We start from the raw sequence: 57,671 nt of genomic DNA on the forward strand, positions 1-57,671 counted from the left end.
TAAGATCAAAAAACTTGTATCCGCAAGGCGGGAATTTTTTTGAAACTAAATAGTTCATATAACCTTTAATTCTCTATGTAAAATCAAATGCTAATCAAATTGTCTAGAAAAAGACATTAACCAAAAATCGTACGAAAATGAAAATTTGTTATAAGCAAAAAAATGCTGGTATGTGGCCTCCTTTGTGCCATTTTATGCCAAAAGCAGTGCTGTTCATGTGCTGCATGCTCGTTTTATTTATTGCCGCTAAGGCGCAGGAAGCATCCTTAATAACGGTGAAAGGGCAGGTTGTAGACCAACAAGGTTTACCCATAATCGGAGCTTCTATTGTTCAGAAAAATGTTGCTGGCGTTGGTGTGTCCACGAACGCGAATGGCGATTTTTCTCTGCGCGTTCCGGGTTCGGCTACCTTAACGATCTCTTACACCGGTTATAAGACGGTTGATTACCCCCTAAATAATCAACAGGCCGTTAAGATAACCTTGGAAGAAAGTACAGAACAACTAGATGAAATAGTAATTGTAGGATATGGGCAGCAAAAGAAGGCATCAGTTACGGGGTCTGTAGCTTCTATTCAATCCAAAGAGCTAAATACAGTTAAAACACCGAACGTGACCAACATGTTGGCCGGTCGTCTTCCTGGTCTGAGAGCTGTGCAACGTTCAGGTGCCCCTGGGGATGATGGCGCATCCGTTGATATTCGTGGATATGGCAATATGCTCGTAATCGTAGATGGGGTGCAGCGCGATTTTGCACAGATTAACTCAAACGACATTGAGTCTATATCTATTTTGAAAGATGCCGCTGCCGCTGTATATGGATTTAAGGGCGCAAATGGTGTATTATTAGTGACAACAAAAAAAGGCGCCGAATCGAAGCCAAAGATTGATTACAACGGCTTTGCCGGAATACAAAAGGTTACCCGTTACCCTAAGATGATGAATGCTTACGAGTACGCTTCTTTATATAATGAGGCTATTCTAAATGTAAATCCAACAGCAACCCCCGCTTTTACTGATGAACAATTGGCTAGCTATAAAAACGGTGGCGGAACGGATTGGTGGAACGAGATGGTGCGCGGAACAGCACCTCAAATGTCTCACGATGTAAGCGTTTCTGGTGGGAATGAGAAAGTTTCATACTTCAATTCATTCGGTTATTTGAACCAAGGTGGGATTTTAAGATCGGGCGATTGGAAATTCAGCAGATACAATGTGCGATCGAATATCAGCATGCAGGTTGCAAAGGGCTTTTCTGTAGACCTGAAGCTAGGGGGCATCTTTCAAGATAGAAACAAGCCGGCAGAAGGTGATGAATTGTTTAGACAGGCGCAGATGGCTGTTCCTACTTTTGATGTTTTTGCTAATAATAATCCGGATTATTGGCAAGCAGTTGGAGATAAGCCTAATCCGGTACACACTTCTTATATAGATAATGCCGGTTATGAAAGACGCTTGCGAAGGGAATTTAATAGTTCTGTGACCCTGAATTGGCAACTTCCTTGGGTAGAAGGTTTAAGCGCAAAAGCTATGCTTGCCTACGATTATAAGAATAGTGAATGGAAAACATGGAAGAAAGAACTTTCTGAATACACTTATGATGCTGCCGCCGATTCATACAATGAAAAAGTTATACGTAGCCTAGGTAGTTTAGAATCCAAAATGGAAAACTATTACATGCCTACACAGCAGTACTCGTTAAACTACAACCATACCTTTGGAGGTAAACATGATGTGGGCGGAATGTTGCTTTGGGAAATGTATAATGACCGGAAAACTTCAATTCTTGGTGGGCGACAGTATACTATTGGGTTAATTGATGATATTGATTATGGTGACAAAGTTAACCAAAATACAAGTGGGGTTTCTGCAGAAACAGCCCATGCCGGTTTGGTAGGTAGATTTAATTACGCTTACGCAGGCAAGTATTTGGCAGAGTTGAGCTTCCGATATGATGGCTCTTATAAGTTCCGTTCTGATAATCGTTGGGGCTTTTTTCCTGGATTATCGCTAGGTTGGCGTATTTCCGAGGAGAATTTCTTCAAAGAGTCTCTACCTGATTTCGATAATTTCAAATTAAGAGGCTCCTACGCCAAAGTGGGTGATGAAGGGGATTTTGATGCTTATCAGTACCTGGATGGTTACAACTACAGCGGTGGGTATGTTTTCGGAAACCAAGGTCTGACACTTGGATTGGCTTCCCGCGGAATGGCTAACCCCTGGTTAAGTTGGTATGAATCAAAAATCATGAATTTTGGATTCGAAACATCTTATAAAAACGGATTGCTCACAGCTGAATTCGATTGGTTCAGAAGAAATCGGTCCGGCCTACCCGCGACTCGGCAAGGATCTTTACCAACAACATTCGGACAGTCTATGCCGCAGGAAAATCTGAATTCTGATATTAATACAGGTTTCGAACTAAGTTTGGGGCATCGGGGAGCAGTAGGTGAATTCAAGTACAATGTGTCGGCCAATTTTTCTACTACCCGTATAAAAAATGATTATGTAGAAAGAACAGCATCTACCAACCAATATGATAACTGGAGAAATAACAGCAATGATCGTTATAAAGATATCCGGTGGGGAAAAAAGGCAATAGGACAATTTACTTCGTATGAGGATATTCTGAATTCGCCGATACAGGATAATAATGGCAATAAATCACTATTGCCAGGTGATTTAAAGTTTGAGGACGTGAATCATGATGGCATTATCGATGATAATGATGTGCAGCCAATTGGCCATGGTTCTACACCACGCATGTATTATGGGTTAAATATTGGTGCGCAATTTAAGGGTTTTGACATGACCTTGTTTTTCCAGGGGGCTGCCGGACATGATATTTACCTTTCTGGAGATGTGCTGGATCCGTTCATTCAGCAAGGCTTGGGAAATGGTTTTGCTTTTATGATGGACCGGTGGCATCGGGCAGATCCTACCGACCCGAACAGCGAATGGATTCCAGGGACAATGCCTGCTGCACGCGTGAGCGGTTTTGGAGATAACCGATCCAATAACACCTGGTCTTTGCACAAAGCTGATTACTTAAGGCTGAAGACCATAGAGATTGGCTACACACTGCCCGGTAAATGGCTTGCAGATAAAGGAATAGAACGGTTGAGGGTTTACCTAAACTGTAATAACTTGTTGACTTTTACAAATAAGGACGGATTAATGCAGTATATCGATCCGGAGGCAGACAATAGTAGCCTGCGTTATTATCCTCAGATGAAAACCATGAACTTCGGTGTTAATGTAAGTTTTTAAATGTTAATAAAATGAAACAGATATCAAAAATATATAAGGGATTCTTGTTGCTGGCTTTATGCACTGCAGGACTGAGTAGCTGCAAGGATTATTTAGATCGTGAAGACACCAGTGGGTTTATAACAAACGATCAGATTTGGAAAAACTCAAAGGCTATTGACGCTGTACTAGTCAATCTCTACGATGGCGGACTGCGTTTAGATGAATTTGACGATTGGTATACCGGTAAGGAAAATAACCTGAACCCAACTGCCTTATCTGACGAAGCACAAGGATCTTATCAAAAAGATCCTGCTTTTAGCAATGCTAATACCGTTTATACTTATGGAGATTATTTGTTTGAAGATAAATTTTCAGACAGATATGTGCATATAAGAAGAGCCAATGAATTTTTGTTGAACCTGGAGAATACAGATGCAGTTAACGACGAGCAAAAGCAAGCATATAATGCGGAAGTACGTTTTGTAAGAGCAATGGAGTATTTTTCCTCTGTAAAGCGCTATGGCGGCGTTCCGTTATTGGTAGAGCCACAGGAGTTCAATCCGAGCGATTTTACCGTGCTTCAGGTGCCTCGTAATACCGAGCAGGAATGTTATGATTTTATCATTAATGAATGTAAAGCAATTGCTGACTTTTTACCAGTAACGAGGTCAGGCAGTGAACAGTACAGAGCAACAAAAGGTGCAGCCCTCGCTTTATTGTCTAGAGCAGCACTTTATGCCGGGTCTATTGCCAAATACGGATCTGTTCAGATCAACGGTTTGGTAGGTATTCCTTCCAGTGAGGCAACGCACTATTTCACTGAATCATATAATGCATCGAAAGAGATTTTTGCTTTAAATGTGTATCACCTATATGATGAAAATGCCGATAAAGCACAGAATTTCTATGATTTGTTTTCAAAGGCTGTGAACGGGAATAATGGTGAATATATTTTTCAAAAACAATACAGCCTATCAGGTGGGAAAGCACACAGCTGGGATAAAATGAATGCACCTTTTTCATACCGTGGAGGAGGATGGGGCTGCGGAATGGCTCCAACCTTGGAAATGGTAGAGGAATTTGAGTATACAGATGGTACAGATGGAAAATTAAAACTGTTTGAAGATGACGGGGTGACACCCATAAGGTATGATGATCCCTATGAGCTGTTTGACGGAAAAGATCCACGTTTATTCGGTTCGGTGTACGTGCCGGGAAGTCCGTTGAAAGATTCTAAAGTGGAATGGTTGCGTGGAATTATAGGAGCGGACGGAACCCGTTATCAGGCCTATAATCAACCGGATAAGGATAACAGTGTGATGGTTGATGGGAAGAAGTACTCAGCTTCAGGCAAAGATGGGGGAGCAGATATCGGAGATGCATCCAAAACCGGATTCTATGAACGAAAATTCTTTGATGAAACCCAAACCAATATGGATATGGGCAAATCAGAAACCCCTTGGGTGGTTTTTCGCCTAGGTGAGATTTACCTTAATTTGGCTGAGGCCTGTATGGAAATTGGAGGGAAAGATGGTGAAGCCCTTGATGCGGTTAATGCGATACGGGAAAGAGCAGGGATTAAATTATTAAATGAGATTTCGCTCGAAAAAGTACGCCATGAACGCCGTGTTGAGCTTGCTTTTGAAAAACAGCGTTATTGGGATATGAAGCGTTGGCATATTGCTCATTTGGATGTTAAGCAAGGTGGTTTAACCAACTTTAGAGGTACTGCACTATACCCTTGGTATAATGTGAGCGATGGTAAATACACATTTACAACGGGTGTACCTCCTAAACAGTTGCGTTCGTTTTTAGAAAAAAATTATTACATCCGTTTAAATAATACGGACATTAGTACTAATCCCAAACTTATTCAAAATCCAGGTTATGAAAACTAATAAATGCTTAATATTTGCGTTCGGAATTTTTATTTCCTTATTCGGTGCTTGTAAAAACGATATTGACAACTACGGAGCGCCAGATGGTGGAATACACGGTACTGTCTATGATGAGGAAACACATGAACCGATTCCGCTGCCAGTACAAGGTAATGCGGGGGTGTTAGTCAATTTAATTGAACAACAAACCAATGCAACAAAATCCGTAGACTTTAGGGCAAAACAAGATGGTACATACGAAAATAGCACGGTGTTTAACGGCGACTATAAAGTGGTGATTAACGGCCCTTTCGTTAATGGTTGTGAAGGATATGTAACAATTGACGGACAAACACAGTTAGACTTACATGCAGTGCCTTTTAGTCGGATTGACATACACGCTCATGCGGATGAGAATAATCGTCTTGAAGTCGATTATGAAATCCATAAAACGGATGAGAATTTTAATTTGACAGAGGTTTCGGTTATGTGGAATTTCGCACCAGGTGTTGATATCAATAGTTCTAACTATGCTGCTAAGAATTCTTTAGGGGCGGCTTCTCAAGGGACTTTTACATTTGACTTAACGAAGGATGCGAATTTTGTAAACAATCTATACAAAATCCAAGCAAACGGAAACCGCGTTTATGTACGGGTTGCTGCGAAAGTAAATAACCAAGTAAATTATAGTAAGACAATCGAGCTTATACTTCCATAGCGGGAGTAACTTTTCTTGAATCTTTGTAAGGTCCCTGGAATACATTTGTTTGTATCCGGGGACCTTTTCTATTTGAAAAAATAGGGTTTTGTAACCAACATATTAATTGTTATGTTTGGTCATGCGTAAATTCATGTTGATTCTAAACCTTGTGCTCTTAGGCTTGATAAGAACATCCAACGCGCAGATCATTGAGAAAGACGCAGATTTTCAAGCGAGTGAGCTGATGATCGATCAGCCAGGTTTTTCCATGCATCGGGATAATTATTTTATCAGCGGGATACCGCTCAACAAAAAACCTTCTAGGGATAATTCAGATGTGAAATACCAGATAAGCTTCAAGCAGCGCTTGAGGAGAACACCCCTGCCGGGTGGGGTTTTTCCTTATCTGATGTATACCCAAAAGGCTTTTTGGGATATCTACAAGAGCTCCAAACCGTTCGATGAAATTAATTTCAATCCCGGTTTTGCCTTAGTAAGGCCATTTTTTCTCAAAGGACATCGCTTAAGTTACCTCTCTGCTTTCTTGGAACATGAATCTAATGGTCGTGATTCTATCTATTCGCGCAGTTGGAACTTTTTCGCAGTTAGCTTACGATCGCAGTGGACAGAGCGCCTGACGCTAGGACTCCGTTTTTGGCTACCGATGGCTTATAAAGATGACAATCCGGATTTGCTAACCTACGTGGGACTCGGTGAACTGTCTAGCTCTTACATCATCAAGCCTGATATATGGAGTGCCGATATCATACTGAAGAAAGGTAAAGGTTGGAACAATAAAGGATCTATGCAGGTGCAGCTCAATTGGCGGCCATTTAAGGATGAAAATCAATACCTGATGTTGCAGTGGTTTCAGGGTAATGGCGAGAGTTTAATCGACTACAAACAACATACCAGTATGTTGCGCATTGGTTTTTTATTAAAACCGAACATTTTGGGTGTTTTTTGAACATGGTTTGAGCGGGTCTGTACATTCAAGTAGAGGATAGTTCCATTCAAGATAATAAAAGAAGTAATATGAAAATGTTTATCACAGCTATAAGCTTGTTCGTTGGATTGCATGTAAATGCTTACCATCACGAATCTCTTAATAACCAGTCGCGTATTGACAGATCTAACTTGTCAGCCGGAATATCTAATTCGGATGTTTGGACAGCCTACGATGCCTTTAACAAGTACCTGTTCGACCCCCAAACGCACATCTATAAAGTAAATACAGCTATAGCGAATGGTGCCGATACAAAGGCTCAGGTCGGTGCGATATGGACCCAGGCCATGTATTGGGATATGGCGATGAATGCGTATAAAAAAGCTTCAGCAGAACGAGATAAAGCTAAGCAGTCAAAGTATAAGACACTTGTAGACCAAATATATCAGGGAGCAGGTAATCATTATGTTCATTTTGACTGGCATAATCAGGACCCCCATAATGGATGGTTTATATATGATGATATCATGTGGTGGACCGTCTCTTTCTCACGCGCATACGGCATTTTTAAAAACCCTGAATACCTGAAAAAGGCAGATGAGAGTTTTTGTAGGGTTTGGCATGGGTCCTATCTTTTGAAAGACAGGGGGTCTTATGATGAAGAACATGGCGGCATGTTCTGGAACTGGAACAACGCAAATCCGCCGGAAAATCGCGATAATGGCAAGATGGCATGCATCAATTTTCCTACGGTAATTGCAGCGCTTACACTTTACAACAACATAGACCCGTCGGATAAGCAGCATCAAACAGACGATAAAATAGGTTTTAATGGGGATCCTCGTTATCCAAGATGGCACAGTCGGGATACCTATCTTCAAAACGCCCAAGAGATTTATGCATGGGGTGTGGAACACCTTTTCAATAAAAAGACGGGAAATGTAGCCGATAGCCGTCATGGTGATGGCGTAGCCTGGTCTGCTTCCATGTACAATCAGGGAACATTTATAGGTGCTTCTTGCCTCTTGTATAAGCTTACCGGCGAACAATCGTACTTGGATAACGCTGTTGCAGCGGCAAATTACGCCATGAATACCCTATGTGAGCCTCCATTGTATCTCTTTCCTTATAGAAGGGGCGAAGAGCAGGGGATATATACGGCTATTTTTGCCCAATATATGGCGATGCTTGTGTATGATTGCGGGCAGACACAGTTTTCAGACTGGATAGAACAGACAGTTTCGCACGGATGGAGAAATAAAAATAGGCAGCATCTTACCGGAAAGGATTATACAAAAGTACCCGATGCTCCTGTTTCTTGCTACGATGCTTCCGGTATTCCGGCACTCATGTTGTTGTTTTCAGGAAATAGGTGATGAATAAACAAAATTTCACAACACAAACTTAACTTTCAATATATATCGCAGGTCTACATTTGTTCTTGGATGAATCAAGTTAATCTTCCATTTAAGAAGACTTAAATAAAAGAGCAAATGAATCGCAGATCATTAATAAAGCGTTTAGGTATCGGTACGCTTTCCGGTTTAGTTTTGGGCAATTCGGCTTTTGCCGATACGTTGGACCAAGCAAATGATATAATCAAGACCGCTAAACATTCCTTACGTTTTGCTCATTTAACGGATGTGCATATGCAGCCAGAATTGGATGCGCCTAAATGGCTAGCTTCCTGCTTACATCATGTGCAGTCGCATACCGAAAAACCGGCACTCATTATCAATACCGGCGATTGTATTATGGATGCCCTCAAACAACCGAAAGACCGTGTGGAAACGCAATGGAAGCTTTGGCACCAGTTGATGACGGGCGAGAACAGCTTGCCCCTAGAATATGCGATTGGCAACCACGACTGTTGGGGGGCTGGTCAGAAAAGCGATCCGCTATATGGAAAGAACTATGCCTTAGACATGATGCGCTTAAATAAACCCTACCGCAGTTTTGATCAAGCGGGATGGCATTTTGTGGTGTTAGATAGCATCCAACCGCGTACGAATGATGGTAAGTGGTATGCCTGCCAGCTAGATGATGCCCAGTTTGAATGGTTGGGACAGGATTTGGCGGCAAATCGGGATAAACATACCGTTATTTTATCGCATGCACCCATTTTGTCTGCTGCTCCCTTGGTAGTTGGCCATCTCGGAAAAACCGATACCGGTTATGATCTCGGCGGAGGATCGATATTAAATGATGCCGAACGGGTAGTAACTTTATTTACCCAACATCCGCAAGTAAAATTGGCTTTGAGCGGACATATCCACCTAACCGATGAAGTCAAATACCAAGGCGTATCCTATATCAGCAATGGTGCCGTAAGCGGCAATTGGTGGAAAGGCGATCGCTATGCAACAAAAAATGGTTACGCCATGGTTGATCTTTATGAAGATGGTACATTTGACAATCAGTATTTTACATATGGTTGGAAGGCGTAAAAATGGCTGTTTCAAAATGGTTGTTGCGGGGAAAAATCGAAGCGCTTTCTTCCTTAATTATTGCCGACATAAAAAAACATCATACACAAAGCTCAACTTACTCCCAAAAATAATTTATAAAATAGTATCGCTGTAGGTTTCCATAAAATTTCTATCTTTGAAGTGCGAAACAATTAAGAGAAATTCAATGTTTAATTCATCAAATTTAGAAATCAAAGATAAAGCCTGGCGGAGAGCGGGTGTAAGTCCCGTAACCTACAAGTTCTCTTGTTGTTTCGCAGCACCGTCAGGCCCCTTTTTAAAAATCAAAAAGTTATGCGAAACAACAAGAGACAAACAATCAGGAGACCTGATGTGCGTAGCCTGAAAATCCAACCAAAGACAAGGTTTAACAAATACAGTCAGAAAGACGTCCCAGAAATCAAACTCTGTGGCGACTGGTTACAAAATCTCGGCTTCCAAATTGATTCACGAGTGACAGTAACTTCAATGCCGAACTTGTTAATCATTCGGACAACAGAGTAAAAATTAAAGAGCCGTTGACAGACCATTGTCGACGGCTCTTTTGACAAAAACTGTGGACGAAAGCCCAGCACATAACAAGGGTTTGAAGAGCGGGGCGAAAACGTTTCTATTGAAACATTTTCTTTATATTTGGTTTTTCGGCTTCGGTTGAGGATTTTCGGCTGAAAATCCCCGCCCTCGCCAAGCCCCGAGCCGTTACCTGTAATTGCTACTCGACTGCGTGTACCAATGACCGAAATTCAAAAATCAACTTTGGATGTAGAATTCGGCACCTAATAACACAAAAAACTAAAAGAACCGAATTATTATTTAAAAGTTTAAAAAATTTGAAAGAAGAAGATGCCGATTTATATTACCGTCCGTCGAATCTTTATTAGTTCCTTATTTATTTTGGGACTTGCTGTTTTTTCACTTTTCAATAATTCTAAGAAGAAAGAAGATTATTTAAAATCAAAAGGTACAATAGAATATCTTGACAGAACATTTCAAGACCTACCAATAAGAAATAAAGGTGAATTTCGGTATTTAAAAATTGAAACTTATCCTTATTTGTTTGAAATTTATGAACCTAATCACGAACCAAACAACTTAACCATTGATGATTTAAAAATTCAAGATAGTATTGACATTTATTACTATGAAACCAACGACACCAAAAACAGTGGAATCAATCGATATGTTCAGTTCATTGACAAAGACGGAAAAGCATATTTTATTCGTAATGGGTTTCAAAAACAACTTGGTTTAATAGTTATATTTCTTGGTATATTTATTAACGTCATAGCACTTGTACTTTGGAAAAAAGGAAAATTAAATTGGTAACATACAAAGTCCATACAAAGCCCGAAAGAAATTTCTATACTTGCCGACTGAACTGGAAAAACTTAAATATCGCAAGAAAAAAATGCAACTAAAGGTAACAATAGGTTTAAAAAATTGCGAGCGAAGTGCTTTCGCTTCTTTCACTTCTTTTTATAAATTGGTGCGGTGCGACATAGGTTCTGCAAGTAATTTCGCAATTTCTCAAACCTGCAAACCGTTAGTGGCAAGTTTTGACGACAATCATAATCTGAACTATGGAATTTTTAGTAACTACAATAACCTTAACATTACTTGTTGGACTTTTAATAAGCCCAATTCTTTTAATTCGTTTCATTAATCGGACAAAGATTAAATATAAGTTCGTTTCATACTTGACAATTGGTGTGTTTCTAACAGCATTGTTAACAATTTTTGCTTGGTGGGCTTACACTTCGGACTTGCTTTTGCTTAAACATTATGGATATGACATTGACGGAATGAATGAAACTGAATTTTATAGAAAAGTTTTACCGGAGAATCTTGACAAAGTAAAAAGTCTTGAGACAAGCATTATGGGAATAGGATGGCCATTAAAAGCAATAATGTCATTTGTATTTTATTCACCTTATTTGTTAATTATTTACGGTGTGACATATCTAATCGGACGGAAAACACGTAAAGCGGAATTGCAAAAATTATAAATAACGAAATAAGTGAATAGCACAATAGATAGACAATTACAAGGAACAAATAAACCAGCCACTAACACGTGTAAAGCAAATTGCCCAACACGAAACCGCAAAATCAATCCTTGAATTTTTAGAAAATGAACTTAACCTCATGAAAAATGAAACTACTAGGAATAGAAGTATCAAAGGTAAAAGGCTTATTGCAGGATGGGATAATGACTCTTTAATCAACACCCTCGAAAATTAGATACGTTTGCTCTGAGGCATATGGTGAACGTTTTAATAATCAGATAATTTTAATTATTTTTGCTTTAGGTTTGTTGATTGCATGCCCGCAATACCCTGAAGTGAAACGATGTCGGCCTTTACCTACAGATTCCCCCATGATAGAGATAAGTGGGAATCCATTTATAAGAATTATTATCAGCTGTTATGTCATTTCGCATATGGCTATTTAGGTAACCATGCACTATCTGAAGATATTGTGCAAGGAATCCTTGTTAAACTATGGCAAGAGAAAGTTCAGTTTGATGACGAGGCACATTTGAAACACTATCTTTATAAAAGTGTCAAGAACCGATGTTTGAATGAGGTGAATACGTCTATAATCCGCGATAAAATTACTCAAAAACTCAGTGCTGCTGCCGAAAGCGAGGAAAACGATTTATTTCATCACATTGTCCGAACAGAACTGTACGGACGGATTCTACAAGCAATCGACGCGCTTCCCAACAAGACTGCAGCAGTATTCAAGCTGGCTTATTTAGAGCAAAAGAGTAATCCAGAAATTGCTGAGCTTTTATCGCTCAGTATCAATACCGTGAAGGTGCATAAAAACAATGCCAAGAAACAGTTGCGGACAGCACTCAAAGATTTATACCCCTTGCTGTTTCTTCTACTCCACAAATTACAATAGCAAATTTTCTCCGTAAGCGTTTTTTAATAGCGGCGCGATCGGTATACGTCATTTCTAAAAAAAATGAAATCTCACTAATCCTTTTTTTATACTTATCTGTAATAGCACTAAAATAACCATATATGGATGAAAGAAATCCGTTTATTACGGCGGAATACCTTTTTTTATATCGCTTAAATAAATTATCGCCTCATGAAGCCGCGCAGATTGAAAAAGCGCTTCAGGCAGATCCAGAACTCGCACAATTGTTGCATGAGTTGGATGATAAGGTTCAAATAGAAAAGGAGCTATCGTTGTTGCAATCATTCGATGCCAATCAAGCATTTTCGAATGCTACGAAGTTAATAGCTCCTAAAACTCCTTTTTGGCAACGGCGTACATGGCTGATTGCAGCAAGTATCGTGTTGCTCTTGGTCAGTGGAGCCCTTTTTGTCCCTTTTTTGTTGCGCAGTTCTGATGAGCGGATCCTCATCGCACGTCAACAGGGTGTACATGAGCCTATACTCAAACTGGCTTCCGGAGAAGAAATCAAGCTAGATACGCTAACACAAATCCGCAAAAATGGAGTTATAGCGCAAAACAATGCCGGGACATTAATCATGGAAGACCATACCGGCATAGATGCGGGTGCATTGAATATACTCACTGTACCTTACCAACACACCTATCAGGTTGTCTTATCTGATGGTACGCGGGTACATTTAAATGCGGGGTCATCCTTGTCTTTTCCCACTGCGTTTACGCCTAATGAACGGCGGGTAAAACTATCTGGCGAAGCGTATTTTGAAGTCATGCCGCAGGCAAAGCGCCGTTTTATTGTTGAAGCCGATGAAGTTCAGGTAGAAGTATTGGGCACGACATTTAATATAGAGGCTTATCAGGATGATGCACAGATTCGTACGACCTTGATTACAGGAAAGGTTGCGGTATATGTACCGAATGAAGATAGTCGTATACTATCTCCTAATGAACAAAGTGTATTTGACCGGAAGGCTGGTAGAACCTTTGTGAATAAAATCGATAGTGAAAGTGCCATTGTTTGGCAAAACGGCTGGCTGGATTTCGATAATCATACATTGGAAAGCGTAATGCGGCGGATTGCCAGGCATTATAATCTAGCAATTGAATTTGAGGAAGCGCAGACCAGTAAAATATTGGTCAGTGGTAAAATGAAGATGTATTCCGATGCTAATGATGTGTTTAGAAAGTTTGAAAAGCTTGGCGATGTATCGTTTCAGGTACATGGAAAACAGGTATTAGTGAGAAGTAACCATTCGCTTTAAGAAAATAAGCAATACAATTTATGAGAACCGTGAGGTATTTTAATCAACTTAGAAAACGAAGATGGGGATTGTTCGCCCTGACATTGATGGCTTTATTACAAATTCATGCCAAAAGCTTTCCGCAGATCAACCAAGAAATAAAGGTAAGTATCATCGAAAACGGTGTGTCGCTCGAACAGGTCTTTGACCAATTGGAAAAGCTGAGTGGCTTTACATTCTTATATAAAAAGATGGATGTATCTGGAAAGACGGTTCAGCACTTGGAAGCCCGTGAGAAAACATTAAAGGAAGTATTGAACGAACTACTACTGCCGCTCAAATTAACCTATGAGGTGGATGATGAGGTTATTATTATTCGAAACAGAGAAGCAAGTTCGAAGGGAGCCGGTAAAGCCGCGCAGCAATTTCGGGAAGTAACTGGACGCGTCATCGATGAGGAAGGCCAGCCACTAGCGGGTACCACCATTTATTTGAAAGGACAAAAGCAGGTAGCGGTACGTACCGGCAACGATGGGAAATATGTCATCCAAATTCCTGAAACGGTCACGTCACCTATTCTGGTATTTTCCTATTTGGGTAAAGAAACGCGCGAAATAGAGGTAGGTACGAAGTTGGTTCTACTGGTGCAGTTAAAACCGGCAATTAATCAATTGGATGAAGCGGTTATCTTAAGTGGCTATGGTCTACAACAGAAAAGGTCGGACCTGGTAGGTAGTGCTTATCAGATTGGTGGTGAGCAATTTAAAAATCTGCCTGCTCAGCGTGTCGACAACCTGTTGGAGGGCTTGGTACCCGGCCTGCAAATTGATTACAACACAGATGCAGCAACAAGTACGCGTCCACGGTTTAATTTGCGGGTACGTGGAACCGCTTCCATGTCGGCCTCAAATGAGCCCTTGTGGATTGTAGATGGTATTCGGGTTTTTACGGGTGATCGTACCAATATGATCCCGGGTATGAGCACATCCATCAGTCCGCTTTCATACCTCAATCCGGACGATATTGAAAGTATTACTGTTTTGAAAGACGCTACCATGGCTTCTCTATATGGTGCAGATGGTGCCAATGGTGTTATTTTGATTACCACTAAAAAAGGACGGAAAGGTGATCCCAAATTGGGAGTTTCCGTGCGCTATGGCTTGGCAAAGATTAATGAGGGTACACGTTTTAAAGTGCTTGATGCCGATCAGTATCTAGCTTTGGCAAAAGAAGCCTATCTTAATGTGCCGGGGAATAACGATTTAACGTATTTTCCTTATCAGGATTTACCCAATAACCCATACAGCACAACGAGTACCCAATGGGATGATGTATATTACGGTACCGGCACGTATCTGCAGAACAATTTGAATGTTTCTGGCGGTACGGACAAGGTAGATTATTACATTTCGGGCGAATATTTCAAGAATCAATCCACCATTAAAGGCAATGATCAACAGCGGTTCTCGCTTCGGGCAAACCTGGACATGTCGTTGGCAAAAAAATTGAAGATGACGTTGACTATGGGGGCTTCTTATAATGTCAATCAATTATTTAATCCCGGTAATGACTATTATGAATTGCTGCCTATCATGTCTCCTTATAATACAGATGGTAGTTACCGGCTTTGGTACGATATCGTTGAAAAGACGCAAGATGAAGATGGAAATTTTGTGCCAAGTGTCCATTCGTATAAGTTCTTTAATTCGGTTGCAGAGCGTGATCAGAATGATGATATGCAACGTGCTTTTGCTTCCGTGAATAACCTAATTCTACAATACGATGTGCTCGAAGGTCTCAAGCTGACCAGTCAGGTAGGAGCTGATTTTCAAAGTCTGCATGGCGATGTTTATCATGCCCGAACCAACTGGTCGGGGATGGATATCTATACGGGAAATCCGCTTGGCGAGGCTGAACGGAGGCATGCCAACTTTCTCATTTGGTCGGCCATAGAACGCTTAAATTTTAATAGGCATTTTGGTAAGCACGCTGTTGGTGGTGTCGCGGGTATGGAAATCAGTTCACAGGATAATAAGAGCTTGGCAGCTTACGGCTCTGGTTTTGCAAACGACCACATCAAGGAAGTAAGTTATGCGGCTGTGCGTGATAATGCCACGAGTAGTTCTTCCAGGGTAAGGCGATCTTCTTTTTTCGCTCAAGCGAATTATAATTATGATAGCCGGTATTACTTGGCACTTAATTGGCGTAGCGATGGTAATTCTGATTTTGGCGCTGATACACGTTGGGGTAACTTTTGGTCGGCAGGGGCCTCATGGAACATGCATAACGAGCCTTTTTTCTCCAGCAACCTCATCAAGGTGTTTAAGTGGAAAGCTTCATTTGGTACAAATGGTAATTCCAGATTGGGCGATCTGCAATCCATGGGGGTATATACTTATGGAACATCCAGCAATTACTTAGGCACAAGCGGCACGGTGATGCAATCGGTATGGAACCGAAAATTGAGTTGGGAACGATCCTATATGGCAAACTTTGGTGTGCGCGTAAACCTGAACGATCGCTTCGATGCGGAGTTGGAGGTGTATAATAAAAAGACAGTAGACTTGTTGTCGGATCTAGACGTGTCGCGCACAACAGGAGATCAACGGGTGATGCGCAATGTGGGTAAGACCCAAAATCGGGGCATTGAATTCTCTTTTCAGTCTACCAATGTACGGCATGGAAAATTTCTGTGGACAACCGATGCCAATATCTCACACAACAGCAATAAACTGTTGGAGATTTACAATGGTATCTCCAAAACGCGCGATACCCAGATATGGATGGAAGGTGAAGATTTAAATACGTTTTATCTGGTAAAGTGGGCGGGCGTAGATCCGCGGGATGGGGCACCTCTTTGGTATGACGTGAATGGAAATCTGACCCGGACCTACGATTTGGCGAACCGGGTACCCTATAAATCTGCATCTCCTTTATTTACAGGGGGTCTAGCCAATACCTTTCAATACGGTAACTGGTCACTTAATGTATTGGCTGTTTATCGTATCGGAGGGTATTCATTCACTTCCTTCGGGCGGAATGTCTCATCAGATGGCTTGCATTTGATGGAGACAAACCAGTCGGTTAACCAATTGGATCGCTGGCAAAATCCCGGAGATCTGGCATCATCTCCCAAACCACTCTGGCAACAGAGTAATGCCAATTCAACGCGTAATTCAACAAGGTATTTGTATAACACAACCTATTTCAGGTTAAAGAATGTATCGGTGTCTTACCGGTTGAATCCGAAATTATTGAGACGTACTGGACTGGGCGATGCAAGCGTGAATTTATTGATCGACAATATTGGTCTTTGGACACCTTATGATCAGGCTGGTCAAAATTCATATAAACAAGCTATCAGTGGCTATCCGATGGAAACGACGGTGTCATTAGGTTTATCGGTAAAAATTTAGAAAGTAAAAGATGAAGAAATCGATGATAAAAGTAAAATTTTATGCTGTATTGCTGCTGTGTACTTTAACGAGCTGTAACAAGTTCTTGGAGGTAGAACCGGTAGGCCGTACTACCATTCCAGTTCTTTTTTCGGATATGGATGGCATACGGGCAGCTATGGCAGGGGCATATTCAACAACATATGCTTATTATTCCAGTCATTTTTATTTATACCCGGAAATTGCCAGTGATGAACTGTTATTGAACCTTTCCAGTGCAAGTGAAACCCAGCGTGATGTATATAATTTCAATGCATCAGCGGACGACGAAACCGGTATGGTCGGCAAAATCTGGGAAGAAATTTATGTGGCCTTATCTAACATTAATAATATCTTGTTTTACCTGCCCAACCTGGAGGTAAAATTTCCACAGTATAAACAGGAGTTGCAAACCTATCGTGCAGAAGCTTTATTCCTGCGCGCCTTATGCCACTTTGATTTATGTAGAGTATATGCTCAACCGTATAACTATACAGCTGATGCCAGCCATCTGGGAGTTCCCATTTTACAGCAAACACCCGGACCGGATGACAATGTAAGTAGAAAATCGGTCAAAGAGGTTTACGATTTCATCATCAACGATTTATTAGCGGCCAAGCAATTGTATACCGCAGGAGGAAACGATTTACATCAAGGAAGCAATAAGCGCTTTTACGTATCAAATGAAGCTGTTCAGGCTTTGTTATCGCGGGTTTATCTGTATAAAGGTGATTGGGACAACTGCATTCAATCTGCTTCGGCAGTCATCGCAGCCATTCCGCTGGCTAGGGGAGATGATTATACCCATATGTTCTTTACGCTGAACGATGCCGGGAAGGAAACGATATTTCGTCTAAATGGTCTGGATAAATCATCAGCACTTCTTGATTTCTACAATTTTAAAGGAGAGAGTGGTAAGCTCGTAAAACCCGCCGGCCAACCGACAGATACATTGCTCAAACTGTTTTTTGACCCAACTGATATTCGGTTCAGCATTTTGATGCAACGTTTGAATGATCAAGGTAGCGAAACCGATGGCAGTGCTTTTGTTACCCGGAAATTCGATGCCGATCAGACAGCTGTTGATGCCGATAGGCAACATTATAACCCCTTGGTTTTGCGGGTGTCTGAACTGTACCTCAATAGGGCTGAGGCTTATTGGAATAAAGGACAATTCGGCGAGGCTGTGGCCGATATCAAACAACTGGAAGCGCGGGCATTTAATACATCGGTCGATGATATTACAGTCACTTCGAACAAAGACCTATTGAACCATGTCATCGCGGCAGAACGGATGAAAGAACTTGCCTTTGAAGGCCACCGTTTCTTTGACATCACCCGACGAAAGGAAGATTTACAGCGGGATGCCACCACTACGTCTACGGTTCCGTTCATCAGCTATCCGAATGATCGTTTTGTGCTCCCCATCTCACAGAAAGAATTGGATGCCAACTTAAATATGATCGGAAATCCTACTGTCAATAATTAGAATAAGATATGATAAAGCAATATAACGTTTACCTGATCTGTGCAGTAGTTGTGACAACGATATTATCATCATGCGGTAAACAGGAGTTAAGACCTTATGATCAACCGTTTATTCATATCATGAATAATGAGGCCTCTTCGGCAACGGTCAATTACCAAGCACTTGACGTGAAGTCGTACAGCATCTATTTAAGTTCAGCCCCTTTGACTCAAAATCTGGAAGTGACCTATCAACTGACTATTGGAGATGGGCTAAAAGAGGGAGTTGATTTTGAGCGAATTACCAAGGGGAATTCATTGGTTTTTCTACCGGGTATTTATGACGTACCCATTCGTATCCGATGGTTGCCCAGTGAGCATTTTGATCCGGATAAGGATAATACCCTGACCATCGAACTGGTCAGCAATAACCTAGGTATTACGATGGGACTGCCCGGGCCGGATGGATTGCAAAAGAAATTTGTTATTACAAAAGTAAAATAGAAGTGGTGGTTAGAACGATTTATGTAACGTGTTTGTGGTTGGCATTACTGCTTTTTGCCCAAGTTTCGCTGGCACAAAGCCCTTATGACAAGCAGTTGATTAAAGGGAAACTGGAAAATGGCCTGACGTATTATATTTATCCCAACCATTTTCCAAAGGGAGAAGCGGTCTATCGCTTGTTTCTGAAGAGCGGATCCAATGTGGAAGCTGACAGTCAGCGTGGACTTGCCCATTTTTTAGAGCATATGGCCTTTAATGGCACTACACATTTTCCAAAGGATGGTATGGTGAAATTTTTGGAAAATAAAGGGGCCAAATTCGGTAAAGACCTCAATGCCCATACATCCTATAACGAAACCGTTTACAAACTGCAGCTCCCTTCGAAAGATTCGGCGATGGTATCCAAAACGATGACCATCTTGGCTGACTGGGCTCATGGGATGCGTTTAGATAGTGCCGAAATAGAAAAGGAGCGTGGAGTGGTCTTATCGGAATGGCTGGCCAGAAGAGGCCCCAGTGAAGAAGCCCAAGAGGCGTTTCTTTCGATATTATTGAACCATTCGCGTTTTGCAGAGCGGAAGACCATAGGTGATACCGCTATTATCCGTCATTTTAAACGCGAAGCCTTGCAAGCTTATTATCAACAGTGGTACCATCCATCACTGATGGCGGTGGCTGTTGTAGGCGATGTTGATCCGCAGTTGATCATCAAACTGCTGCATGAAAAATTTGACTATAAACCCACAATGAAGAAACCCGTAGTGCCTGATTATAGTATTTCGGATTATAAAGCACCTGGTTTTAAACGGGTATTTAACAGTCATGAACAAAAAATAGAACTCAGTTTGTTGCAGTTGGCTGATTCTCCTCCACCTGTTAAACGTAAAGACGACTATCGGAGCTATTTAACCAGAAGTTTGGTACAGATGCTGATTAAAAGACGTTTTTCTGATCTGGCATTTGCTCGTCCACCCTATGTACGTGCCAGTTTGCAGCGTTCCAGATTCTTAAATACGAAAGATGTCATCATGGCTACCGTGGAAATTAATCCAGAAAAGCCCGTGGCTTCCATACGCGTATTTGCAGAACAGCTGGAACAAATGCGTCGTTATGGCTTTACCCAGAACGAGATTGAAACCGTGAAAAAGAGTTATGCCTTGGCACTGCGGCAAAAAATGAAACCTGATCGGCTCATACCTTCGGCATCGATTATGGACGATATCTATGCCGATTTTTACCGCGATCAACCACTCATTTCGACAAAAGTCGAAAACAATTGGTTTCAATCGTGCAGTAGCGGTATCGATTCGTTGGCTTTGTTCCGTGCATTCAGGCAGGCGTATCAGTTGGATAATGCACAATATCTTTTGACAGGCTATCAGCAAGTAGCCGATTCAATGCCTGCTAACAACGAAATCAAGCAACTGTTTGATCGAGTGAAACAGGCACCTATTCAAGCTTATGAAAAGCATACGCAACATATCGATCGGCTTCTAGATGCAGCACCTCAATCGGGCAGTTTGACTGATACGGTTCAAATGACCCCATTACAAGCCATGCAGATGACTTTATCCAACGGCGCTACCGTTATTTTTCGGAAACCTTTGCAGAACGACGGAAAAGTTACCGTTTCCGGTTTCCGAAAAGGGGGGCTATATACCTTTAAAGAAAGTGATTATGTGAGTGGCTTGTTCGCTACCAACGTGATAGCATTGAGTGGTGCAGGAGGTTTTTCCAGGGAATCGTTGTCGCAATTCTTGACCGGGAATTCAGCTTCTGTACGGTTTTTAATTGATAAAACCCGGACAGGGATAGCCGGCAGTGCTGATTTAGCAGATATGAAAACCCTGTTCGAATTGATTTATTTGAAATGGACCGCACCTCAGGTTGATGATTCTGTCTTTTCGCTCATGAAGCAAAAGGCAGTTGAAAATGCCAGAAACACCAATCAAACACCGAGCAGTTTGTTCAGAAGAGATTTGAATGCATTGGTCAATGGTCGGAATTACACCACCCAACCCTTAACAGACACCTTACTTCAAAATCAGCTTCAATCAGATCGTATGCTTCCCATCTTTAGTCGGGCTTTTGGTACAGCAACCGGATTTACCTTTATTGTAACGGCCGATCCGGCAAATGAAACCGTAAAGAAACTGGTTTTGCAATATTTAGGCGGATTACCTTCGGGGCATTCGGATACTACATATCGCTATGTCCGTCCGAAATCTGAACCGGATTCACTGGTGCGCTACAATGGTGATTCGCCTAAAGCAACCGTATCCTTGATTTTCCAGCAAGATCAATTCTTGGGAAGTTACAACCCATTGAATATGAAACTGGAGATGTTAACAGCCGTGTTGCGTATGAAGTTGTTGAAAAAGCTACGTGAAGAAATGGGCATGGTGTATAGCGTTGGTGTATCCGGTAGTGCTACGCCCTATCCAACACCACTTACCCGCATTACCATCAGCTTCAATAGCAAGCCTACGGATGTAACAACTTTATTGAAAAGTATACAGCACATTTTAACGGAAATGGCTGCACAGCCAGCGACGTTTGAAAATGAGTTGGCCGATGTGAAAAAAAATCTGCTGAAAGAAATGGAAGCTGATAAACAACGGGATGCTTTCTGGACCGGATATATCCGTAACAGTATTTTTAACCATGATACCGATTGGAATTTTGTGAACAGGTACACGGAACTCGCAGAAGCTGTTTCGGCCGCTGACATGGCTCAAATGCTCACAGCGTATATGTTGGAAACAACGCCCTTTCATGCCATTTTATATCCACAGAAATCAGGTGAAGAGCAAGAAAATAATACAGAAAATAAATAGGATGAACCAAACAATTAATTAAGCAAAAAAAGTATGAAACAATTTGTATTTAAAAACTATTTGCTAATGGCTTTTATAGGCATATTAGCCACATCGTGCAGCAAGAGTAACGACGATGAAGTAACCAAAGCCGATCCGAAATTGCTCAGTTTTGGTTTTTATGAAGCCGACAATGAAGGTGTCATTGTTCAAGATTACGAAGTTTCTGCGGTTACAGGAACAGCGATTACCATTGCTTTGCCGAAAGAGATTGATCGGTCTGAATTGGTGGCGCAGTTTACTGCTTCTCCAAACACAACCGTAACAGTCAATGGCGAGATTCAACAATCCGGAAATAGCGTGCAGGATTTCAGTACACCGGTAGATTATATCGTAACCGAGGGGCAAACCAATGCGCGTTATACCGTCACCGTAGTGAACGCGGCCGATTACGTTTGGACAAAATTATCGACCTATTCTTCGGATGAAACGAACAACATCGTGATGAAAGTGAATCCGGTTGATGGTATACCCTATGTGTTATACAAGGGCAACCGGGAGGAAAGTGCCGACGAAAAGGCATTTATGGTCAAATTCGAAGACAATAGTTGGAGTTTTGTGGGCTCCGATCAGGGTGTTTCCGATGGTCAGGTAGGAAGCTATCTGGATATTGCTTTCGACAAAGATGGTAAAACCTACGCTGCATATTTGGATTATACAGCAGATATTTCACAAGCAGGAAGCGTAAAGCAGTTACAGAATAATGCTTGGTCTTTGGTTGGTAGTAAAGGGTTAACGGATGGAAAAGTATCGTACATAGAAGTGGGTATCAATCCGGTCGATCAACAACCGGTGGTATTCAATACCATCGAAGAGCGCAAGGGAATATTACCAAGAAGGGCGTTAGGTATTTCTTATCTTAACGGAAGTTCTTGGTCTAACAACAACGAGATTCCTGGCCGTCCAAGCAGTCTCAGTGCGTCTTGGAAAGCGAGCAAGACAGTAGGGAACGCGCTTTATTTCGGCGTGTTTAACTACGGTGGCACGCAAACCTATTCTATTTACAAATATCAAAATAATATCTGGGAAACCATTGCCGATATGGTGCTCGAACCAGGTGCAGAAAATTTAAGTTTCCGCGATTTCGATATGGATATTGATCATAACGGTAACATCTATGTAATCGCTGCGGACGACGCCGCTACCAATGGCACGTATAACCCTCGTGTGAAGAAATACGATGCAGAAACGAAAACATGGAGCCAGGTGGGTAACGTGCTTCCATTTGACTTGAACACTACCCGTTATCTATCTCTGGCTGTATCGCCAACGGGGGTTCCTTTTGTCTTGTATAGAAATGAGCAAATGTATCCGGAAGTGGTTTCACTGGATAGTGAAACAAAAGACTGGACGACACCCAAAGTGTTGGAAGCATCTCAACTGGGCGTGGCTGATGTGTATTTGGATTTTTCTCCTGATGGCGTTGGATATGCTGCATTTGTAAATGAGGCGGGAGCAGTTTCGTTGTATAAATACGATGTGCCTGCAAAATAATTAGTCAATTTAGGTAGTATAGAGGGGCTTTTTGAGCCCCTCTTTTCATAACAGAAATGGATAAAAGAATATTTATCTTATTAGGTTGGTTGAGTATACCTGGTTGCCTTTGGGCACAATCGGATATCCTCGTACACGGATCTGTTTTTTTGGATCGCAACCAAAACGGGCTGTATGATAAAGGAGAACGGGGCCTATCACATATCTTGATTTCTAATGGCGATACGGTCGTGCAAACCGATAAACGGGGTAATTATGCCATACCGGCAGCACCGGGTATGTCGGTATTCCCTATCATACCAACAGGATACACGTCCTTTAAAAAAGGAGAAAAAGTAAATAACACCGCTTTTTTCTATTTTCAGGAAGGTGAAATGCCTACAGCTACTGAACAAATCCTGTTTCCGTTGGTTCGGGAAAAGCAATCTCCATCATTTCGCATAGGAGCCATTGGCGATATTCAAGTGGGTGATACGGCTGAGATTGCCTATGCCAATAAAACGCTGTTTAAAGAATTGTTGGGCCGTCAGGATATGGCATTCCATATGGTGTTGGGAGACTTGCTGAACGATAATTTACAGCATATGTCTACCATGAAAAATATGTTGAACACGTTACCGGTCCATTCGTGGGCAGTGGCTGGAAACCATGATCGGAATGTAGAACAGGCCATTTATAAGGACGATATTTTTAACGAAAATTTTGGTGCATCTACCTACGCTTTTAACTATGGGAATATCCATTTTATTGTATTCAATAATGTATATGCAACCGGTAAACGTTCATACGAAGGGCGTTTAAACGAAGTGCAGCTGCGTTTTCTGGCGAATGACTTGAAATATGTACCCAAAGACCGGCAGGTGGTGATTTGCCAGCATATCCCCATGGTATTTACCAGAAATAAGGATGCGGTATTGGATATTTTGAAGGCGCACAGCAAGGTTTTGATTTTATCTGCCCATATGCATACCATCAGTCGGCATTTTTTAGACCATGGTCGCATACAGGAAATCGTGGTCGGAGCGCCTTCGGGAACTTGGTGGACGGGCGAAAAAGACTGGCAGGGCATTCCACATGCATTGATGCAGGATGGGAGTCCACGAAACTATTTCACGGTTGATTTTAATAAAAAAGGGTATACATTACAGTATAAGGGAATCGGATTGGATGCATCTGATCAAGCAAGTGTAACGATGAATGGCGATACGGTGATTAGTAACATCTACGCTGGAGGCGATAGCACCCGGGTGCGCATGAAAATAGACGGAGGAGATTGGTTGCAGATGGAAAAAGTACGGCGCATTGACCCCTATGTTTTACATATTATTGAACAGAATCGTTCCAAAACATATCCAACCACAGGTAGCCGCTTGATTCCTTTGAGAAAAAGATTTTCTCCGCATATATGGCAGCAACTATTGCCGATAAATACGCCATCAGGTATTCATCAGCTACATATAGAAGCCGAGGATCCATTTGGATATAAAATGGAGACACCTGCCGTAATTCGTTTTGTGAAACCATAAAAAGTGGTTCAGCATAATGAAATGTTTACACTGAACCATTGTGGTTTTTTACCGTGTAGTATAACCCCCATTGGCAAAAATGGTTTGCCCAGTGATCCACCAGCCATCGGTCACTAAAAATTCCACTAGAGGTGCTATATCCTCAATTTTGGTTAATCCACCTAAATCGGAAGCCGATTTATGGTAAGCTACTGCATCGTCACTTTCCTGTCCATAAAAGAAAGGAGTATCCATCGGGCCGGGTGCTACGGCAGTTACCGATATGCCACGCTGTCCAAATTCCTTTGAAGCAGCCCGGGTGAAATCTTCAACCGGTGCTTTGGCTCCTGCATAGGTAGAATAATAGCCCGTAAAGGCTGCCAATAGGGAAGTAACAATGGTACAGATTTTTCCGTTATCGTTTAATTGCTTTCCTGCTTCTTGAATGAAGAAATAAGCAATTTTGGAATTGATATCGAACATACTATCATATTCTGCTTCGGTCGTATCTACAAAAGGTTTTTTTAACACTTTACCTACCGTATTGATGGCAATATCAACGCCTCCGTAACGCGCTTTGGTTTCATCAAAGAAACGCTTGATTTCAGCTACTTGGGTCAGATCGGCTTGGAATAAAAATGCCTCTCCGCCATTGGCCTGAATGGCCGCTAGGGTTTTTTCGGCTGCTGCCTGGGTTTGCTCACTATTGTAATGAATGGCTAGCTTAGCACCTTTTGTTGCTAGGTCTATACTCAATAAACCGCCTAGGTTTTTCGCTCCGCCCGCAATAAGAACAACTTTGTCTTTCAGATCATTTCGTGCCATAATTTTTTTGTTTTGATTACTATGAGCACAAAGTTGTTTATTATCGATGTTGGTTCTATGGTGAACTTTTCTCTTTTTTGCTTTTCTCGAGGTACGCCTGCCGCCTAAATTGGCCTGGCGTTTGTTGGGTATATTTTTTGAAAAATTTGGAAAAGTTAGAAGGATCGTACGTTAACCGAAGTGCTATTTTAGCTACTGGCCAGTCAGAATCGCGCAAAAGTTGCTTCGATTTGTCTAAAATTTTTTGATCGTAGAAAAAACACGGATGCTGCCCATATTGCTTTTTCATCAGCTGGATTAACTGCTTATGGGGTACGGATAACCGATCAGCTATTTGGTTCAATTCAAACATCTGCATTGCTTTTCCGGTTAATAAATCATCCAAATGTTGGTCTAGTAAATCAAAATATGCGGCTGTTATTTGCTCTTCTCTTTGCATGTGTATGCTATTGTTTGATGGTAGTGGATAAATATAAATAATTTTTTCTAGAGGCATTTTTAATACTCATTTGAACCTATGGTTGCTGAGTTTTGTATATCATATGTTAAATTTATATAACGGCCAAGTTAAGCTATTGCAAATTCTCAAATTTATCCTTAACATTGCCTGCAAAGCGCTTAACCACATTTATGCCAACTGTTTATCAACAAGAACGGGATAGCGATTGCTTATTGCTAAAACAATTAAGCGATGGAAATCGTTTTGCGTTCGATGTGCTGTATAAGAAGTATTGGACGTTTGTTTTCAATAGTGCTTATAAACGACTGAACAATGTGAGCCTAGCCGAAGATGTAACCCAAGACGTCTTCACGCAGTTATGGCATCATGGGGGTAAACAAGGAATTAAAGACCTTCAAAGTTATTTATTTATCGCTACTAGAAATCGGGTAGTACGTTTATTAGAAAGGGAAAGTAAATACCGTTTGGTACCCGAGTTACTCGATCACCTCAAGGGCTTATCAGAGAGCGCAGATGCAGCTTTATTGTATCAAGAACTAAAATTGGCCTATGAGGCATTGATAGCAAACCTAACTTCACAACAGCAACTCATTTTCAGGATGCGGTATCTTGAAAATTTCTCCGCTATGCAAATAGCTGAAAAGTTAAACCTTTCACCTAAAACCGTACGCAACCAATTAGGAAAGATTAGTCATAAAATTCGCGCTGCGATGTTTATGATACCTATATTGTGGTTGTGTTTGTCTTGTTTTTAATAGTTTATTTCTGATAAACTATTAACATATGTTCAAAGGAACTTTTTATTAATCAACTTTGATTCGATTGCCCTTCGCGCAAAGGCTTTCCGTGCGGAACCGCACGGAGTTATCCGGTACTTTTTCCGCAAAAAAGTACCACAAAATGCCTGGCTGGCCTGTTCCGTTGCCATTCGTTGCCGGCATGCCCAGCCACAAAAGGAGCCACCCCATTACACTGGCCAACCCTTCGTTTCCTCTTTTGCTACTTAACTGCATGCTTCGCAAAACATGATGCTAGGGCATGCCGACTGCCGATGGCTGCCTCCACAGACCTAGGCCATTTTCGTACTTTGGAACGGATTGTGCATGGCTTGCAAAGATAGCATGCATGGTGCTAATAGCACAAACTCCATGGGCCTGTGCGGTAGCTGAACGGCCTCATGAGATAAGCGTTAAGAAAAATTGGTGATGGGATGGACAGGAAATGAAGTGAGGAAGTGAAGTGAAACGAACGGCTCCACTTCATTGCGGGTGGTGCCAATTTTTTAGCGAAGATCATGCAGCCTTGACTTTTTGTCACCTTTTGTGTCAAGACAAAAGGTGTTAAAATAAACCTTCTTTTATTTTTTTTTCTTCCTGAAAAACAGGTGATTAACTGTTTTATTAGAAGAAAATGAAAAAAGCCACGGGCTATTTCCCCTTTCACGTATCTTATCCTATAGCAAACCAATAATAAATGCAACTGAGTAAAGAAGAGTACAAACGTATCTTTAAGAAGTATCTAGCAGGCGAGGCGACTCCAGAAGAGATACTTTTTGTAGAACGTTATTATGCAGCATTTGATACGGAAGGGGAATATACCGAATCGATTAATGATGCGGAGCGTACGCGTCTAGAGGTGCGGATGAAGGAGCACCTTGACGATCAGCTTTTCTCCATACCGGAGATTCCTGTTAAATCTCGTCGCTTTAGTTGGTTAAAATACGCTGTTATTGTTAGCTTTTGTGTTGTGGGAATAGCGCTTTTTTACTTTTCCTACCGACCTGACGAATCTAAGCGAGCACAACTTACAGCCATAACACCTGTTGTAGAAAAACTTACCTTGAAGCTAGCCAGTGGCCAAACCATTAATTTGGAGTCGGCAACAGCCGGTCAGACCATTAGCGATATCGGTGGCGTAACCATCGCTCACCAGGAAGACAATGAATTGGTTTATCAGCTGAATGAAGAAGCCTTGGGTACAGATGATACGCAGCTATATAACGAATTGACTATACCTAAAGGAAAACAGTTTAAGCTCATTTTACCTGATGGTACAAAAGTATGGTTAAATACCGCTTCTACGCTGCGTTATCCCGTTCGCTTTGGAAACCATGAACGACGGGTCATATTGAATGGCGAAGCGTATTTTGATGTAGCGGCCGATAAGAACAAGCCGTTCTTCGTGCAATGTAAGGAGAGCGAAATCAGTGTGACCGGTACACAGTTTAATGTGTCTGCCTATGCTGATGAAGGTGAAGTAAAAACGACGTTGGTAGAAGGACGGGTGGCAGTGTCTTATCAAAATCAACGCATCCAACTACAGCCGGGTGATCAGGTGATCAGTAATCAAGAGAACCGTCCGATGGAGAAGATCAGAGCCGATTTAGATCTGGCAACAGCTTGGAAGGATGGTTTTTTTGTATTCGATCAGCCTTTGGAAGAAGTAACACACTTGTTGGCGCGTTGGTATGATCTGCAAATTGGAATAGAGGACGATTTGCCCCAAAAGCGCGTGGCAGGAAGGTTTTCTAAAAAGCGCGATTTTCGGGAAATCTTAAATTACTTGGGGCAGTTAGGTGGTTTTTCTTACGCTGTAAATGGAAAACATGTCCATATTAAATATAACTAACTAACACATCAATAAACTAAACAAATGCATATGAGTTGAAACGTACACCATGAAAAAACCGGAAATGCGCCAACATTCCCGGTTCCCCTAGTAAAGAAGCTTTACTAGGTAAATAGACAATTAAAACTAATTCATCACACCAGTTTTAAAATCTTTGTAAACAAATGTATAGAAAATGCAGGATATATTGCTATGGGCTGAAATTTAATGCCCTGTTTAAAATAGCGATGATTATGAAGCTAACCGTGTTCATATTACTTTTTACGGTTTTGCAAGCCAGCGCGAAGATTACTTACGCGCAGCGGATAACCGTCAATCTCCGGGGTGTAGGCCTGACGGAGGTATTTAAAACCATTATGAAACAAACCGGATACGAGTTTTTATACTCGCCGGATGATTTCAAAGCATATCAAAAATTAGACTTAGACGTCGCCAATAAGCCCTTTACCGAGGTGCTGGATATGGCCTTGCGCAACAAGCCATTCAAGTACAGTATCAAGGATAATGTGGTATTGATCGAGAAGCAAGCTGCAACGACACTCACACAACAACAAACCATTACCGGTTCAGTGGTGGATGAGCAGGGAGCACCCATTCCGGGTGTGTCGGTGCGCATAAAAGACGCCAATGTGGGAACGACAACAGATGCCAAGGGTAATTTTACCCTGAGTGTGCCAAACAGCCAAACGGTAGTGCTCTTTACCGCTATTGGCTACGTTTCAGAAGAAAAAGCAGTGGCAAATGAGTCGGTTTGGCGCATTATACTGCGCGATGATGTGGCTAACCTGGAAGAGGTGGTAGTAGTGGGTTATGGTACCACGACGCGTAAAAAGTTGGTGACTTCTGTCGATCAGGTACGGGCCAAGCAAATCGAAAATCGCCCAGTAGCCAACGTAACCCAAGCCTTGCAGGGTGCCGCACCCAGTTTGGCCATCCAACAGCGGAGTATGGATCCGAATAACAATGAGATGAATCTGAATGTTCGGGGTCTTTCTACTATTGGCGACAATACACCGTTAGTCGTAATCGATGGTTTGATTGTAGAAGCCGGTAGCTTGAATAAATTGAACCCGGCCGATATTGAATCGATTTCTGTTTTAAAAGATGCTGGTTCCGCAGCCATTTACGGATCTCGTGCAGCTAACGGCGTCATTTTAGTTACTACCAAGAAAGGAAGCAAAAATCAGCCACTCACTGTGAATTTAGGAATGCAATTTGGTGCCCAAGATGCCGATGTACTGTTTAGACCAGTAACGGGTTACCAAAATGCCACTTTAAAAAACGTAGCATTAACCAATGTAGGGCAAGCACCGCAGTATACACCAGCGCAAATTCGTGATTTGTATGAACACCAAAATGAAGAGTCTTGGTATTTTGATCAGATATTGAAGACAGCTCCGCAGCAGAATTACAGTTTGAGCGTAGCAGGTGGAAGTGAAACCACTACCTATTTATTTTCAGGAGGTTATTTTAACCAGCGAAGTAATTTTGTGGGTGATGGTTTTGGTATAGACCGGTTTAATCTCCGTTCTAACATTACTACCGAATATAAGCGTTTTAAATTAACTTCTATTGTGGCTTATTCACGCAATAATGGAAGAGCTAGCACCGCTAGTAATGCCATCATCAATTCCACTCGTATTCCTACGTATTATTACTATAAAATGCAGGCCGCAAATGGCAGATACCTAATTAACGATGCTTTGACCGATCAGAACCCACTGGCAGAATTAAATGAAGGAGGGTATCAAAACTCTGATAACGACTATATTAATATCAACTTGGGTCTGGATTATAAAATCATGGATGGCCTCAAATTACGGGGGGTTTTCGGTGCGGATTTGCGTTCAGACCATCGCTTCATACGCCGCATACAGGTACCATTATATGCCTCACCAGAAGCAGAGTCACCTCAAGTATTTGTTAATTCAACCCGTAATACAGAAGATTTCAACGAGAAAGCTTCATTATTGAACTACCAATTATTGTTAGATTATAACAAAACGTTCGGAAAGCATGACGTGTCTGGTGTGTTAGGTGCTTCGAATGAATCTTGGACCAGTCATCGAAACGAGGTGAAGATGAAGTTTACCGATCCAGTTTTGGGAACGCCAATTTCAGAAACAGAAATTACAACAAGCGATAGTTATACCACGCCATCAGGAACAACGGAACGAAGCATCAACTCTGTTTTTGGTCGAGGTAATTATACCTACGATAATAAGTACATGGCCGAATTTAGCTTCCGTTATGATGGTTCGTCGAGGTTTCCAAAAGAACATCGATGGGGATTCTTTCCATCAGGCTCTTTAGGTTGGCGTGCGTCTGAAGAAAGTTTTATGGAAGGATATCGCGATAAAGTCGGCGATCTAAAAGTGCGGGCATCATATGGCGTCTTAGGAAATCAGAATATTGATGACTATCTCTATTTTACGACATATACATCTTATCCAAATACCTATGGCTTTAATAATGGAAGTGTGTCGGGTGCTGGATTTACTATTGGTAGCCCTAATTTACAATGGGAGGTAGTACACACGGCTAATATTGGTATTGATGCAAGCTTCTTAGATGGGGCGCTTAATGCATCCTTTGATTATTTTCAGAGTAAAACAACGGAAATTTTGATGGATCCGGTGGTGCCAACAGTATATGGTACAAAACCAGGGAAAATCAACGCCGGATCAATGAAGAACCAAGGTTGGGAGTTAACCATAAACTATCATCTGAAAACTGGTGCGTTCGATCATACTTTCGGCGCCAATATGGGCGATACCCGTAACAAAATGACCTTTGTGGAAGGGGGCGAAAGCATTTATACTGCCGATCGCATGAGTCGGATTCTTCGCGTAGGATTGCCGTACCAAGCATATTATGGTTACAAAACTGCAGGTTATTTCCAGAGCATGGAAGAAATTGAAACGTCAGCCTTACCTGTGGGAATTAATGCATCTGACTTGCGTCCGGGAGATGTGAAGTATGTGGATCGCAACAATGACGGTGTCATTGATTCGAAAGATCGTTTTGTATTGGGGAATGCATTTCCACGTTATACCTTCGGATTTACGTATGATGTACGGTATAAGGGATTTGATTTAAGTATGCTCTGGCAAGGAGTGGGCGAACGCGATATGCTCGTACGTGGAGAAATTGTAGAACCTTTCCATGAAAACTATTCGTACGTAATTTACCAACATCAGTTGGATTACTGGACACCGACCAATACCGATGCCCGCTGGCCTCGGCTCACCGCAATCGGCTCAACCTCGCAAACGAATAATTACCAGATGGGATCCGATTTATTCAAATTCAGTGGGAGTTACATTCGGTTAAAGAACATCCAATTAGGCTATACCATACCGACGGTCTTGAGCCAAAAGTTGGGTCTAAAGAACATTCGGGCATTTGTCAATGCACAAAACCTGCTTACCTTCTCTAAAAACTCTTGGATCGATCCGGAATCGTCGGAACTCGATGCCAATATGAGCGGTAGTGCGAATAGTGCACGGAACTACCCTACCTTGAAGTATTACGGTTTTGGAATTGATGTATCATTTTAACGATCAAACAAATGAAGAAGATAGTAAAATATATATATCTGGTGGGGCTTTCCGTAGTGTTTTCTATGGCAACAAGCTGTAATAAGATGTATACACCTCCTACAGATAGGTATACAGAAGCAAACTTTTGGGAATCTTTTGACAATGCTGAACAGATGGTGAACATGGCCTACAATCAAATGTATTCGGCAGACAAAATGTGGAATGATGAAGCGTTGAGCGATAATGTTTTCGAAGGCCGTTCCAATACCGACCAACGGAGTATCCGGAATGGTACAGCCGATCCATCGCTTGGTTTGTTTGCCAGCGAGTGGGAAACGGCATATGGAGGTATTAAAACATGCAACGTATTTTTGGCTAACATCGATCAGGTTCCAAATGTGGACCCTTCGCTAAAAGCTCAACGGATAGCTGAAGTTCGTTTTGTGCGGGCTTTCCTTTATTTCCGTTTGGCGAATTATTATGGGGCGGTACCTTTCTTCACACAAGACATTACCTTGGAAGAAGCGAAAACCATTTCACGCACGCCAAAAGCAACTGTGCTGGAATTTATACATAGCGAATTAGACGCGATTATAGATGCTTTACCCAGCCGGGATGGTTTAGTTGCCGATGATAACGGCCGTATTACGAAAGGGGCGGCAGTGGCTTTTCAGGCCAGAGCTTACCTTTATGAAAGTAATTGGCAAAAGGTAGTGGATTATACCGGTCGGCTGATTAATGATCAAGCTACCTATGGAAGCTATGGTTTATATCTAAATTACGCCGACTTGTTCACGGCTGCACATGAATATAACGAAGAGGTGATTTTGGACTATGCTTATGTGCCATCACTCAAAATGTGGGGCAAGCTGTATGATGCGGCACCGCTTTCTGCCGGTGCTCGGTTAAATGCCTATGCGCCTGTGCAAGAACTGGTGGATAGTTACCTGATGTTAAATGGAAAGACCATTGACGAAGATCCCGATTACAACGAGGATAATCCGTACGTGAATCGCGATCCCCGTATGGCGGCTACCATTGTATTCCATGGAGGAAAATGGACACATTTTGATGGCCATGAAGCAACGATTTACATCAAACCCGGCACCGGAGGCACAGACACAGAGAAAGCCGATGTATATGCAGGAGCAAGCAGTAACCAAACATCTACCGGATATTATATCAAAAAATACTATGATATCACGGCTACCTTAACTTTTGATGCCGGTTTAAACATCATCATGTTCCGCTACGCCGATGTGTTGCTCATGTATGCAGAAGCGAAGTTTGAATTGGGTGAAATGGATGCCTCCGTTTGGAGTCAGACCATTCGGGCGATTCGTGAGCGAGCAGGTTTTAAGACCGATGCCGCATTGGAATACCCAACTTCTTTATCAACAGAAGCTATGCGCGAAACTATTCGGAATGAGCGTCGTAGCGAACTGGCTTTAGAAGGGCTGCGTTACTACGATATCGTTCGTTGGAAAGCCGGTACACAATACTTGAATGGATATGTCCATGGTGCCAAATTCGCAAATAGTAACAGCAGCTATATTCAGCTTGATAACCGGAGGTTCGATGAGAGCCGGGATTACTTGTGGTCTGTTCCGCGTGCTGAGCTAGATAAAAACGGAAATTTAGCGCCAAACAATCCAGGCTATGCAAATTAATGGAGAATTATTTTTAATTGAAAATAAAATGAAGACAACAATAAACTATATAGGGCTTTTCTTTTTAGCAATTATCAGTCTACATGCCTGTAAAACGGATGATATGAATTATGAGGATGCCAAAGTAACAGCAGTTAAAACCTTGTATGAACCTGCTGATAACAAGGCGATTAAATTAGTAAGTTCTGCGTCGGCATCGCTTTATTTTGAATGGGAAGCCGTAAAGGTGGAAGATAGTGGCGCAGCTTTATATGAGGTGCTTTTTGACAAGGTAGGAGGCGATTTTTCTAAGCCTCTTTATACGGTGGTTTCGGATAACAATGGATTTTCTAATGGGGCTACCATCACGCATAAAGTGTTAAATAAAATAGCTGCTTTGGCTGGAATAGAACCTGGCAGTACAGGTGATTTGATTTGGACAGTGGGTGCTTCAAGAGGTGTCAACCGTGTATTGGCGGAGGAGTCGAGAACCTTAACGATTACGAGTCTAAATGGCTTTACTGATATTCCAGATGAGGTGTTTATTACTGGCGAAGGTTCTGAAACAGGAACGGACTTAGCTACTTCATTGCCATTTAAATTAACGGCTTCGGGTGAGTTTGAGATTTATACTAAATTGGAAGGTGGAAAAACGTATCATTTTGTAGATCGTACCAGCGGAACACCACGTATATTCTATTCACCAAATGGAACAACATTAAGGGAGTCGACGGGTAATGATGAAATCACTGTAGATAAAACTGGAATTTACCGGATATCGCTCGATTTTAACGTTTCTACGATCAGTTATATGGAAGTGAAAAGCGTCGGCTTGTGGTTCTGTCCTTCCAATGAAGTCATCTGGAATTTAGATTACCATGGAAAAGGTGTATGGACCGGTACCGGAAAGATTACTTTTAAACAGGAAAGCTGGGGGAAAGATCAACGCTATAAATTTCAGATCGAAACGGTAAGTAACGGTACAGCAGAAACAAAGCAAATTGGTACCTTAAATACTACCGATAGTGCTCCAACGGATGGTTCTGACCCTTCTTACTATTATGTTCGCGTATTGCCTAATGTAACGCAATGGGATGATAAATGGAAGTTTATGGATAAGTTTGACGGAAAATCAACTACCATCTCCTTATTAATGAAAGGGGATGCTGCGTACACACATACTATTACCGCAAATTAATTGATTCAATGATGCTTTAAGTGTGTATCTGGCGTGGTATCCTTATCGTCAGATACGCACTTATCAAGAGATAAAAACATAGCGCATGAAGAAGCTTTTAATATTATTTATTGCCAGCACGGTTTTCTGTGCTTGTAATAAAATTGATGATGAATACACCTATGGCGAAGATCCAGTGATCGACTGGAACGATGCGGCCAATAAAAGTACAGATGCCCTGATCAATCAGTTCTGGAATGCCGATGGCTATTTTAACTATGGTAGCAATGGTACTGATGTAGGGTTCCAATATTGGCCTAATGCACATGCTATGGATGTGCTGATTGATGCTTACGTTCGTACTAAGGATGATAAGTATAAAGATTATTTTAGCAAATGGTATGAAGGTGTTAAAGTGAAAAACGGCAATACGTACTACAATGTTTTTTACGATGATATGGAGTGGAATGCCCTTACTATGTTGCGCTTATATCAAGTAACGAACGATGATAAATACCTCAATACCGTTAAAGAGCTATGGACGGATATTTCAGGGGGATGGAATACGGATTATGCCGAAGGTGGTGTGGCTTGGAAAAAAGATATGTTGTATAGCAAAAATGCCTGTTCGAACGGCCCGGCTAGTATTTTAGCTGCTCGTTTATATAACCTTACAAAGGACGAAAGTTATAAAACATGGTCAGAAAAAATATATGAATGGCAAAAAAACACGCTTTTTGAACGTGCTACAGGAGCGGTATACGACAATATCAATGGAGAAACGAACATGGTTAGTACTGTAGCTTTGACCTATAACCAAGGAACATTTTTGGGTACAGCCGTTGAGTTATATCGTATTACTGGCGATAAAGCCTACCTGAACGATGCACAGAAGATAGCGAACTATACGTTAACTAAATGTATTGATCAGAGCAATAATATCCTGCGAAACGAGGGCACGGGCGATAACGCTTTGTTCAAAGGTATTTTTATGCGCTACTTTTTAATGTTGTTGCAAGAGCAGGATTTAAACAGTGCGTATCGGACGAAGTTTGAGATTTTCTTTAAGAACAATGCGATTAGTATATGGACGAAGGGGTGTTATCCGCAAACCTTACTATTTGGTCCTGCGTGGAATGAACCACCTGTTGGTGAGGCACAATTGACCGCTCAAGCTAGCGCTTGTATGGCGATTGAGGCAATGGCGTCTTTTGCTGAATGATCCTAAATAACCTTAATTCTTATGCTATTGGAAGGGCTATCATCTTAAAGATATAGCCCTTTTTCACTTTTGGAATATTGTTAACAACTTTAAAAGTCAGCTTTTCCCAACTTTTTGACTAAAATTTATCACGTCATGTCGTGAATAATCTATTTTTGTGTAAATAATAAATCCGGCCGAAGGGGAACTCAATGGAATTAATTTTTATTGAATCGGTTGGCGGCCTGCATTTAAACCCATTAACAAATGAATGATATAATAACGGCATTGGCGATGCTTTTTTTCTTGTTAGCAAACGCACAGGCAAAGGAAAATGATAGTCTATGGATTGTTGGAAAAAGGTATAAAGTTGCTTCCCAGGTGTTACAGGAAGAGCGTGCCGTTTGGGTTCATTTACCAAAAGCGTATGATGATAGCCTTAATAGCAAGGAACGTTATCCTGTAATTTATGTATTGGATGCCGATTTGAATTTTTTAACGGTCACCGGTGTACAGACCGCATTGTATCGTGGTGGTCGAAGTCGAAAGCAGGATGCCATCATTGTAGGGGTTGAGAATACTGATCGTACGCGAGATTTGACACCTACTCCAGCGATGAGTACACGAGGACAAGCTACTTTAGCAAACAGTGGTGGTGGTGAACGCTTCGTTGCCTTTCTGGAAAAAGAACTGTTACCCATGATCGACCATCAGTTTCGTACCGCTGAGCGGCGGATATTGATAGGACATTCTTTTGGAGGATTAACCACTATAAACATATTTCTTAAGCATACACCACTATTTTCTGACTACCTCGTTATCGATCCCAGCCTGTGGTGGGATAATTTCAAGTTGTTAAAAGAAGCGAAAGACTTGATTAATCAGCCTAAATATGCAAACGTAACTATTTTTATTGCTAGTGCAGGAAAAAGCAATGATGAGGACGTGGAAAGAAAAGGAGTTCTTCCGTTACCAAAGTTGCTTGATAAGCTTCATCCTTCAGGATTGCATTGGCAATATAGACGCTTTGAAGAGGAGGACCACGGAAGCGTAGTCTTACCTTCTTTGTTTTATGGGCTAAGATTTCTCTACCAATAAAATTTGTTGTACCACAACCTTGCATGTGCTAATCAATCGGTTTTTCCCTCGTTTATAAAATTACGCAACCGTTTGCTTTGAGCAAGCCCTTGGATATGTGCTGCTAATGTTTGTAATATTGCCATTACAATAACAATGTTCTAATTCCAGTTATAAATACATTAAGCTGTAGGCAAATTTAATTTAGGCCGCAACCCGGTCAATTTTTAATCAATAAATATGATTAAAGAACCGAAAAAATGATGATACCATTTTCGCAAAAGGGAAAATATGTGACCACTACGGAGCAGTTGTTCAATACGTATTATGTACGCCTTTGTGATTTTGCTTCCAGAATTCTTGATGATGATGAAGCTGCACAAGATATTGTTCAAGATGTGTTTGTGACCGTTTGGGAACAGCAAGACGATTTACCGAAAGAAGACCTAGCCCTCAGAAGTTTCTTATATTCATCTGTTAAATTTGCTTGTTATAATAAATTAAGGCATCTAAAAGTCGTTAATAAGTTTGAAGAACGTTTCCTTCGAGCAGAAGAACCGAAAAATCAAGAGATCATGGAGCAGATCATCCACGCGGAGGTCATGTACCATATTTACAAGGCAATAGAAGAGTTACCGAAAGGATGTGCATTAATTTTTAAAAAGGGCTATCTCGAAGGTTTGAAAAACGCAGAAATAGCACAAGAATTAAACCTATCTATTAATACCGTAAAGAGCCAAAAACAACGGGCTTTATCCTTGCTTAAAGAAAAATTAAGTCCTCAATTAGTTTCTCTTTTGATTCCTTTTATTTTTCATAAATTTTAAAATTTTTCTTAAAAAAATTCCACCCTTTTTCCTCCTTTAGGTTTCTTACAGATACAAATAGAAGAAAATCTAAATGGAAGAAAAGCCATTTTATATCGCAAAATTAATTAATAAGCTCTTGCACGACGAGCTTTCTGCGTCTGAATTGGCTGAATTGAATAATCTATTAGACGAGGAAACAAGATTACGTATACTGAACGTTTATAAAAATGATGTAACGGTACAAAAGCAATTGGATTATATTACCCAATTGGAAAAAACCAAGGGGCAAGCGTGGCGTAAAATCGTAGAAAAGCGGCAAAAACGGACACATAAAAAAGGAGGTAACAAATGGTACAGTTTTGTTGCTGCCGTAATTTGTTGTTGTGTTATTGGTACATGGACTTGGTGGTATATGAATACGTACACAACCGATCACGATATAATAGCCGATAAACGATATGGTTATAAAAATGATGTGCTTCCAGGTACTAACCGTGCAGAGTTGGTTCTTTCCGATGGAAAAAAGATAGCGCTGGATAGCGGAAAGATAGCGTACACTGAAAAAAATGGTGTACAGGTGCATGGTAATCAAGGTGCTATAGTTTATAGTGGCCAACAACATTCGCCAGCGAAGGAAGAACGGTTATATAATATTTTACGGGTACCTAAAGCTGGAACGTATCAAGTAAATCTACCAGACGGCTCAAAGGTCTGGCTGAATGCAATGTCCGAATTACGCTTCCCGGTAAATGGAACTGAACGGGATGTTTATTTAGTAGGTGAGGCCTATTTTGAAATAGCCCCGAACCAACAAAATCCTTTTAAAGTGTATATAAATGAAACGGAAATCCAGGTACTGGGTACGAATTTTAATGTGAATGCTTATCGTAAAGAATCAAGTTCAACGAGCCTTGTCTCTGGAAAAATAAGGCTGTCTACAGGGCATCATCAACAAATTCTCGTTCCGGGGGAAATGGGCATAACTACCCAAGAAGGTATTGTTTTGAAGAAAGCCAATCTGGAGAAAGCGCTGGCATGGAAAGCAGGCAATTTCTATTTTCAGCACGATCGTATCGTAGATGTATTGAACGACATGTCATTATGGTATGATATTGACGTGGTATATGAAGGAAGTATGCCGGAAAATAAATTTGGTGGTACGATACCACGGAGCTTTACATTGGCACAGGCACTGCAGATTTTAAAAGATGTCAGCGGATTGACTTTTGAAATTGATAAGAAGATCCTTAGAGTAAAGGGATAAAATAAATAGAAAACCTAAATGAAAGGACGGATGCTTATGATATGAAAACGGAATGAAACCAAACAAAGACCAACAGTGTACCACCACTATTGGCCTTATAAGGGCAAATTGCCCTCATGTTGAATTATACTGCTTACATACGAATCCTAACGAAGTAAAATTATGAAATACTTTTGCAATGGCAAAATGGGATGCTTATATATCCCAGGGGATCGCCGTGCCATTAAATTAACTGCAAGGTTTCTGAAAATAACCTATATCCTTGTATGTGCTATCTACTTCAGTGCCTATGCCACCAGCAACGCACAACAAATTAATCTTTCCGTAAAAGGCGTGTCTTTAGAAACTGTACTCAAAACAATTAGCGGTCAGACGGGATACCACTTTTTTTATAACGAAGACCTCTTGCAAAAAAAAGCACCCATTACCCTTTCCGTGAAAAATGGGCAATTAGATCATGTACTGTCTGACATTCTTGCACGCAATGGATTGTCCTATAAGATTCGAGGAAACACGGTCTCAATTGTTGAAGAGACCGTTTCTAAGAAAGTTATAGGCAAAGCAAGTATTGAAGTACGGGGTACGGTAACCGATACAGCAGGTCAAGTACTTCAGGGCGTAAGCGTTCGTGTGAAAGATAAGTCGACTATCGGTACAGTAACCGATGTTAATGGAAAATATATTCTGGATGTGCCAGATAATGCTGTTTTAATTTTTCGTTATGTGGGATATTTGGATAAGGAGATGGAAATTAATGGCCGTCAGGTGATTGATGTAACCTTAACGGAAGATATTGCAGGTTTGGAAGAGGTTGTTATTGTTGGTTTTGGTACCCAAAAGAAGCAAAGTGTTGTAGGGTCACAATCTACCATAAAACCTACCGATCTGAAAGCTCCTGTACGTGATTTAACGACGGCTATTGCCGGACGTCTAGCCGGAATAGTGGCTACACAACGTGGTGGCGGACCGGGTAATGACGGCGCCGACCTTTTCGTTCGGGGTATTGGCACTTTCGGCTCCAGTCCACGTGGCCCCCTTCTGGTGGTAGATGGGGTACCCGACCGAACCATCAATAATATTGATCCAGAAGATATTGAAAGCTTCACGGTATTGAAAGATGCAACAGCTACAGCGGTTTATGGCACAAGAGGGGCGAATGGCGTCATTTTGATTAATACCAAAAAAGGAAAATCGGGAAAGCCAAGTATCAACGCAGAGTTCGATCAGGCTATAACCAAATTTACCTACCTACCGGAATTTATAGATGGTCCCACCTTCATGACCTTATTTAATGAAGGCATGACGATGCGGGGGCGAACACCGCAATATAGTCAGGACGAAATTGATAAACATGCCAATGGTACTGATCCAGATTTGTATCCGAATGTAGATTGGTATGATGTGCTGTTTAATAAATTTGGTAGTAATAATCGTGCAACCTTGAATGTCAATGGCGGTAGTGAGCGCGCAACCTATTATATATCTGCCGGCTACTTTGGAGAAACGGGTTTGTTTAAAACCGATGATGTACAAACCTATAATTCTACCCTAAAATTGAATCGCTTTAATTTTACCAGTAATGTCGATGTGGATGTCACTAAAACAACTAAACTTGCCCTTGGTGTCAATGGCTATATTACCAACTTAAATAATCCGGCTTATGGTGTAAATAATATTTTTAATTTGGCTACCAGCTCGGCCCCGCATATTATTCCACCACAATATTCCAATGGGCAATGGCCACAGTTACAGGGGACCTTGATGAGTCCGTATATGGCCTTAACCCAATCGGGAGTTACCAACACCTATAATAATACCGTACGTTCTAATCTACGGGTTAATCAGGATCTGGGTATGTTGGTGCCTGGACTAAGCGCTACCGCCATGTTTGCCTTTGATGTAAACGTAAATAATAACCTCAAAAGAAGCCGGACTTTGCAAACTTACTGGGCAACAGGACGAGATGAAAATGGAAACTTACTGACAGAAATTTCTACCCCCGGCAGCAATGCCCTTGGTTTTGAGCTCACCCGTTATGGCGACCGGCGTTTTTATACGGAAGCTGCGGTAAATTATGCGCAAAAATTCGGAGCACATGATGTTTCCGGCATGCTGCTCTATAACCAGTCGGATTATAATGATGCTACCTCCAGAGTGAGTTCCTATAAAGCAGCGATACCTTACCGCCAACGGAATGTGGTTGGGCGTGCGACCTATGGTTATGATGAAAAGTATTTTGCCGAAGCTAATTTCTCTTATTCAGGCTCCGACAATTTTGTACCCAGTGAACGCTATGGTTTTTTCCCTTCTTTTGGTGCAGGGTGGATTGTATCCAATGAAAAGTTTTTTGAACCCTTTAAAGATGTGGTGTCACATTTCAAACTACGTTACACCTACGGATTGTCAGGTAATGCTGGTCTAAACAATGAAAATCCAGACCTCCGCTTTCTTTATTTAACAACAATTGGTGATGGTGATGGCTATAGTTTTGGTGTGCCGGGATCAACGATCAATTATACCGGTTATAAAGAAACGCGAATAGGCGGTAATGTAAAATGGGAAACCTCCTATCGGCAGAATTTAGGAGTTGAACTGAACTTTCTGCACGATGAACTGCAACTGATTGTTGAGTTGTTCAGGGAAAGAAGGGAGGGAATACTTCTTCCCAATTATGTCATTCCCTATGCTTCGGGATATACGGTTGATAATATTCCGTATAATAATATTGGAAAAACCCGAAACAAGGGGATTGATGTTACCTTGGATTATAATAAAAACTGGACAGCTGATAAATTCCTTTCTTTCCGCGGAACCTTCAATTATAATAAAAACATTGCTGTGTTTGATGGCTTGCCACCATGGCGATATCCTTATCTCGACCGGATCGGGCAGGCAATTGATCAGCGCTTTGGTTATATTGCGATGGGCTATTTTAATGATCAGGATGAAATTGACAATGCGGCTATACAATCAGGTGATGTCCGTCCGGGCGATATCCGTTACAAAGACTTGAATGGCGATGGTATCATCAACAGTAATGACCAAACGGCCATTGGCTATGGACCTACACCGCGTATTGTATATGGGCTGAGCTTAGGAGGAGGTATAAAGGGTTTTGATCTGAGTCTGTTTTTCCAAGGGGTAGGAATGGTCGATTTTAATTATGCCGGTGGTTATGCCACCACGCCTTTTTCCCAAGGCGCTACCTATGGCAATATGTACAAGCAGGTGTTGGATCGTTGGACACCAGATAATCCCAGTCAGGACGCCTTTTATCCCCGATTATCGACTAATCAAGATGCAACCACCAATTACTACACTAGTACACATTGGGTACAGCGAGCAGATTACCTGCGCTTAAAACAGGCAGAGATAGGCTATTCTTTTATGGATAAGAAATTTTTAGACAAGCTGGCCATAAAGAAATTACGGTTGTATCTCAACGGAACAAACTTATTTACTATTTCACCATGGAAGTTCTGGGATCCAGAGTTGGGGGATGGTAGAGGCGCCGTTTATCCGAATATGACGACATACAATTTTGGTCTAAGGGCAAACTTTCAATAATCAGTAAAAATGAAAAAATATTTTTATAACATATGTTCCCTGATAGGTGTGCTGATGGTTTCACTTATTCCTATGGGTTGTCAGAAAAATTACTTTGATACACAACCGGATAATATTGTTTCGGTAGATGAAATTTTCGCTAATCGCGGACAAACAGAGCGATGGTTGGCGGGGTTGTATGCCATGGTTCCGGATATCTGGAATGCCGATAATTTTATTTATGTATTTACCAATACGACAGACGAACTCGACGTGAGCAATTGGAACAATCCGGCCATTAACAGCGGCGCATTAAATCCAAGTACTACACCCAGCAAGTTTCATAACTACTATGAAAAAATACGTCTCGCATCGATTTTTTTGGAACGGATTGATGATAATGAAGAAATAAAAGCATTGGTGAACGGTGCACAGCTGATTCAGCAATATAAGGGGGAGGCACGGTTCTTACGCGCTTTTTATTATTGGATGTTGATGAAAGAAGTGGGTCCAGTAGTGATTTTACCTCTAAATTCTGGCACACCTGAAGATGATTACCAAATTCCAAGAAGCTCTTGGGATGAATGTGTAAGTTTTGTTTTATCGGAAATCGCAGCAGCAAAAGAAGATTTACCCTTAAACAACTATGCGGTGGGAAGCACAACAGAAATTGATGAAACGCAGACCGGTAGAATCAATAAAATCATTGCGACGGCCGTAGAATCGCAAATTCTGTTATTCAGCGCCAGTCCGCTATACAACGGCAATAGTGAAATGGCTGACTTTAGGAATTTAGATGGCAAGCAACTGATTTCACAAACATATGATGCGAATAAATGGAAATTGGCAGCTGACAAAGCAAAAGAGGCTATCACATTAGCGGAAGCAAATGGAAAGGGGATTTATCGGGTGAATGATGCCGATCCTTTTCGTGCTGCCTTCCTGTCTTGCCGTAATCTATTTTGGGATGGCTGGAAAACAGAAGGTATATGGTTGCGTACGGCGAATGATATTTCCGGATATGAGATACGCGTTGCCCCACGTGCAACACAAGGTACAGCCTATAATGGTCTTGCGGTAGTGCAACAATTGGTGGATGATTTCAGAATGGCCGACGGTAAATCCATCAGTGAAAGCAATAATTATCAGGAAGATCAATACACCAATACCGCGACACCCTATTATGTAGCCGGAACAAATGTGATGTACACCAATCGCGAACCTAGGTTTTATGTTGATGTTACCTTTAATGGTTCTGTAAACCCTGCAGTACCTAAATCTGGTGAGAATAATGCTCGCGTTGAATTCTTTTATACCGGTAACTCTGGTAAAAGCGGAGCGCCACGAGACTGGCCGAAAACTGGATATGTTGCACGTAAAAATTTGCATCCAACCTACAGTGTAAGTCCTTCGGTAAATGTAACTCGGCCTACAATGGTGATTCGGCTGGGTGAACTCTATTTAAACTATGCAGAAGCGTTAAATGAATCAGATCCGGGAAATCCGGATGTTTTGAAGTATTTGAATGCGATCCGTACCCGTGGAGGAATCTCTGCGTTACCTGAAGGTTTAAATCAAGATGAATTGCGGAAAGAGATACGCCTAGAACGACGATTGGAACTTTGCTTTGAAGGACATCGGTATTTCGATGTACGGCGGTGGAAAATTCCGAATAAGCAAGGATCGAATCAGGGTGGAGCTTTTTATGGGATGGATATCGATGCTGGCACAAGCCTATCTGATCCCGCTTTTCATACGCGTGTCATCGCATTTACGCGAGCTCCTTGGCAAAGGCGCTATTACTTTTTACCTTATGGCCAGGATGAAATGGATCGCAATAAGCAACTCGTTCAATTTCCAGGATACTAATTAGGATGAAATGTCATGAAGAAAATAAAAATAAATATAGCGTATGGGTTCAGCCTCATATGGATTGCTTGCTTGTTGTTTATGGCTTGTGATAAATCGAAACCTTACGAAGAACTAAGCAACGATAAAGATGGAGCAATGGTGTTTATTGCGAAAGCAAATAATGATATGCAGCAGCTAACGATGTTTCCTTATGAAAAACGAACGCTGAAATTCAACGTTGGTTTTGGGGCATTGGGGCTTCCTGCAGAAGATATTCATATTTCCATGAGTGAAGATATGCATGCTTTTGATAGCCTCAACACCATCCGGCAAGCCAATGGTGAGGCGGCTTATGTGAAATTTCCGTCTGCTGCCTATGCCATTGATCAGTTGAATTTTACCATTCCTAAAGGCAGTGTATCATCCGATTATGCTACATTGTCGTATGACCCCGAAACCTTCGATCCTGAAAAAGATCACTTATTGGCTTTAAGCATTACCGATGCTTCGGGATATACCATCAGTCCAGCCGCGAAGACGTTGCTGATTGTCGCACCAAAATTGGAAGAAAGAGCCGCGGATACGAAAGGTTGGATAGCTACAGCCTCTACCGAGCAGCTAAGCGGGGAAAATACTGGCTTAGCCTCAGCCGTATTGGACGGCGATCTAAATACCATATGGCATTCGCGTTATAGCGGAGGAACGCGTAGCAGCTATCCGCATTGGTTAAGCATTGATATGTTAAAATCAACCTATGTGACGAAGATAGCCATGGCGCCCAGACAGAATAATGCCAATGGATTTACCAAGTTTAAATTGGAAGGCAGTACTGATGGGAAAACATGGTTTACCTTAGGGGATAATCTATCATTTGATCCTGCCAACAAGGCTTATCAATCGTATGAAATTGAACCACAGTACTTAAGAAATATCAAAATCACGATGCTGGAAGGCTTACAAGACCTAACGTTCTTAGCAGAATTCGTGGTGTATACGTATTAGGGTAAAAGCTAGAAATTAAAAATAGCCCGAAGAAGACGTTCTTTGGACTATTTTTTCAAATAACGTGTAATGCCCACTTTTTGGACCAATGGTAGTCAATACTCCTGTACGGACTTTATTCATATATGGAAGTGCTTCTTTGTTGGTCGATAAACAACAAAGAAGCTGCGACTGGCGTTGATTTTTGTCGATTATCGGCATAGGTGAGACGAACTAAAGCATCTATCGGCTATTGGCTGTTTTTTGCGGTCGATGGCGAAGAAAGATACCAAGCGTGATCACCTTTGTTGGTATGAAATGTATACAACCAAAATGGAAAGGCATGATGGCGGCAAGTATTTTTTATACGTATTTGACCATTGTCTTTTGTGTAATCTCTTTCGTTGCCTGTAAAAAGTCTGCCGATTCTCTTGCCGATCAAGAACTGAATCAGCAAAGCAATAGTGGTTTAGTAACTACTGTTGGTCAACTGCTAGAAACTCCAAAAACGGCCATTATTGGCCCGGCGGGGGGAACGTTAGTATCTAAGGATGGGCATCTAACAGTGACCATTCCTGCGGGTGCATTAAGCACCGAAACAACTGTGGGTATTGCCGCAATTACCAATACGTTTGACGCAGCAATGGGATTGAACTACCATATAACACCACATCTGGAGTTGGAGAAAGCCGCTACATTGAGTTTTTCTTACAAAGGCATAGAAGACAGTTTGAGTGCGGTTGGGTTAACGGGAATCTGTTTTCAGGATGAACAGGGTGTTTGGCAATTGAAATCCGGTAGCCAATTTGATAGCGAGCAAAAAACAATAAGCGTAGAAACCAATCATTTTAGCGATTGGGCCTTAGCTAGGATTGTACGTTTAACGCCTTCGAAGGCGCTTATCTTACCAGATGAATCGGTGAAAATTACCCCTTTGGTTTGTATTCCCTTGAAAGGAATAAACGATCTGGCAAAGATTTTTATCACCGGTGCTCCAGATATTCCATTGGTAAAGCCCTATGAACTTCCGCAGGATTATGTGGTTGATACTTTTGTGATAGGTGACGAATCGGTTGAGGGAATGGGTACCTTGACGGCTACCGGAGAGAATAGCATCATTTATACAGCCTCTTCCGATGTAAATCCTAAAATTAATCCGGTAACCCTTGTCTATACCTTAACGAATACGCCCATGGTCTTGCAGGCCAAGATTCAGGTTGTCGTCAACACCACTGGTGTGACCATAACGTTAGGTGGAAAAACCTACCAATACGATAATGCCTATGCAACAGTGGAAAGCGGACATTATACCGTTGTTTTTCAAGCAAAAAATCAAGGCAACGCTTACCATGGTTCGATTGATTGGTATGGAAACGGTGAGGGTTCTTATTCATGGAGTGATGACAATCAATTTTTGTGGATACCGGAAGGACTAAGCCCTAGACGTGCTTATCAGCATGTGTATCAAGAAGGGGTAAAAATTAGCGCCGGAAAAGTGGTACTTAATTATTTGGGTGATGGAGGAGAACTGCTTATTGGCGAATTTGTTATTGCCAATGCTGGAGCAACAGATGTAGAAACAGGGGATGCAACTTATTTAGGCGATGCAAAAATCACGGGTTCATTTATGGTACGCATAGCAATAGATTAATGGTTATGATGCCTTAAGGTACCTGAGCTGGCCAGACCGGTTATGTGTCGATGAAACTGAACGGTTTGTCTACAAAGCCTTTTTAGCTAATGTAATGGATAAGATGATTGTTTATCTTTGAAATATGGGGCTAGTAGCCATGTTTCAGACTTTTGCTCATAAACGCGTCGTTCAACACATCGTTTTTTGGGTCATTGCCTTAGTGGTAATGACCTTTCTTTATAGTATCTATATCAAAAGTTTTTGGTCGGCGCTACACTTCAGTGTTTTTTTCTGGCTTATCCAATTGGCCTATTTTTATACCGTAGCTTATTGGGTGATCCCTAAAACCTTACTCAGAAAAAGATATGTATCTTTTATCCTATCCTCCTTATTCTGTTTTTTTGTCGCTATACTGCTCTTCCGTTTAGTAGAGATTTTCTATGCTGATCCCTATGTGTATCAATTCCTCAATAAGCTCAATCAGTCGTTTACTTGGGAGAAGATGCAAGGTAATTTCTGGCAACAACTCCTTCACTTTCCCGCTTTTATGAACGCGCTGGAGCAAACCAATATGGTTGTTTGGTTTGCAGTGGCCATTAAATTATTTAAACTTTATTGGGAACGGAGGGAAGCTGCGGTAGAGGCTGAACTTAATTTTTTAAAGAGTCAAATTCAGCCACACTTTTTATTCAATACCTTAAATAGTTTATATGCGTTAACATTGAATCGCTCACCACAAGCGCCTAATGCAGTCATTAATCTTGCTCAAATCCTGCGCTATATTCTGTATGAATGTAATGCGGAATGTGTTAAATTGAGTAAAGAATTGGAGATTATTGAGCAATACATCGCATTGGAGAAGTTGCGCAGTGATCGGGAGCTGGACGTGAATTTAAATTTAACCGGTCAGATCGAAGCGCAGCAAATCGCTCCGCTGTTGCTGTTGCCTTTGGTAGAAAATGCGTTTAAGCATGGGGTGCAGGAAGCGATTGATCCGGGTTGGATGAATATACAAATGATTGTAACCGAAAATTATCTTTCCTTTAAAATTGCGAATACTAAGCCTGTGAAAGCGAAAGGAAAAAGCGGGGATACTAAACATAGCATCGGCTTGGCGAATATTCAGAAGCGATTGCATATTATGTATCCAAATGCGCATCAACTACGGATTTACGATGAAGAAGAAGATGTGTTTGCTGTTGTTATGGAAATCAACTTAAATCAATTAGCCAGTTAAAAGCATGAAATATGGTCGTTCTTCATTGCCGGTGCATTAAGATCTATCTTTTATTGTTGATTGTTTGTACGGGTTCGTGTCAGGATATCCTGGCACAAAACCAGCAAGACCATTTGTATTTTCAGCAATGTATTGATTCTGCAGAATATCTGATACAGTCGGGCAAATTCGCCGGTGTAGAAGAATTGCTTTTGAACGCTACACAATTGGCTGAAGAAAAACTGAATAACGAAAGTAAACTCAGATGCTACACGGACTTGGCGGGTTTTTACTACAGCATGCTGCGTTACCACGATGCATTGAAGATGGCAAGAGTGCAACTGAAGTTTGCGCTATTGATAAGCAATGATGAAAAAATAGCGGATGCCTATAATAATATTTCGTTGCCTTATCATGCGATGGGCGATTTAAAGCAGGCTTCTGTTTATCTGTTGAAAGCGATTCATCAAATTGAGGGACATCCTGCAGCGAAGAATCGCTACAAATATTTCACTAATCTGGCTTCAATATTTATTGATCTAGGCGACCAAAAGAATAGCCTTTATTATGCCAAAAAGGCTTTTGATCTGGCGACATCAAAAAAGGACAACTATTTGATAGCCAAAAGCTTGATTAATCTATCCATCAGCGAAGTATTGAATAAACAGCCTGCTCAGGCAAAAATACATTTACAGGAGGTTATTCATTTAGCTCAGGAATTGAAGAATACCAACCTGGCGATCCATGCTCAGCTCAACCTCGGTGATCTTTACAATCAGGAGGGGCAATATCAACAAGCCTTGAAGTATTACCAGACTTCGGCCGAAGCCTTGAAGCAATTACCTAATACAGATTATGACATGTACGTGCTGTCTGGCTTGGCTTCAACCTATGATCACCTGGGTAATCATACCTTGGCAAAATTATATTTTGAAAAAATGATCCCTTTAGCGAAGCAATACATGACTAAAAACGACCTGATGGAAAGCTATCAATTAGGGGTAAAAGTTTATGAAAAGGTAGGAGACTATCAGCAGGCCTTGGCGATGCAGCGAGAACATAGTCGTTTACAAGATTCTATATTAAATGCTTCTACCCAAAAAGTAGTACGTGAGTTGGAGGCGAAATATCAATTATCAAATAAAGAAAAGACGCTTGCGCAACAACAGTTGCAACTGAAGGAGAAAAATCGACTTATTCTATTGGTGCTCATAGCGATGGTGCTATTGTTCCTTTTAATGTGTGTCGTTTATCTGGTTTACCGTAATAAGCACCAAGGTATCCAATTGGCTTTGTTGAAAGCGCAGATCCATCCGCATTTTTTGTTCAATACTTTGAATAATCTGTATGCGTTAAGTATGAGCAAATCATCAGAAGCACCTGATGTCATTACAAGCTTGTCGGATATTCTTCGCTATATTTTGTATGAATGCAATGTTCCTATGATTTGCCTGGAAAGGGAAATCGGTGTGATTGAACAGTACCTAAGGTTAGAACGTATACGGTTTGAAACGAATTTAGATATTAATTTCTACAAGAAAGGCAATCATAAACAAACCTATATAGCGCCATTGCTGCTATTACCTTTGGTTGAAAATGCATTTAAACATGGGGTGAGTAAGCAACTCGACGAGGCGTGGATACATCTATCTTCTGAAGTTTATGAACAACATTATATATTTAAAATAGCCAATAGTAAACCCGAAAACAAGGGAAAACAAACATCAAGTCCATATGGCCATATTGGCTTGGCTAATATTTATAAAAGATTGGATATTTTGTATCCGAAACGGTATAAAATACAGGTGTCCGATGAAGACGGACAATTTATTGTTTTGCTTAAATTGTTTTTGAAGTGAATGATCGTCGACAAACGCCATTAAGCAACAATATCCTGTTAATTGATGATCGATGAAGGCTATTCATATATGGTTCTTGAAGCCGTATGGAGAAAGCACTTGTTTTGGTTTTTATTTCGGTACTTTAGAGACATGAAAATGATGGGTTAAGGCGTTCCTTATGACGTCATTGCGAGGAGGTAGATGTGGCTAAATCGCTGAAAGTAGATGAACGCCTTATAACGGCATATAATAGGGAATAAACAAATTTCGAATGAAAATAAAAACCCTTATCGTAGATGATGAACCTTTTGCACTTGAGGTGATCGAAAAGTATCTGGAAAATTTTCCAGAGATTACATTGGTGGCCAAATGTGTAAATGCCATTCAAGCCTTTCAGATGCTGCAAAGGAACAAGATTGATCTTCTCTTTTTGGATGTGAAAATGCCCGGCCTAACTGGAACAGAACTATTGCGAAGCCTGAAAAATCCTCCTAAAGTTATTTTCACAACTGCTTTTCATGATTATGCGGTTGAAGGATTTGAATTAAACGCGGTGGATTATCTTTTAAAGCCGATTCCTTTTGACCGATTCCTTAAAGCGATGGATAAAGTTTTTGACCAATTGAAGCTACAACAATCGGTTATTCATCAGCAAGAAGTGTTGCCTCTAGGGCGATCGGCAGAAAACTTCCTTTACCTGAGGGTGGATCGGAAGATGGTGAAGGTTAACGTGAACGATATTTATTGGATCGAGAGTCTCAAAGACTATATTAAAGTTGTATTAAAAGAAAAAGTGCTGATTTCTAAACAGAAAATTAGTTTACTGGATGACCTGTTGCCGGAAGATAAATTTGTACGCATCCATCGTTCGTTTATTGTTTCCTTGGATAAAGTAGACAGCTACCATAGTTATGCCGTCGAAATAGGTGGTAAGGAATTACCGATAGGTCGGCATTATAAAGCCGATTGCCAGCGACGATTTTTTAGCCCGAGTAGCTAATTCACACATAAAAATTTTCATGTGTTTGTTAGGACGGTAGGGCAGACATGCCCTCCGTTTTTAATCCAAAAGAAGACTGATTAATATAGCGATAAACCCAATGATATTAAATAAGCCCCGTTGTAACATGGTCTTTATCCAGACCTCCTGCAAATTATGCCCTCCTTCCACTTGCTGAAAATGAAGCAGTTGATTAATCAGTTGGTTAATGGGTTCGCTACGTTTAACGATAAGCCATAAATCTGCGAATAGACATAACAAAGCAATGCTATAACACGAAGCTGTTAAGCATGAGTGTTGATGAAAGTTGACCACTATCCATAATAAAATCAAAAATGGTGTACCTAAGTATAAAGCCTTTAACGGTTTGCGAAGGTATCGATCAATCGTTTGCCTCAACGTTAAAAAATGATCTAAAGGGATTTGCCTTAAAGCATTTCCTAAAGCCAGATGATAACACATTCCTTGCGCAGCTATAATAAAATAGGCTAGCACAATAATGAACTGCATACTGGTAGAAAAGGACGTTATCATGATGTTCGCTGTTAAATGAATATGATGATCTTTTTTTCAAAGTAGCATACCCTCCTTTTTTTAAAATAAGATAGTTGTTAAACAACCATTGCTTACCGATGAACTTTAAAAACAAGGAGATAAACGTAATCGGTCCGATAAGTAAAGGATTTCGTAGTTAAATATATTAGTCGGTCGACTTTTGTTGAACAACTCTTACCGACTAGCCATTTTTGTGCACATGAATTGATCAGTAAGTATGATCTCGTTAATGAACAATAAATAGCATAAAGAATGAAAAAAATGAACATTAAAATGAAAAAGTACCCATTAATTATGATGATTTCCCTGATTGCTTTTGCGGCTTGTAAAAAAGATAAAGACAATGAAGATGGGGAGCCAGCGAAGACCGGTTTTGTGGATAAAAAGTGGGTACTGGAAAGCATGACGATTAATCCGGCTATTGACCTTAATGGCGATGGTACTGCAGAAACAGATATGATGGATTTCTCCGATCCGTGTGTCCTTGATGACATCACCACTTTCCGTAAAGATGGTAAGACTGTGCTGAACGATGGTAAACTCCGTTGCAATGAAGAAAATCCGCAAGAACGGGTAACGGGCACTTGGTCTTACGATGAGGCTACGAAGCAATTGACAACACAGGAAACAGGAGAAAGTCCATCAACGGTACAGGTCGTTAAAATAGACGATCAGCACTTGGTGCTCAAACAAGAAATGACAACTGACGATGGAACCGTTTATACGATTACAGTGACCTTAAAAAAGGCGACATAAGATAAGTTATGTTAATTATGCAAAAAAGGTGTCTAAAATGTCGCGATCGCGACATTTTAGACACCTTTTTATAGTGGTTACCAACATTTCATTATTTGTCGTCACTCGTGCTGATCGAGTAAGGTCTATCACCTAAGGCAATACCCCGTTTTTTGTTCGGTTGATCGCCCATTTCGAGCGCTAATTGACCACCGTTAATTAAATCACCATAGGTGATGTAATTTTTAGAATAGGTTTGGCCATTTAAGCGGGCTTCTTGGATATAAACATTTTTGGCGTTATTATTTTGGGCATCAATAACAAATTTTTTGCCGTTTTCCATGGTTATCGTGATCTTTTCGAACATCGGGCTACCCAATACATATTGGTCGGTTCCAGGACAAACACTGTAAAAACCAAGCGCGCTTAAAACATACCAGGAAGACGTTTGTCCCTGATCTTCATCTCCCGGATAGCCATTTTCCGTGCTGTTATAAAGTTTTTGCATGACGTTACGGGCATGGTATTGCGCTTTCCAAGGTTCACCAGCATAATTATAGAGGTAAACCATGTGCTGGATCGGTTGGTTTCCATGGGCATATTGCCCCATATCCGCCATAACCATCTCCGTCATTTCATGAATCATACCGCCATAACTGCCTACATTTACCCTGTTGGGTGCTGTAAATACGGAGTCTAATTTTGCTACAAAGGCTCGGTCTCCACCGATAAGATCGATTAAACCTTGGGGATCGTGAAAAACCGACCATACCCAATGCCAGGCGTTACCTTCGGTAAATGGACCTCCCCACTCAGCGGGATCGAAATTAGGACGCCAATTTCCTTTTTCATCCCGCCCTTCCATGAAACCAGTTTGTTTATTAAACACATTTCTATAGTTATAGAGTTGCTTTTTGAATACTTCGGCATAGAAGGGTTGATTGGTCATCTTGGCCAATTGATAACCACAAAAATCATCGTATGCATATTCTAACGTTTTGGCTGTTGCCTCGCGGACTTCTGTATAAGGTACATAACCAAGCTGATAATATCCCTTCCAGCCATCGCGTCCATTGGCAGGACCCCACGGACCCTTATTGGTGGCTTCATGCAGATAAGCAGCTAACGCTTTCTCCGGATCGAAGGTCCGGATACCTTTAGCCCAGGCATCAGCCAGTAGGGAAATAGCGTGGTTGCCGATCATACTTCCACCTTCGCTGGGGAATGACCAAGAGGGTAACCAACCACACTGTTCGTAAGCAGCTAACAGGGCCTGCATATACTGTCCATGCATCGTGGGATGCAGTAAGGCATTTAATGGAAACTGCGCCCTGAAGGTATCCCAAAAGCCAGTGTCGGTAAACATATGTCCTGCATGTATTTTGCCATCATATGGACTGAAATAATAGGGTTTGCCATCTTTATCGTATTCAAAGTATTGGCGGGAAAATAAACTGGCTCTAAAGAAACAGCTATAAAAGGTGGCCCTATCTTCCTCGCTTCCCCCTTCTACCATGATTTGGCCTAACTGTTTATTCCAGGTAGCTAGTGCTTTATTCTTCGTTGCTTCCAACGTTTTGTCAGTACCCAATTCCCGCTCTAGGTTTAAATAGGCTTGTTCCTGACTGATATACGACGAAGCAACTTTTACCTGAACCCGTGCTCCGCTTTTAAATGCGATATAGGCACCCTTACCATCACCGGAAGCAGTTAAGGCATCTGCCTGAGTGGTGTTTTGCCGATTTTCCCAAGTGCCATAAGTTTGGAAGGGTTGATCAAACTGTGCAACGAAAAAGCTTTTATAACCTTCTTTAAACCCTCTTCCATTATGGACAAAACCTATGATCTTCCGCTCCTTTGGAAAGATTTGTATATCACTATAACCGGTATAACCATCTAAGACTAAAAATGCCTGGTGTCCTTTTGGAAAAGTGAAGCGCAAATGTGCCCCTCTTTCCGTAGGCGCAATTTCTGTTTGGATGGCATTGTCCATATGCACGCTGTAATAATAGGGCTTAGCAATTTCCTGATCGTGACTAAAACCGGTAGCGCGTTTGTCTTCATTTACTTGTAGGCTATCTAGGGTGGGAAAGAAGGAGAATACGGCATAATCATTTGTCCAAGAACTACATTGGTGAGCTTGTTGGAACCCACGTAAGGTCTTTTGGAAGTATTGGTATTTCCATCCATCACCGTTTTTGCCGGTTTGGGCTGTCCATGTATGCATACCAAAGGGTAGCGCTGTGGTAGGGTAGGTATTACCCCTTGTCAGTTCATGCTTCGAGTTGGTGCCCTGCAAGGTGTTGACGTAGTCGGCTACGTTTTTCTGTTGGGCAAAACTCGAAGGGACCGCACTGCATAAAAGGAGAAATAAGGCTGTTCTTTTAGTATTCATGACGGAATGTTAATGCTGATAAAGGTTAGCTCATTTTTTATTTAATGGTTACAAACAAAAATAATAAAATAAGTTAAACCGTTTTAGCATTTTATAGAAAAAGCATCAGAAGGTGCTCATCACATGAAATACTCATAGAAATAGGTCTTCCTTAGACCTTTTTCTTCAGCGTAATTACGGTTATTTCTGGCCAAATACCAACTCTCCCTGAAAAGCCGATAAAACCAAATCCCCGATTAACGTTAATAAATTGCTTTCCTTTTTTATAAAGACCTGCCCATTGGTGATAAAGATATTTTACAGCACTCCATCGAAATCCTGGAATTTCGATGCCAAATTGCATGCCGTGGGTATGGCCTGATAAGGTAAGATGAATAGGCTTCGCATGTGGTAATATCTGGGCTTCCCAATGGGAAGGATCGTGTGAAAGTAAAATAGTAAAGGTGTCTTTGGCTACCGTGGCCATTGCTTTGTCTAAATCACCGTAGCGAGCAAAACTTTTTCCCCAATTTTGAACCCCCACGAGATTTAACATTTGCCCGCCTTTTTCCAATTGAACATGTTCGTCTAGTAATAAACGAAATCCCATTTCTTTTTGCATAAGCTTGAGGCGATCGAGATTCGCTTTTTTTGCTTCCGGAGAGGGCCAAACGGTATAGTCGCCGTAATCGTGATTGCCTAAAATGGAATAGACGCCGTAAGGAGCCCGTAATTTGGAGAAAGGGATTTGCCATTCGTCCAATTCAACAGCTTCATTGTTTACCAAATCGCCTGTGAAAACCATCAGGTCGCTTTTTTGTGCATTGGCAAGCGCTATTCCGTGCTGTACAGCATCGCGATCAGTAAAGCTTCCGCAATGAATATCGGATAACTGCGTAATGGTAAAGCCGTCAAAAGCGTCCGGTAGATCGGTATAGGTAACCGTATGCCGATGAATCTTATAGTTATATTTTCCTCGGTATATGCCGTATATGATGGATAAGAAAGGAATAGCGCTCAAGCCAAGGATCAGTTGGCTGACAAATTTCCGACGATCAGGATAGTGCTTATAACTCTTGAAATGTAAAACATAGTCTCCTGCGCGCGCTAAATCTTCGATTAATAAAAATGGTAAAATCAGCAACTTAGGAATCAGCGATAACAGCACCAAACTGACTACGACAAAAATATACTTTTGCGGTAACAGTTTTGGATTGATAAAGATGAGAAAAAGTACTACTGAAATAAGTATTAGATCAAACAGCCAATAAGCCCAATGAATGGTATGTCTTGTGCTTGGCGAAAGTGACTGGGTAACGGTTTTTAGGGATTGGAAGAAATAACTATCTAACAACAACCAAATGGGAATAATAAACAGGATTCGGTTAAACATAATAGAAATAGCGCTAATTTTTGATGTAGACGATTCACTTCGGAAAATATTTCAGATCGTTTAGAAATGATTGATGAAATGAATTTGAAATTACAAAAAATAACGAAGGTCGCATCTTTAAAGCGAAATTGTTACGTGTAGATCGTAACGGCTTTGCTTCTATATAAGCTTAATTTGTTTATGGCATAACATCAATACACTGGGGAGAACTTTCTTTTTTTGACCTTCAGCTTACACCAGCTATGCAGGTTTAGCAGATTGGACACTTACCTTTGTCTTGTATGACAAAGCAAATTCCTTTATCAGCCCTTGAATTGGCTGTTATCGTGCAAAACAGCGATGCTGGTGATGCTATTAAGAGAACGGTTGAAACCGCACAACATATTGAACAATTAGGGTATAAGCGCGTCTGGCTTGCCGAACATCATAACATGGAGCATATTGCCAGCTCCGCTACTGCTGTACTTATTGGACATGTAGCGGGCCATACCAAAAGTATCCGGGTAGGTTCTGGCGGGATCATGTTACCCAATCACTCGCCTCTAGTGATAGCAGAACAGTTTGGTACCTTAGAATCACTCTATCCGCATCGGATTGATTTGGGCTTGGGCAGAGCTCCCGGCACTGATCAGCTGACTGCCATGGCTCTAAGGCGAAATAATATGCATGCAGCGTATCAGTTTCCTTCTGCTGTGCAGGAGTTACAGCAATATTTATCCGATGAAAATGTGGATAGTAAAGTGCGCGCATTTCCCGGAGAAGGATTAGATATCCCCATATGGATTTTAGGATCTAGTACAGATAGTGCGCATTTGGCAGCAAAAATGGGACTTCCTTATGCTTTTGCAGCCCATTTTGCGCCGGCACAGTTTCAGGCTGCAGTAGCGATCTATAAACGGGAGTTTCGCCCATCAGCACAATTACAGCATCCATATATCATGGCTTGCGTAAATGTTATTGCTGGTGAAACAGATGAGGAGGCCGAACAGCTATCTACCAGTTTGTATCGCATGTTTATTGGTATATTAACCAATCAACGCCAACCGCTTCAGCCACCGGTGCCTAACCTCAATCGTTATTGGAACCCTGAAATCCAATATGCTGTAAATCAAATGACCGCCTGTACGTTCGTTGGAGACAAAGAAAGCTTAAAGCAAAAGTTATCTGTTTTTATTGCCAACAATGGCATAGATGAATTAATGGTAACTTCTTATATTTAC

40 protein-coding genes (1 of these 40 cut by a window edge) are annotated in these 57,671 nt (G+C 41.3%); 35 read left to right on the forward strand and 5 right to left on the reverse strand.

Translation table 11 applies throughout. The annotated features are described in order from the left end of the window. The first annotated feature begins 137 nt into the window (after positions 1 to 137). The 17 genes from ABD930_RS14815 (at position 138) to ABD930_RS14890 (ending at position 24,715) form a co-directional block, all read left to right on the forward strand. A complete protein-coding gene (locus ABD930_RS14815; protein WP_345232519.1) occupies positions 138 to 3,269 on the forward strand; it encodes a SusC/RagA family TonB-linked outer membrane protein in 3,132 nt (1,043 codons plus the stop codon). A gap of 11 nt (positions 3,270 to 3,280) precedes the next feature. Beyond that, a complete protein-coding gene (locus ABD930_RS14820; protein WP_345232520.1) occupies positions 3,281 to 5,149 on the forward strand; it encodes a RagB/SusD family nutrient uptake outer membrane protein in 1,869 nt (622 codons plus the stop codon). Beyond that, positions 5,139 to 5,846 carry a DUF3823 domain-containing protein gene (locus ABD930_RS14825; RefSeq protein WP_345232521.1) on the forward strand — a complete coding sequence of 236 codons (708 nt, stop codon included), beginning with the start codon at positions 5,139 to 5,141 and terminating at the stop codon, positions 5,844 to 5,846. Before ABD930_RS14820 ends, ABD930_RS14825 begins: the two co-directional genes overlap by 11 nt. Before the next feature lie 121 nt (positions 5,847 to 5,967). After that, on the forward strand, positions 5,968 to 6,795 hold the full coding sequence (locus ABD930_RS14830; RefSeq protein ID WP_345232522.1) for a phospholipase A: 828 nt from the start codon (positions 5,968 to 5,970) through the stop codon (positions 6,793 to 6,795). Between the two features lie 68 nt (positions 6,796 to 6,863). Next, positions 6,864 to 8,150: a glycoside hydrolase family 76 protein gene (locus ABD930_RS14835; RefSeq protein ID WP_345232523.1), complete on the forward strand. Its 1,287-nt coding sequence runs from the start codon at positions 6,864 to 6,866 to the stop codon at positions 8,148 to 8,150. A gap of 117 nt (positions 8,151 to 8,267) precedes the next feature. Then, entirely contained in the window at positions 8,268 to 9,221 is a 954-nt protein-coding gene (locus ABD930_RS14840; RefSeq protein ID WP_345232524.1) for a metallophosphoesterase family protein, read from the forward strand. A gap of 315 nt (positions 9,222 to 9,536) precedes the next feature. Beyond that, complete coding sequence (locus ABD930_RS21895; RefSeq protein WP_425571136.1) at positions 9,537 to 9,746, forward strand: SymE family type I addiction module toxin; 210 nt, start codon at positions 9,537 to 9,539, stop codon at positions 9,744 to 9,746. 339 nt (positions 9,747 to 10,085) lie between these two features. Next, positions 10,086 to 10,568: a hypothetical protein gene (locus ABD930_RS14845; RefSeq protein ID WP_345232525.1), complete on the forward strand. Its 483-nt coding sequence runs from the start codon at positions 10,086 to 10,088 to the stop codon at positions 10,566 to 10,568. A 254-nt stretch (positions 10,569 to 10,822) separates the two neighbouring features. Continuing rightward, a complete protein-coding gene (locus tag ABD930_RS14850; protein WP_345232526.1) occupies positions 10,823 to 11,248 on the forward strand; it encodes a hypothetical protein in 426 nt (141 codons plus the stop codon). 343 nt (positions 11,249 to 11,591) lie between these two features. Beyond that, positions 11,592 to 12,152, forward strand: a complete 561-nt coding sequence (locus ABD930_RS14855; RefSeq protein ID WP_345232527.1) for an RNA polymerase sigma-70 factor — start codon at positions 11,592 to 11,594, stop codon at positions 12,150 to 12,152. A gap of 122 nt (positions 12,153 to 12,274) precedes the next feature. Continuing rightward, entirely contained in the window at positions 12,275 to 13,435 is a 1,161-nt protein-coding gene (locus ABD930_RS14860) for a FecR domain-containing protein (protein ID WP_345232528.1), read from the forward strand. A gap of 20 nt (positions 13,436 to 13,455) precedes the next feature. Then, positions 13,456 to 16,830 carry a SusC/RagA family TonB-linked outer membrane protein gene (locus tag ABD930_RS14865; RefSeq protein WP_345232529.1) on the forward strand — a complete coding sequence of 1,125 codons (3,375 nt, stop codon included), beginning with the start codon at positions 13,456 to 13,458 and terminating at the stop codon, positions 16,828 to 16,830. A 22-nt stretch (positions 16,831 to 16,852) separates the two neighbouring features. Further along, positions 16,853 to 18,337 (forward strand): RagB/SusD family nutrient uptake outer membrane protein, encoded by a 1,485-nt coding sequence (locus ABD930_RS14870; RefSeq protein ID WP_345232530.1) that lies wholly within the window; start codon positions 16,853 to 16,855, stop codon positions 18,335 to 18,337. An 8-nt stretch (positions 18,338 to 18,345) separates the two neighbouring features. Beyond that, positions 18,346 to 18,819 carry a hypothetical protein gene (locus tag ABD930_RS14875; RefSeq protein ID WP_345232531.1) on the forward strand — a complete coding sequence of 158 codons (474 nt, stop codon included), beginning with the start codon at positions 18,346 to 18,348 and terminating at the stop codon, positions 18,817 to 18,819. Between the two features lie 5 nt (positions 18,820 to 18,824). Further along, positions 18,825 to 21,656, forward strand: a complete 2,832-nt coding sequence (locus ABD930_RS14880; protein ID WP_345232532.1) for a M16 family metallopeptidase — start codon at positions 18,825 to 18,827, stop codon at positions 21,654 to 21,656. Positions 21,657 to 21,689: 33 nt separating this feature from the next. Further along, on the forward strand, positions 21,690 to 23,189 hold the full coding sequence (locus ABD930_RS14885) for a hypothetical protein (protein ID WP_345232533.1): 1,500 nt from the start codon (positions 21,690 to 21,692) through the stop codon (positions 23,187 to 23,189). A 56-nt stretch (positions 23,190 to 23,245) separates the two neighbouring features. Further along, positions 23,246 to 24,715, forward strand: a complete 1,470-nt coding sequence (locus tag ABD930_RS14890) for a calcineurin-like phosphoesterase C-terminal domain-containing protein (protein WP_345232534.1) — start codon at positions 23,246 to 23,248, stop codon at positions 24,713 to 24,715. A gap of 48 nt (positions 24,716 to 24,763) precedes the next feature. Here ABD930_RS14890 and ABD930_RS14895 read toward each other — a convergent pair whose 3' ends face one another. Then, positions 24,764 to 25,519, reverse strand: a complete 756-nt coding sequence (locus ABD930_RS14895) for an SDR family oxidoreductase (protein ID WP_345232535.1) — start codon at positions 25,517 to 25,519, stop codon at positions 24,764 to 24,766. 55 nt (positions 25,520 to 25,574) lie between these two features. Continuing rightward, positions 25,575 to 25,958, reverse strand: a complete 384-nt coding sequence (locus ABD930_RS14900; RefSeq protein WP_345232536.1) for a helix-turn-helix domain-containing protein — start codon at positions 25,956 to 25,958, stop codon at positions 25,575 to 25,577. Between the two features lie 191 nt (positions 25,959 to 26,149). On the opposite strand from ABD930_RS14900, the gene ABD930_RS14905 reads away from it, so the two are divergent. The 16 genes from ABD930_RS14905 to ABD930_RS14980 all read left to right on the forward strand — a co-directional run bounded on the left by ABD930_RS14905 (position 26,150) and on the right by ABD930_RS14980 (position 51,394). After that, the gene (locus ABD930_RS14905; protein WP_345232537.1) at positions 26,150 to 26,734 is read left to right on the forward strand and encodes an RNA polymerase sigma factor; all 585 of its coding nucleotides are present in this window, start codon (positions 26,150 to 26,152) and stop codon (positions 26,732 to 26,734) included. Between the two features lie 718 nt (positions 26,735 to 27,452). Next, positions 27,453 to 28,607, forward strand: a complete 1,155-nt coding sequence (locus ABD930_RS14910; RefSeq protein WP_345232538.1) for a FecR family protein — start codon at positions 27,453 to 27,455, stop codon at positions 28,605 to 28,607. Positions 28,608 to 28,840: 233 nt separating this feature from the next. Continuing rightward, positions 28,841 to 32,167 carry a TonB-dependent receptor gene (locus tag ABD930_RS14915; RefSeq protein WP_345232539.1) on the forward strand — a complete coding sequence of 1,109 codons (3,327 nt, stop codon included), beginning with the start codon at positions 28,841 to 28,843 and terminating at the stop codon, positions 32,165 to 32,167. An 11-nt stretch (positions 32,168 to 32,178) separates the two neighbouring features. Further along, a complete protein-coding gene (locus ABD930_RS14920) occupies positions 32,179 to 33,819 on the forward strand; it encodes a RagB/SusD family nutrient uptake outer membrane protein (protein WP_345232540.1) in 1,641 nt (546 codons plus the stop codon). A gap of 28 nt (positions 33,820 to 33,847) precedes the next feature. Continuing rightward, the gene (locus ABD930_RS14925; RefSeq protein ID WP_345232541.1) at positions 33,848 to 34,996 is read left to right on the forward strand and encodes a SusE domain-containing protein; all 1,149 of its coding nucleotides are present in this window, start codon (positions 33,848 to 33,850) and stop codon (positions 34,994 to 34,996) included. Between the two features lie 85 nt (positions 34,997 to 35,081). Beyond that, the gene (locus ABD930_RS14930) at positions 35,082 to 36,197 is read left to right on the forward strand and encodes a glycoside hydrolase family 76 protein (protein ID WP_345232542.1); all 1,116 of its coding nucleotides are present in this window, start codon (positions 35,082 to 35,084) and stop codon (positions 36,195 to 36,197) included. Between the two features lie 246 nt (positions 36,198 to 36,443). Next, positions 36,444 to 37,274 (forward strand): alpha/beta hydrolase, encoded by an 831-nt coding sequence (locus ABD930_RS14935; protein ID WP_345232543.1) that lies wholly within the window; start codon positions 36,444 to 36,446, stop codon positions 37,272 to 37,274. Positions 37,275 to 37,513: 239 nt separating this feature from the next. Further along, positions 37,514 to 38,080, forward strand: coding sequence for an RNA polymerase sigma-70 factor (locus ABD930_RS14940; protein WP_345232544.1), 567 nt, complete (start codon positions 37,514 to 37,516; stop codon positions 38,078 to 38,080). Positions 38,081 to 38,153: 73 nt separating this feature from the next. Then, complete coding sequence (locus ABD930_RS14945; RefSeq protein WP_345232545.1) at positions 38,154 to 39,326, forward strand: FecR family protein; 1,173 nt, start codon at positions 38,154 to 38,156, stop codon at positions 39,324 to 39,326. A gap of 162 nt (positions 39,327 to 39,488) precedes the next feature. After that, complete coding sequence (locus ABD930_RS14950; RefSeq protein ID WP_345232546.1) at positions 39,489 to 42,893, forward strand: TonB-dependent receptor; 3,405 nt, start codon at positions 39,489 to 39,491, stop codon at positions 42,891 to 42,893. Between the two features lie 9 nt (positions 42,894 to 42,902). Next, entirely contained in the window at positions 42,903 to 44,741 is a 1,839-nt protein-coding gene (locus ABD930_RS14955) for a RagB/SusD family nutrient uptake outer membrane protein (protein ID WP_345232547.1), read from the forward strand. Positions 44,742 to 44,756: 15 nt separating this feature from the next. Beyond that, a complete protein-coding gene (locus tag ABD930_RS14960; RefSeq protein ID WP_345232548.1) occupies positions 44,757 to 45,725 on the forward strand; it encodes a discoidin domain-containing protein in 969 nt (322 codons plus the stop codon). Positions 45,726 to 46,017: 292 nt separating this feature from the next. Continuing rightward, the gene (locus tag ABD930_RS14965) at positions 46,018 to 47,355 is read left to right on the forward strand and encodes a hypothetical protein (RefSeq protein ID WP_345232549.1); all 1,338 of its coding nucleotides are present in this window, start codon (positions 46,018 to 46,020) and stop codon (positions 47,353 to 47,355) included. Positions 47,356 to 47,479: 124 nt separating this feature from the next. After that, positions 47,480 to 48,574, forward strand: coding sequence for a sensor histidine kinase (locus tag ABD930_RS14970; protein WP_345232550.1), 1,095 nt, complete (start codon positions 47,480 to 47,482; stop codon positions 48,572 to 48,574). A gap of 11 nt (positions 48,575 to 48,585) precedes the next feature. Continuing rightward, on the forward strand, positions 48,586 to 50,412 hold the full coding sequence (locus tag ABD930_RS14975) for a tetratricopeptide repeat-containing sensor histidine kinase (RefSeq protein ID WP_345232551.1): 1,827 nt from the start codon (positions 48,586 to 48,588) through the stop codon (positions 50,410 to 50,412). Positions 50,413 to 50,665: 253 nt separating this feature from the next. Next, complete coding sequence (locus ABD930_RS14980; protein ID WP_345232552.1) at positions 50,666 to 51,394, forward strand: LytR/AlgR family response regulator transcription factor; 729 nt, start codon at positions 50,666 to 50,668, stop codon at positions 51,392 to 51,394. Between the two features lie 60 nt (positions 51,395 to 51,454). On the opposite strand, the gene ABD930_RS14985 is transcribed toward ABD930_RS14980, so the two are convergent. Next, on the reverse strand, positions 51,455 to 51,928 hold the full coding sequence (locus ABD930_RS14985) for a hypothetical protein (protein WP_345232553.1): 474 nt from the start codon (positions 51,926 to 51,928) through the stop codon (positions 51,455 to 51,457). Positions 51,929 to 52,222: 294 nt separating this feature from the next. Here ABD930_RS14985 and ABD930_RS14990 point away from each other — a divergent pair, with 294 nt between their 5' ends. Next, positions 52,223 to 52,705, forward strand: coding sequence for a lipocalin family protein (locus ABD930_RS14990; RefSeq protein ID WP_345232554.1), 483 nt, complete (start codon positions 52,223 to 52,225; stop codon positions 52,703 to 52,705). Between the two features lie 91 nt (positions 52,706 to 52,796). On the opposite strand, the gene ABD930_RS14995 is transcribed toward ABD930_RS14990, so the two are convergent. Then, positions 52,797 to 55,079 (reverse strand): GH92 family glycosyl hydrolase, encoded by a 2,283-nt coding sequence (locus ABD930_RS14995; protein WP_345232555.1) that lies wholly within the window; start codon positions 55,077 to 55,079, stop codon positions 52,797 to 52,799. A 151-nt stretch (positions 55,080 to 55,230) separates the two neighbouring features. Beyond that, positions 55,231 to 56,451: a metallophosphoesterase gene (locus ABD930_RS15000; RefSeq protein WP_345232556.1), complete on the reverse strand. Its 1,221-nt coding sequence runs from the start codon at positions 56,449 to 56,451 to the stop codon at positions 55,231 to 55,233. A gap of 281 nt (positions 56,452 to 56,732) precedes the next feature. On the opposite strand from ABD930_RS15000, the gene ABD930_RS15005 reads away from it, so the two are divergent. Further along, a protein-coding gene (locus tag ABD930_RS15005) for an LLM class flavin-dependent oxidoreductase (protein WP_345232557.1) crosses the window boundary here: on the forward strand, positions 56,733 to 57,671 show its 5' portion. It continues 54 nt past the right edge of the window; 939 of the gene's 993 nt are visible here — the first part of the coding sequence; it begins with the start codon at positions 56,733 to 56,735; its stop codon lies beyond the right edge, outside the window.

The sequence above is a fragment of the Olivibacter ginsenosidimutans genome (assembly GCF_039542865.1).
Classification (GTDB): domain Bacteria; phylum Bacteroidota; class Bacteroidia; order Sphingobacteriales; family Sphingobacteriaceae; genus Olivibacter; species Olivibacter ginsenosidimutans.

Coding starts and splice junctions, on each gene's coding strand:
- ABD930_RS14965 (WP_345232549.1), top strand. CDS start 46,018: ATGAAATGTATACAACCAAAATGGAAAGGCATGATGGCGGCAAGTATT.
- ABD930_RS14935 (WP_345232543.1), top strand. CDS start 36,444: ATGAATGATATAATAACGGCATTGGCGATGCTTTTTTTCTTGTTAGCA.
- ABD930_RS14980 (WP_345232552.1), top strand. CDS start 50,666: ATGAAAATAAAAACCCTTATCGTAGATGATGAACCTTTTGCACTTGAG.
- ABD930_RS14905 (WP_345232537.1), top strand. CDS start 26,150: ATGCCAACTGTTTATCAACAAGAACGGGATAGCGATTGCTTATTGCTA.
- ABD930_RS14850 (WP_345232526.1), top strand. CDS start 10,823: ATGGAATTTTTAGTAACTACAATAACCTTAACATTACTTGTTGGACTT.
- ABD930_RS14985 (WP_345232553.1), bottom strand. CDS start 51,928: ATGATAACGTCCTTTTCTACCAGTATGCAGTTCATTATTGTGCTAGCC.
- ABD930_RS14875 (WP_345232531.1), top strand. CDS start 18,346: ATGATAAAGCAATATAACGTTTACCTGATCTGTGCAGTAGTTGTGACA.
- ABD930_RS14885 (WP_345232533.1), top strand. CDS start 21,690: ATGAAACAATTTGTATTTAAAAACTATTTGCTAATGGCTTTTATAGGC.
- ABD930_RS14930 (WP_345232542.1), top strand. CDS start 35,082: ATGAAGAAGCTTTTAATATTATTTATTGCCAGCACGGTTTTCTGTGCT.
- ABD930_RS14815 (WP_345232519.1), top strand. CDS start 138: ATGAAAATTTGTTATAAGCAAAAAAATGCTGGTATGTGGCCTCCTTTG.
- ABD930_RS14960 (WP_345232548.1), top strand. CDS start 44,757: ATGAAGAAAATAAAAATAAATATAGCGTATGGGTTCAGCCTCATATGG.
- ABD930_RS14870 (WP_345232530.1), top strand. CDS start 16,853: ATGATAAAAGTAAAATTTTATGCTGTATTGCTGCTGTGTACTTTAACG.
- ABD930_RS14860 (WP_345232528.1), top strand. CDS start 12,275: ATGGATGAAAGAAATCCGTTTATTACGGCGGAATACCTTTTTTTATAT.
- ABD930_RS15000 (WP_345232556.1), bottom strand. CDS start 56,451: ATGTTTAACCGAATCCTGTTTATTATTCCCATTTGGTTGTTGTTAGAT.
- ABD930_RS14945 (WP_345232545.1), top strand. CDS start 38,154: ATGGAAGAAAAGCCATTTTATATCGCAAAATTAATTAATAAGCTCTTG.
- ABD930_RS14995 (WP_345232555.1), bottom strand. CDS start 55,079: ATGAATACTAAAAGAACAGCCTTATTTCTCCTTTTATGCAGTGCGGTC.
- ABD930_RS14940 (WP_345232544.1), top strand. CDS start 37,514: ATGATGATACCATTTTCGCAAAAGGGAAAATATGTGACCACTACGGAG.
- ABD930_RS14955 (WP_345232547.1), top strand. CDS start 42,903: ATGAAAAAATATTTTTATAACATATGTTCCCTGATAGGTGTGCTGATG.
- ABD930_RS14975 (WP_345232551.1), top strand. CDS start 48,586: ATGGTCGTTCTTCATTGCCGGTGCATTAAGATCTATCTTTTATTGTTG.
- ABD930_RS14900 (WP_345232536.1), bottom strand. CDS start 25,958: ATGCAAAGAGAAGAGCAAATAACAGCCGCATATTTTGATTTACTAGAC.
- ABD930_RS14825 (WP_345232521.1), top strand. CDS start 5,139: ATGAAAACTAATAAATGCTTAATATTTGCGTTCGGAATTTTTATTTCC.
- ABD930_RS14990 (WP_345232554.1), top strand. CDS start 52,223: ATGAAAAAGTACCCATTAATTATGATGATTTCCCTGATTGCTTTTGCG.
- ABD930_RS14835 (WP_345232523.1), top strand. CDS start 6,864: ATGAAAATGTTTATCACAGCTATAAGCTTGTTCGTTGGATTGCATGTA.
- ABD930_RS14845 (WP_345232525.1), top strand. CDS start 10,086: ATGCCGATTTATATTACCGTCCGTCGAATCTTTATTAGTTCCTTATTT.
- ABD930_RS14920 (WP_345232540.1), top strand. CDS start 32,179: ATGAAGAAGATAGTAAAATATATATATCTGGTGGGGCTTTCCGTAGTG.
- ABD930_RS14910 (WP_345232538.1), top strand. CDS start 27,453: ATGCAACTGAGTAAAGAAGAGTACAAACGTATCTTTAAGAAGTATCTA.
- ABD930_RS14890 (WP_345232534.1), top strand. CDS start 23,246: ATGGATAAAAGAATATTTATCTTATTAGGTTGGTTGAGTATACCTGGT.
- ABD930_RS14820 (WP_345232520.1), top strand. CDS start 3,281: ATGAAACAGATATCAAAAATATATAAGGGATTCTTGTTGCTGGCTTTA.
- ABD930_RS21895 (WP_425571136.1), top strand. CDS start 9,537: ATGCGAAACAACAAGAGACAAACAATCAGGAGACCTGATGTGCGTAGC.
- ABD930_RS14830 (WP_345232522.1), top strand. CDS start 5,968: ATGCGTAAATTCATGTTGATTCTAAACCTTGTGCTCTTAGGCTTGATA.
- ABD930_RS14865 (WP_345232529.1), top strand. CDS start 13,456: ATGAGAACCGTGAGGTATTTTAATCAACTTAGAAAACGAAGATGGGGA.
- ABD930_RS14950 (WP_345232546.1), top strand. CDS start 39,489: ATGAAATACTTTTGCAATGGCAAAATGGGATGCTTATATATCCCAGGG.
- ABD930_RS14925 (WP_345232541.1), top strand. CDS start 33,848: ATGAAGACAACAATAAACTATATAGGGCTTTTCTTTTTAGCAATTATC.
- ABD930_RS14855 (WP_345232527.1), top strand. CDS start 11,592: ATGTCGGCCTTTACCTACAGATTCCCCCATGATAGAGATAAGTGGGAA.
- ABD930_RS14895 (WP_345232535.1), bottom strand. CDS start 25,519: ATGGCACGAAATGATCTGAAAGACAAAGTTGTTCTTATTGCGGGCGGA.
- ABD930_RS14840 (WP_345232524.1), top strand. CDS start 8,268: ATGAATCGCAGATCATTAATAAAGCGTTTAGGTATCGGTACGCTTTCC.
- ABD930_RS14970 (WP_345232550.1), top strand. CDS start 47,480: ATGGGGCTAGTAGCCATGTTTCAGACTTTTGCTCATAAACGCGTCGTT.
- ABD930_RS14915 (WP_345232539.1), top strand. CDS start 28,841: ATGAAGCTAACCGTGTTCATATTACTTTTTACGGTTTTGCAAGCCAGC.